The sequence below is a fragment of the Streptomyces sp. NPDC051173 genome, assembly GCF_040689515.1.
GTDB lineage: Bacteria > Actinomycetota > Actinomycetes > Streptomycetales > Streptomycetaceae > Streptomyces.
On record NZ_JBFBBD010000041.1, the window covers coordinates 1 to 51,437 of the forward strand.

General features: G+C 69.7%; 78 protein-coding genes and 1 tRNA gene (1 of these 79 running past the window's edge). 59 read left to right on the forward strand and 20 right to left on the reverse strand.

Annotated features, from left to right (window positions below):
* The first annotated feature begins 156 nt into the window (after positions 1–156).
* Complete coding sequence (locus AB0435_RS21130) at positions 157–2,151, forward strand: ATP-dependent DNA helicase (RefSeq protein ID WP_366008414.1); 1,995 nt, start codon at positions 157–159, stop codon at positions 2,149–2,151.
* Positions 2,152–2,243: 92 nt separating this feature from the next.
* Here AB0435_RS21130 and lexA read toward each other — a convergent pair whose 3' ends face one another.
* Entirely contained in the window at positions 2,244–3,029 is a 786-nt protein-coding gene (lexA, locus tag AB0435_RS21135) for a transcriptional repressor LexA (RefSeq protein ID WP_361520735.1), read from the reverse strand.
* A 581-nt stretch (positions 3,030–3,610) separates the two neighbouring features.
* On the opposite strand from lexA, the gene nrdR reads away from it, so the two are divergent.
* Together nrdR and AB0435_RS21145 are read left to right on the forward strand one after the other, a co-directional pair.
* Positions 3,611–4,123 (forward strand): transcriptional regulator NrdR, encoded by a 513-nt coding sequence (gene nrdR, locus AB0435_RS21140; protein WP_366008415.1) that lies wholly within the window; start codon positions 3,611–3,613, stop codon positions 4,121–4,123.
* Between the two features lie 114 nt (positions 4,124–4,237).
* Positions 4,238–7,114: a vitamin B12-dependent ribonucleotide reductase gene (locus AB0435_RS21145; protein ID WP_366008416.1), complete on the forward strand. Its 2,877-nt coding sequence runs from the start codon at positions 4,238–4,240 to the stop codon at positions 7,112–7,114.
* A 110-nt stretch (positions 7,115–7,224) separates the two neighbouring features.
* Here the strand turns inward: AB0435_RS21145 and AB0435_RS21150 are convergent, their stop codons facing one another.
* On the reverse strand, positions 7,225–7,749 hold the full coding sequence (locus tag AB0435_RS21150) for a TerD family protein (RefSeq protein WP_366006337.1): 525 nt from the start codon (positions 7,747–7,749) through the stop codon (positions 7,225–7,227).
* Between the two features lie 195 nt (positions 7,750–7,944).
* Positions 7,945–8,403 (reverse strand): nuclear transport factor 2 family protein, encoded by a 459-nt coding sequence (locus AB0435_RS21155; protein WP_366427654.1) that lies wholly within the window; start codon positions 8,401–8,403, stop codon positions 7,945–7,947.
* A gap of 91 nt (positions 8,404–8,494) precedes the next feature.
* Here AB0435_RS21155 and AB0435_RS21160 point away from each other — a divergent pair, with 91 nt between their 5' ends.
* Together AB0435_RS21160 and AB0435_RS21165 are read left to right on the forward strand one after the other, a co-directional pair.
* Positions 8,495–9,052 carry a TetR/AcrR family transcriptional regulator gene (locus AB0435_RS21160; protein ID WP_366427655.1) on the forward strand — a complete coding sequence of 186 codons (558 nt, stop codon included), beginning with the start codon at positions 8,495–8,497 and terminating at the stop codon, positions 9,050–9,052.
* 297 nt (positions 9,053–9,349) lie between these two features.
* On the forward strand, positions 9,350–9,955 hold the full coding sequence (locus tag AB0435_RS21165; RefSeq protein WP_366006340.1) for a YdbC family protein: 606 nt from the start codon (positions 9,350–9,352) through the stop codon (positions 9,953–9,955).
* A 37-nt stretch (positions 9,956–9,992) separates the two neighbouring features.
* Here AB0435_RS21165 and AB0435_RS21170 read toward each other — a convergent pair whose 3' ends face one another.
* Positions 9,993–10,619 (reverse strand): TetR-like C-terminal domain-containing protein, encoded by a 627-nt coding sequence (locus AB0435_RS21170; RefSeq protein WP_366427656.1) that lies wholly within the window; start codon positions 10,617–10,619, stop codon positions 9,993–9,995.
* Between the two features lie 313 nt (positions 10,620–10,932).
* On the opposite strand from AB0435_RS21170, the gene AB0435_RS21175 reads away from it, so the two are divergent.
* The 4 genes from AB0435_RS21175 to AB0435_RS21190 all read left to right on the forward strand — a co-directional run bounded on the left by AB0435_RS21175 (position 10,933) and on the right by AB0435_RS21190 (position 13,958).
* Positions 10,933–11,592 (forward strand): histidine phosphatase family protein, encoded by a 660-nt coding sequence (locus AB0435_RS21175; protein WP_366006342.1) that lies wholly within the window; start codon positions 10,933–10,935, stop codon positions 11,590–11,592.
* 11 nt (positions 11,593–11,603) lie between these two features.
* Positions 11,604–12,494 (forward strand): ADP-ribosylglycohydrolase family protein, encoded by an 891-nt coding sequence (locus AB0435_RS21180; RefSeq protein ID WP_366006343.1) that lies wholly within the window; start codon positions 11,604–11,606, stop codon positions 12,492–12,494.
* Positions 12,495–12,573: 79 nt separating this feature from the next.
* On the forward strand, positions 12,574–13,275 hold the full coding sequence (locus AB0435_RS21185) for a ribonuclease HII (protein ID WP_366006344.1): 702 nt from the start codon (positions 12,574–12,576) through the stop codon (positions 13,273–13,275).
* A gap of 59 nt (positions 13,276–13,334) precedes the next feature.
* Positions 13,335–13,958 carry a hypothetical protein gene (locus tag AB0435_RS21190; protein ID WP_366006345.1) on the forward strand — a complete coding sequence of 208 codons (624 nt, stop codon included), beginning with the start codon at positions 13,335–13,337 and terminating at the stop codon, positions 13,956–13,958.
* Between the two features lie 85 nt (positions 13,959–14,043).
* Here the strand turns inward: AB0435_RS21190 and AB0435_RS21195 are convergent, their stop codons facing one another.
* Positions 14,044–14,628 carry a hypothetical protein gene (locus tag AB0435_RS21195; protein ID WP_366006346.1) on the reverse strand — a complete coding sequence of 195 codons (585 nt, stop codon included), beginning with the start codon at positions 14,626–14,628 and terminating at the stop codon, positions 14,044–14,046.
* Between the two features lie 224 nt (positions 14,629–14,852).
* Entirely contained in the window at positions 14,853–17,018 is a 2,166-nt protein-coding gene (locus tag AB0435_RS21200) for a RecQ family ATP-dependent DNA helicase (protein WP_366006347.1), read from the reverse strand.
* Between the two features lie 182 nt (positions 17,019–17,200).
* Between AB0435_RS21200 and AB0435_RS21205 the strand changes: the two genes are divergently transcribed.
* Together AB0435_RS21205 and AB0435_RS21210 are read left to right on the forward strand one after the other, a co-directional pair.
* Positions 17,201–17,350, forward strand: a complete 150-nt coding sequence (locus AB0435_RS21205; protein WP_366427723.1) for a hypothetical protein — start codon at positions 17,201–17,203, stop codon at positions 17,348–17,350.
* A 40-nt stretch (positions 17,351–17,390) separates the two neighbouring features.
* Positions 17,391–18,986: a recombinase family protein gene (locus tag AB0435_RS21210; protein ID WP_366427657.1), complete on the forward strand. Its 1,596-nt coding sequence runs from the start codon at positions 17,391–17,393 to the stop codon at positions 18,984–18,986.
* Here AB0435_RS21210 and AB0435_RS21215 read toward each other — a convergent pair.
* Positions 18,973–19,506, reverse strand: coding sequence for a hypothetical protein (locus AB0435_RS21215; protein WP_366427658.1), 534 nt, complete (start codon positions 19,504–19,506; stop codon positions 18,973–18,975). The genes AB0435_RS21210 and AB0435_RS21215 overlap by 14 nt on opposite strands.
* An 11-nt stretch (positions 19,507–19,517) precedes the next feature.
* Positions 19,518–19,967 carry a helix-turn-helix transcriptional regulator gene (locus AB0435_RS21220; protein ID WP_366427659.1) on the reverse strand — a complete coding sequence of 150 codons (450 nt, stop codon included), beginning with the start codon at positions 19,965–19,967 and terminating at the stop codon, positions 19,518–19,520.
* Between the two features lie 233 nt (positions 19,968–20,200).
* Here AB0435_RS21220 and AB0435_RS21225 point away from each other — a divergent pair, with 233 nt between their 5' ends.
* The 25 genes from AB0435_RS21225 to AB0435_RS21345 all read left to right on the forward strand — a co-directional run bounded on the left by AB0435_RS21225 (position 20,201) and on the right by AB0435_RS21345 (position 32,712).
* Positions 20,201–20,419, forward strand: coding sequence for a helix-turn-helix transcriptional regulator (locus AB0435_RS21225; RefSeq protein WP_366427660.1), 219 nt, complete (start codon positions 20,201–20,203; stop codon positions 20,417–20,419).
* Between the two features lie 247 nt (positions 20,420–20,666).
* Positions 20,667–21,020, forward strand: a complete 354-nt coding sequence (locus tag AB0435_RS21230; protein WP_366427661.1) for a hypothetical protein — start codon at positions 20,667–20,669, stop codon at positions 21,018–21,020.
* A gap of 32 nt (positions 21,021–21,052) precedes the next feature.
* On the forward strand, positions 21,053–21,436 hold the full coding sequence (locus tag AB0435_RS21235) for a hypothetical protein (protein ID WP_366427662.1): 384 nt from the start codon (positions 21,053–21,055) through the stop codon (positions 21,434–21,436).
* The gene (locus AB0435_RS21240) at positions 21,436–21,837 is read left to right on the forward strand and encodes a hypothetical protein (protein ID WP_366427663.1); all 402 of its coding nucleotides are present in this window, start codon (positions 21,436–21,438) and stop codon (positions 21,835–21,837) included. The genes AB0435_RS21235 and AB0435_RS21240 overlap by 1 nt, the downstream gene beginning before the upstream one ends.
* The gene (locus AB0435_RS21245) at positions 21,834–22,310 is read left to right on the forward strand and encodes a hypothetical protein (protein WP_366427664.1); all 477 of its coding nucleotides are present in this window, start codon (positions 21,834–21,836) and stop codon (positions 22,308–22,310) included. The genes AB0435_RS21240 and AB0435_RS21245 overlap by 4 nt, the downstream gene beginning before the upstream one ends.
* The gene (locus AB0435_RS21250) at positions 22,307–22,504 is read left to right on the forward strand and encodes a hypothetical protein (RefSeq protein WP_366427665.1); all 198 of its coding nucleotides are present in this window, start codon (positions 22,307–22,309) and stop codon (positions 22,502–22,504) included. Before AB0435_RS21245 ends, AB0435_RS21250 begins: the two co-directional genes overlap by 4 nt.
* Before the next feature lie 231 nt (positions 22,505–22,735).
* On the forward strand, positions 22,736–23,014 hold the full coding sequence (locus AB0435_RS21255; RefSeq protein ID WP_366427666.1) for a hypothetical protein: 279 nt from the start codon (positions 22,736–22,738) through the stop codon (positions 23,012–23,014).
* On the forward strand, positions 23,011–23,841 hold the full coding sequence (locus AB0435_RS21260) for a hypothetical protein (RefSeq protein WP_366427667.1): 831 nt from the start codon (positions 23,011–23,013) through the stop codon (positions 23,839–23,841). Before AB0435_RS21255 ends, AB0435_RS21260 begins: the two co-directional genes overlap by 4 nt.
* Positions 23,841–24,839 (forward strand): hypothetical protein, encoded by a 999-nt coding sequence (locus AB0435_RS21265; RefSeq protein ID WP_366427668.1) that lies wholly within the window; start codon positions 23,841–23,843, stop codon positions 24,837–24,839. Before AB0435_RS21260 ends, AB0435_RS21265 begins: the two co-directional genes overlap by 1 nt.
* Entirely contained in the window at positions 24,836–25,564 is a 729-nt protein-coding gene (locus AB0435_RS21270) for an exonuclease domain-containing protein (protein WP_366427669.1), read from the forward strand. Before AB0435_RS21265 ends, AB0435_RS21270 begins: the two co-directional genes overlap by 4 nt.
* Positions 25,557–25,922: a hypothetical protein gene (locus AB0435_RS21275; protein WP_366427670.1), complete on the forward strand. Its 366-nt coding sequence runs from the start codon at positions 25,557–25,559 to the stop codon at positions 25,920–25,922. The genes AB0435_RS21270 and AB0435_RS21275 overlap by 8 nt, the downstream gene beginning before the upstream one ends.
* On the forward strand, positions 25,919–26,206 hold the full coding sequence (locus tag AB0435_RS21280) for a hypothetical protein (protein ID WP_366427671.1): 288 nt from the start codon (positions 25,919–25,921) through the stop codon (positions 26,204–26,206). Before AB0435_RS21275 ends, AB0435_RS21280 begins: the two co-directional genes overlap by 4 nt.
* Positions 26,203–26,526: a hypothetical protein gene (locus AB0435_RS21285; RefSeq protein ID WP_366427672.1), complete on the forward strand. Its 324-nt coding sequence runs from the start codon at positions 26,203–26,205 to the stop codon at positions 26,524–26,526. Before AB0435_RS21280 ends, AB0435_RS21285 begins: the two co-directional genes overlap by 4 nt.
* Positions 26,523–26,954 carry a hypothetical protein gene (locus AB0435_RS21290; protein ID WP_366427673.1) on the forward strand — a complete coding sequence of 144 codons (432 nt, stop codon included), beginning with the start codon at positions 26,523–26,525 and terminating at the stop codon, positions 26,952–26,954. Before AB0435_RS21285 ends, AB0435_RS21290 begins: the two co-directional genes overlap by 4 nt.
* Entirely contained in the window at positions 26,951–27,310 is a 360-nt protein-coding gene (locus AB0435_RS21295) for a hypothetical protein (protein WP_366427674.1), read from the forward strand. Before AB0435_RS21290 ends, AB0435_RS21295 begins: the two co-directional genes overlap by 4 nt.
* On the forward strand, positions 27,307–27,930 hold the full coding sequence (locus AB0435_RS21300) for a hypothetical protein (RefSeq protein ID WP_366427675.1): 624 nt from the start codon (positions 27,307–27,309) through the stop codon (positions 27,928–27,930). Before AB0435_RS21295 ends, AB0435_RS21300 begins: the two co-directional genes overlap by 4 nt.
* Positions 27,927–28,472: a hypothetical protein gene (locus AB0435_RS21305; RefSeq protein ID WP_366427676.1), complete on the forward strand. Its 546-nt coding sequence runs from the start codon at positions 27,927–27,929 to the stop codon at positions 28,470–28,472. The genes AB0435_RS21300 and AB0435_RS21305 overlap by 4 nt, the downstream gene beginning before the upstream one ends.
* A complete protein-coding gene (locus tag AB0435_RS21310; protein WP_366427677.1) occupies positions 28,469–28,906 on the forward strand; it encodes a WhiB family transcriptional regulator in 438 nt (145 codons plus the stop codon). Before AB0435_RS21305 ends, AB0435_RS21310 begins: the two co-directional genes overlap by 4 nt.
* Positions 28,903–29,121: a hypothetical protein gene (locus AB0435_RS21315; RefSeq protein WP_366427678.1), complete on the forward strand. Its 219-nt coding sequence runs from the start codon at positions 28,903–28,905 to the stop codon at positions 29,119–29,121. Before AB0435_RS21310 ends, AB0435_RS21315 begins: the two co-directional genes overlap by 4 nt.
* On the forward strand, positions 29,121–29,534 hold the full coding sequence (locus AB0435_RS21320; protein WP_366427679.1) for a hypothetical protein: 414 nt from the start codon (positions 29,121–29,123) through the stop codon (positions 29,532–29,534). The genes AB0435_RS21315 and AB0435_RS21320 overlap by 1 nt, the downstream gene beginning before the upstream one ends.
* A gap of 61 nt (positions 29,535–29,595) precedes the next feature.
* Positions 29,596–29,670, forward strand: a tRNA-Leu gene (locus tag AB0435_RS21325).
* A gap of 42 nt (positions 29,671–29,712) precedes the next feature.
* Entirely contained in the window at positions 29,713–30,702 is a 990-nt protein-coding gene (locus AB0435_RS21330; protein WP_366427680.1) for a hypothetical protein, read from the forward strand.
* On the forward strand, positions 30,699–30,962 hold the full coding sequence (locus AB0435_RS21335; protein ID WP_366427681.1) for a hypothetical protein: 264 nt from the start codon (positions 30,699–30,701) through the stop codon (positions 30,960–30,962). The genes AB0435_RS21330 and AB0435_RS21335 overlap by 4 nt, the downstream gene beginning before the upstream one ends.
* A complete protein-coding gene (locus AB0435_RS21340; RefSeq protein ID WP_366427682.1) occupies positions 30,962–32,494 on the forward strand; it encodes a DUF5131 family protein in 1,533 nt (510 codons plus the stop codon). Before AB0435_RS21335 ends, AB0435_RS21340 begins: the two co-directional genes overlap by 1 nt.
* Positions 32,491–32,712: a helix-turn-helix domain-containing protein gene (locus tag AB0435_RS21345; RefSeq protein WP_366427683.1), complete on the forward strand. Its 222-nt coding sequence runs from the start codon at positions 32,491–32,493 to the stop codon at positions 32,710–32,712. Before AB0435_RS21340 ends, AB0435_RS21345 begins: the two co-directional genes overlap by 4 nt.
* Positions 32,713–33,028: 316 nt before the next feature.
* Here AB0435_RS21345 and AB0435_RS21350 read toward each other — a convergent pair whose 3' ends face one another.
* A complete protein-coding gene (locus tag AB0435_RS21350; protein WP_366427684.1) occupies positions 33,029–33,226 on the reverse strand; it encodes a type II toxin-antitoxin system Phd/YefM family antitoxin in 198 nt (65 codons plus the stop codon).
* Between the two features lie 144 nt (positions 33,227–33,370).
* On the opposite strand from AB0435_RS21350, the gene AB0435_RS21355 reads away from it, so the two are divergent.
* The 13 genes from AB0435_RS21355 (at position 33,371) to AB0435_RS21415 (ending at position 39,752) form a co-directional block, all read left to right on the forward strand.
* The gene (locus tag AB0435_RS21355) at positions 33,371–34,249 is read left to right on the forward strand and encodes a hypothetical protein (RefSeq protein WP_366427685.1); all 879 of its coding nucleotides are present in this window, start codon (positions 33,371–33,373) and stop codon (positions 34,247–34,249) included.
* Positions 34,246–34,971 (forward strand): hypothetical protein, encoded by a 726-nt coding sequence (locus AB0435_RS21360; protein WP_366427686.1) that lies wholly within the window; start codon positions 34,246–34,248, stop codon positions 34,969–34,971. Before AB0435_RS21355 ends, AB0435_RS21360 begins: the two co-directional genes overlap by 4 nt.
* Entirely contained in the window at positions 34,968–35,135 is a 168-nt protein-coding gene (locus AB0435_RS21365; protein WP_366427687.1) for a hypothetical protein, read from the forward strand. The genes AB0435_RS21360 and AB0435_RS21365 overlap by 4 nt, the downstream gene beginning before the upstream one ends.
* An 85-nt stretch (positions 35,136–35,220) precedes the next feature.
* Complete coding sequence (locus AB0435_RS21370) at positions 35,221–35,496, forward strand: hypothetical protein (RefSeq protein ID WP_366427688.1); 276 nt, start codon at positions 35,221–35,223, stop codon at positions 35,494–35,496.
* A 106-nt stretch (positions 35,497–35,602) separates the two neighbouring features.
* Complete coding sequence (locus tag AB0435_RS21375; RefSeq protein ID WP_366427689.1) at positions 35,603–36,124, forward strand: hypothetical protein; 522 nt, start codon at positions 35,603–35,605, stop codon at positions 36,122–36,124.
* Positions 36,121–36,330: a hypothetical protein gene (locus tag AB0435_RS21380; RefSeq protein WP_366427690.1), complete on the forward strand. Its 210-nt coding sequence runs from the start codon at positions 36,121–36,123 to the stop codon at positions 36,328–36,330. Before AB0435_RS21375 ends, AB0435_RS21380 begins: the two co-directional genes overlap by 4 nt.
* Complete coding sequence (locus tag AB0435_RS21385; RefSeq protein ID WP_366427691.1) at positions 36,327–36,839, forward strand: helix-turn-helix transcriptional regulator; 513 nt, start codon at positions 36,327–36,329, stop codon at positions 36,837–36,839. Before AB0435_RS21380 ends, AB0435_RS21385 begins: the two co-directional genes overlap by 4 nt.
* Positions 36,840–36,959: 120 nt before the next feature.
* The gene (locus AB0435_RS21390) at positions 36,960–37,211 is read left to right on the forward strand and encodes a hypothetical protein (RefSeq protein ID WP_366427692.1); all 252 of its coding nucleotides are present in this window, start codon (positions 36,960–36,962) and stop codon (positions 37,209–37,211) included.
* A 115-nt stretch (positions 37,212–37,326) separates the two neighbouring features.
* Positions 37,327–38,247, forward strand: a complete 921-nt coding sequence (locus AB0435_RS21395) for a hypothetical protein (RefSeq protein WP_366427693.1) — start codon at positions 37,327–37,329, stop codon at positions 38,245–38,247.
* Between the two features lie 2 nt (positions 38,248–38,249).
* Positions 38,250–38,501 (forward strand): helix-turn-helix transcriptional regulator, encoded by a 252-nt coding sequence (locus AB0435_RS21400; RefSeq protein ID WP_366427694.1) that lies wholly within the window; start codon positions 38,250–38,252, stop codon positions 38,499–38,501.
* A 110-nt stretch (positions 38,502–38,611) separates the two neighbouring features.
* Entirely contained in the window at positions 38,612–38,947 is a 336-nt protein-coding gene (locus tag AB0435_RS21405; protein WP_366427695.1) for a hypothetical protein, read from the forward strand.
* Entirely contained in the window at positions 38,944–39,543 is a 600-nt protein-coding gene (locus AB0435_RS21410) for a hypothetical protein (protein ID WP_366427696.1), read from the forward strand. Before AB0435_RS21405 ends, AB0435_RS21410 begins: the two co-directional genes overlap by 4 nt.
* Positions 39,537–39,752, forward strand: a complete 216-nt coding sequence (locus AB0435_RS21415) for a hypothetical protein (RefSeq protein WP_366427697.1) — start codon at positions 39,537–39,539, stop codon at positions 39,750–39,752. The genes AB0435_RS21410 and AB0435_RS21415 overlap by 7 nt, the downstream gene beginning before the upstream one ends.
* A 19-nt stretch (positions 39,753–39,771) precedes the next feature.
* Here the strand turns inward: AB0435_RS21415 and AB0435_RS21420 are convergent, their stop codons facing one another.
* Entirely contained in the window at positions 39,772–40,245 is a 474-nt protein-coding gene (locus AB0435_RS21420; protein ID WP_366427698.1) for a DUF6221 family protein, read from the reverse strand.
* A 342-nt stretch (positions 40,246–40,587) separates the two neighbouring features.
* On the opposite strand from AB0435_RS21420, the gene AB0435_RS21425 reads away from it, so the two are divergent.
* Positions 40,588–41,049, forward strand: a complete 462-nt coding sequence (locus AB0435_RS21425; protein WP_366427699.1) for a hypothetical protein — start codon at positions 40,588–40,590, stop codon at positions 41,047–41,049.
* Between the two features lie 91 nt (positions 41,050–41,140).
* Here AB0435_RS21425 and AB0435_RS21430 read toward each other — a convergent pair whose 3' ends face one another.
* The 10 genes from AB0435_RS21430 to AB0435_RS21475 form a co-directional block, all read right to left on the reverse strand.
* Complete coding sequence (locus AB0435_RS21430) at positions 41,141–41,578, reverse strand: hypothetical protein (protein ID WP_366427700.1); 438 nt, start codon at positions 41,576–41,578, stop codon at positions 41,141–41,143.
* Positions 41,575–42,000, reverse strand: coding sequence for a hypothetical protein (locus AB0435_RS21435; protein ID WP_366427701.1), 426 nt, complete (start codon positions 41,998–42,000; stop codon positions 41,575–41,577). Before AB0435_RS21435 ends, AB0435_RS21430 begins: the two co-directional genes overlap by 4 nt.
* Positions 42,001–42,087: 87 nt before the next feature.
* Entirely contained in the window at positions 42,088–42,930 is an 843-nt protein-coding gene (locus AB0435_RS21440; RefSeq protein ID WP_366427702.1) for a helix-turn-helix transcriptional regulator, read from the reverse strand.
* Positions 42,927–43,463, reverse strand: coding sequence for a DUF6879 family protein (locus tag AB0435_RS21445; RefSeq protein WP_366427703.1), 537 nt, complete (start codon positions 43,461–43,463; stop codon positions 42,927–42,929). The genes AB0435_RS21440 and AB0435_RS21445 overlap by 4 nt, the downstream gene beginning before the upstream one ends.
* A 1-nt stretch (position 43,464) precedes the next feature.
* A complete protein-coding gene (locus AB0435_RS21450) occupies positions 43,465–43,674 on the reverse strand; it encodes a hypothetical protein (protein WP_366427704.1) in 210 nt (69 codons plus the stop codon).
* A 139-nt stretch (positions 43,675–43,813) separates the two neighbouring features.
* Complete coding sequence (locus tag AB0435_RS21455) at positions 43,814–44,350, reverse strand: DUF6879 family protein (RefSeq protein ID WP_366427705.1); 537 nt, start codon at positions 44,348–44,350, stop codon at positions 43,814–43,816.
* Between the two features lie 293 nt (positions 44,351–44,643).
* On the reverse strand, positions 44,644–45,108 hold the full coding sequence (locus AB0435_RS21460) for a hypothetical protein (RefSeq protein WP_366427706.1): 465 nt from the start codon (positions 45,106–45,108) through the stop codon (positions 44,644–44,646).
* 82 nt (positions 45,109–45,190) lie between these two features.
* Positions 45,191–46,384: a hypothetical protein gene (locus AB0435_RS21465; protein ID WP_366427707.1), complete on the reverse strand. Its 1,194-nt coding sequence runs from the start codon at positions 46,382–46,384 to the stop codon at positions 45,191–45,193.
* Between the two features lie 105 nt (positions 46,385–46,489).
* Positions 46,490–46,822 (reverse strand): hypothetical protein, encoded by a 333-nt coding sequence (locus AB0435_RS21470; RefSeq protein WP_366427708.1) that lies wholly within the window; start codon positions 46,820–46,822, stop codon positions 46,490–46,492.
* A gap of 91 nt (positions 46,823–46,913) precedes the next feature.
* Complete coding sequence (locus tag AB0435_RS21475; RefSeq protein WP_366427709.1) at positions 46,914–47,237, reverse strand: helix-turn-helix domain-containing protein; 324 nt, start codon at positions 47,235–47,237, stop codon at positions 46,914–46,916.
* Between the two features lie 169 nt (positions 47,238–47,406).
* Between AB0435_RS21475 and AB0435_RS21480 the strand changes: the two genes are divergently transcribed.
* From AB0435_RS21480 to AB0435_RS21520, 9 genes are all read left to right on the forward strand, one after another.
* The gene (locus tag AB0435_RS21480; RefSeq protein WP_366427710.1) at positions 47,407–47,862 is read left to right on the forward strand and encodes a hypothetical protein; all 456 of its coding nucleotides are present in this window, start codon (positions 47,407–47,409) and stop codon (positions 47,860–47,862) included.
* A gap of 377 nt (positions 47,863–48,239) precedes the next feature.
* Entirely contained in the window at positions 48,240–48,401 is a 162-nt protein-coding gene (locus AB0435_RS21485; RefSeq protein ID WP_366427711.1) for a hypothetical protein, read from the forward strand.
* A complete protein-coding gene (locus tag AB0435_RS21490) occupies positions 48,398–48,619 on the forward strand; it encodes a hypothetical protein (RefSeq protein ID WP_366427712.1) in 222 nt (73 codons plus the stop codon). Before AB0435_RS21485 ends, AB0435_RS21490 begins: the two co-directional genes overlap by 4 nt.
* A gap of 72 nt (positions 48,620–48,691) precedes the next feature.
* Positions 48,692–49,753, forward strand: coding sequence for a hypothetical protein (locus tag AB0435_RS21495; RefSeq protein ID WP_366007982.1), 1,062 nt, complete (start codon positions 48,692–48,694; stop codon positions 49,751–49,753).
* Positions 49,750–49,899, forward strand: coding sequence for a hypothetical protein (locus AB0435_RS21500; protein WP_366007981.1), 150 nt, complete (start codon positions 49,750–49,752; stop codon positions 49,897–49,899). The genes AB0435_RS21495 and AB0435_RS21500 overlap by 4 nt, the downstream gene beginning before the upstream one ends.
* A 13-nt stretch (positions 49,900–49,912) precedes the next feature.
* A complete protein-coding gene (locus AB0435_RS21505; protein ID WP_366007980.1) occupies positions 49,913–50,059 on the forward strand; it encodes a hypothetical protein in 147 nt (48 codons plus the stop codon).
* Positions 50,056–50,715: a hypothetical protein gene (locus AB0435_RS21510; RefSeq protein WP_366427713.1), complete on the forward strand. Its 660-nt coding sequence runs from the start codon at positions 50,056–50,058 to the stop codon at positions 50,713–50,715. Before AB0435_RS21505 ends, AB0435_RS21510 begins: the two co-directional genes overlap by 4 nt.
* A gap of 14 nt (positions 50,716–50,729) precedes the next feature.
* Positions 50,730–51,227, forward strand: coding sequence for a hypothetical protein (locus AB0435_RS21515; RefSeq protein ID WP_366427714.1), 498 nt, complete (start codon positions 50,730–50,732; stop codon positions 51,225–51,227).
* Positions 51,227–51,437, forward strand: the 5' end (the start) of a protein-coding gene (locus AB0435_RS21520; protein ID WP_366427715.1) for a hypothetical protein. 452 nt of this gene lie beyond the right edge of the window; 211 of the gene's 663 nt are visible here — the first part of the coding sequence; its start codon is at positions 51,227–51,229; its stop codon lies off the right edge, out of view. The genes AB0435_RS21515 and AB0435_RS21520 overlap by 1 nt, the downstream gene beginning before the upstream one ends.

Genomic DNA, 51,437 nt, shown 5'->3' on the forward strand with positions numbered 1-51,437 from the left:
GGGGGCCACCAAACTGGGCTATGGGGGGCGGCCCTTCGGGGCCGCCGCCCCGGAGATCACGAACAGCCGCCGGACGTCCGCGGCGGAACCCCGTCCGCCGCACATTTCCATGATCGGGCAAGAGATGTCAGTGCCTCCCCTTAGGCTGGACGCGCTATGACTGCCACCTCCTCGCCCTCCCTCGCCGACCTGCTGCACGCCGCCGTCTCCGCCGTCGGCGGCACCGAGCGGCCCGGTCAGGCCGCCATGGCCGAAGCCGTCGCCGAAGCCGTCGACGACAACTCCCACCTGCTGGTGCAGGCCGGCACCGGCACCGGAAAGTCCCTCGGCTATCTGGTCCCAGCCCTGGCCCACGGTGAGCGCGTCGTCGTGGCGACCGCCACCCTCGCGCTCCAGCGCCAGCTCGTGGAGCGTGATCTTCCCCGGACGGTCGACGCCCTCCAGCCGCTGCTGCGCCGCCGCCCGCAGTTCGCCATGCTCAAGGGCCGGTCGAACTATCTGTGCCTGCACCGGCTGCACGAGGGCGCGCCGCAGGAGGAGGAGCAGGTCCTCTTCGACCCCGCCGAGCCGGTGGCCCCGACGGCGGCCGCGCCGAGCAGCAAGCTCGGCAAGGATCTGCTGCGCCTGCGCGACTGGTCGGACGAGACGGAGACGGGCGACCGCGACGACCTCACGCCCGGCGTCTCCGACCGCGCGTGGTCCCAGGTCTCGGTGACCTCCCGCGAGTGCCTGTCCGCCTCCAAGTGCGCGTACGGCGCCGAGTGCTTCGCCGAGGCCGCCCGGGAGCGGGCCAAGCTCGCCGATGTCGTGGTCACCAACCACGCCCTGCTGGCCATCGACGCGATCGAGGGCGCGCCGGTGCTGCCCAGCCACGAGGTGCTCATCGTCGACGAGGCCCATGAGCTGGTCTCCCGGGTCACCGGCGTGGCCACCGGCGAGCTCTCGCCGGGCCAGGTCAACCGCGCCGTGCGCCGGGCCGCGAAGCTCGTGGACGAGAAGGCCGCGGACGCGCTCCAGACCGCTTCCGAGACCTTCGAGCGCCTCATGGAGCTCGCGCTGCCCGGCCGTCTGGAGGTGCTCCCGGAGGATCTCGGGTACGCGCTGACGGCGCTGCGTGACGCCTCCCGCACGGTGATCTCGGCCATCGGTAACACCCGTGACAAGTCCGTCCAGGACGAGGACGCCGTCCGCAAGCAGGCGCTGGCCGCGGTGGAGAGCGTCCACGCGGTGGCGGAGCGGATCGTGGAGGGTTCCGAGTACGACGTCGTCTGGTTCGCGCGGCACGACCGCTTCGGGGCGTCCCTGCGGGTCGCCCCGCTCTCGGTCTCCGGCCTGCTGCGGGAGAAGCTCTTCACCGAGCGCTCGGTGATCCTCACCTCGGCCACGCTCAAGCTCGGCGGGGACTTCAACGGGGTCGGGGCCTCCCTGGGGCTGGCTCCGGAAGGCACCGGGGGAGAGGACAGCCCGCAGTGGAAGGGCGTCGACGTCGGCTCGCCCTTCGACTACCCCAAGCAGGGGATCCTCTACGTGGCCCAGCACCTCTCCCAGCCCGGGCGGGAGGGCAGCCGCACGGACATGCTCGACGAGCTCGCCGAGCTGGTGGAGGCGGCCGGGGGCCGTACGCTCGGGCTCTTCTCCTCGATGCGGGCCGCGCAGGCGGCGGCGGAGGCGCTGCGGGGCCGGCTCGACATGCCGATCCTGCTCCAGGGCGAGGACACCCTCGGTGAGCTCATCCGGGCCTTCGCGGACGACGCGCGGACGTGCCTGTTCGGCACGCTGTCCCTGTGGCAGGGCGTCGACGTGCCCGGCCCGAGCTGTCAGCTCGTCGTGATGGACCGGGTGCCCTTCCCGCGCCCCGACGACCCGCTGATGAGCGCCCGGCAGAAGGCTGTGGAGGAGGCTGGCGGCAATGGCTTCATGGCGGTCGCGGCGACGCACGCGGCGCTGCTGATGGCGCAGGGCGCGGGCCGGCTCGTGCGCGCCACGGGCGACCGGGGTGTCGTCGCGGTGCTCGACCCGAGGCTGTCCAAGGCGCGCTACGGAAGCTTCCTGCGCGCCTCGATGCCGGACTTCTGGTACACGACGGACCGCAACCAGGTCCGCCGCTCCCTGGCGGCGATCGACGCGGCGGCGAAGGCGGAGGAGCGGTAGAGCCCGCGTCCCCCGGACCGCGTCCGGGGGCGTAGACACAGGCGAGCCCCGGAACCGGCGCAGTGGTTCCGGGGCTCGGTCGTGCGACGCCTTCAGACCCGGCGGAGCACCGCTACCACCTTGCCCAGAATGGTGGCCTCGTCACCAGGAATGGGCTGATAGGCGGCGTTGTGCGGGAGCAGCCACACGTGGCCGTCCTCGCGCTTGAAGCGCTTGACCGTCGCCTCGCCGTCGAGCATCGCGGCCACGATATCGCCGTTCTCCGCGACCGGCTGGCGACGCACCGTCACCCAGTCGCCGTCGCAGATCGCGGCCTCGACCATGGAGTCGCCGACCACCTTGAGGACGAAGAGCTCGCCGTCGCCGACCAATTGGCGCGGCAGCGGGAAGACGTCCTCGACGGACTCCTCGGCCAGGATGGGCCCGCCCGCGGCGATCCGGCCGACCAGGGGCACATAGGAGGCCGCGGGCTTGCCGGTCGTGTCGGTGGGCTGAGAGCTGGGCTGGTCGGAGCCGCGCACCTCATAGGCGCGGGGGCGGTGGGGGTCCCTGCGGAGGAAGCCCTTGCGCTCCAGGGCCATGAGCTGGTGGGCCACGGAGGAGGTGCTCGAGAGTCCCACCGCCTGGCCGATCTCGCGCATGGAGGGCGGATAGCCCCGGCGCTGGACGGAGTCCCGGATGACCTCGATCACCCGCCGCTGCCGGTCGGTGAGACCCGAGCTGTCGGCCCGGATTCCTGGAGGTCGTCCGGGAAGGGCGCGAGCGGGCTTGGGCCCCTCGGCGTTCATGGCTGCGTCATTCATCGGGTGTGCCTGGTCGAGTCGGTTCTGGGAGCGGTCCTGGGCGGTGATGGTGGCGCTGTCTGCGGTGGTGGTCACGTCGGCCCCTCTCGAGATGTTCTCCCTAGCTGGACAACGGTAGTTGCTTTCGAAAGGTTGCGCCAAACACACGTTCGAGTGAAATATCGAAGATTCCCTGACGTGATCAGGTGAGAGGGTGTACGGCTGAAGATCGATTCGACCTATTACGGTACCCTTCGGTGCGAAGTCCTACGGACTTCACGGATCCCGTCGGACCGGGCGCCGGCCGGTGGGAATCTCCCGGGAGGCGGCGGTCCGCGATGGCGGGGCGCGACCGCTGTGCCGGGGTCGCGGTGCCGGTGTCCAGTCTGTCATCCGCAGGCCCCCGAAGCCCCCGCGGGCCGTCGCGCGGGTCGCTCGCGTAGGCTCGGAGCCTGCTCGGACGGCGCGACACGCCTCCGGCGAGCTTCGCCGCCTGGCACCAGATCTAGTGGTTTGATTGCGGCGGCTACCCACAAGTTGTGGTCGACGGCTGTCGCTGGTCATTCCGGCCCGCGGCCATCGCCTATGCTTGGGGCTGCTTCACGAGGCCCCCGGAAGGGGGTCGTCGAAGTCGAAGATCGTGCACAGTCCTATGAGGGTGAGGAGGGTGGAGAGCCATGCACTGCCCCTTCTGCAGGCACCCCGACAGCCGTGTGGTCGACAGTCGGACCACCGATGACGGCTGCTCGATCCGTAGGCGCCGCCAGTGCCCCGACTGCTCCCGCCGGTTCACGACCGTCGAGACCGCGTCACTGATGGTGATCAAGCGCAGTGGGGTCACCGAGCCCTTCAGCCGCAACAAGGTCATCTCCGGGGTGCGCAAGGCGTGTCAGGGCCGGCCGGTCACCGAAGACGCTCTGGCGCAGCTCGGTCAGCGTGTCGAGGAGGCGGTGCGGGCCACGGGCAGCGCCGAACTCTCCACGCATGACGTCGGCCTCGCCATACTCGGCCCTCTCCGGGACCTCGACCTCGTCGCGTATCTGCGCTTCGCGTCCGTGTACCAGGCGTTCGACTCGCTGGAGGACTTCGAGGCCGCCGTCGCGGAGCTCCGGGAGCAGCGGCCCGTCGAGGCCACCGGTGAGCGCGTCGGGAGCGCCGAGGTTCCGGCGCCCGCCACCGCCGCCGACTAGCGGCGACAACCACAGACCTGCCCGGCGCGCCCCGCGCGCCCGGGTGAACGACAGACATCCGCGCCACGGAAGAATTGGGCGCATTAGGGCGTTTTGCCCGTAGAGGGAGGCGGCATGACAGAGACGACGAGCGGCCCGGCACGAGGTTCCCGCTCCAAGGGGAACAAGGGCGGCAAGGGTCTGCGTATCGAACGCATCCACACGACTCCCGGCGTGCACCCGTACGACGAGGTGGTCTGGGAGCGTCGTGACGTCGTCATGACCAACTGGCGCGACGGCTCGATCAACTTCGAGCAGCGTGGCGTCGAGTTCCCCGACTTCTGGTCGGTCAACGCGGTCAACATTGTCACGAGCAAGTACTTCCGAGGCGCGGTCGGTTCGCCGGAGCGCGAGTCGAGCCTGCGGCAGCTGATCGACCGCGTGGTGAAGACCTACCGCAAGGCGGGCGAGGAGAACGGTTACTTCGCCTCCCCGGCGGACGCCGAGATCTTCGAGCACGAGCTCAGCTACGCCTTGCTGCACCAGGTCTTCAGCTTCAACTCGCCGGTCTGGTTCAACGTCGGCACCGCCCAGCCCCAGCAGGTCTCCGCCTGTTTCATCCTGTCCGTCGACGACTCCATGGAGTCGATCCTCGACTGGTACAAGGAAGAGGGCATGATCTTCAAGGGCGGCTCGGGCGCCGGCCTGAACCTCTCCCGCATCCGCTCCTCCAAGGAGCTGCTCTCCTCCGGCGGCAACGCCTCCGGCCCGGTCTCCTTCATGCGCGGCGCCGACGCCTCCGCGGGAACGATCAAGTCGGGTGGCGCCACCCGCCGCGCGGCCAAGATGGTCGTCCTCGACGTCGACCACCCGGACGTCGAGGCCTTCATCGAGACCAAGGTGAAGGAGGAGGAGAAGGTCCGCGCCCTGCGCGACGCCGGCTTCGACATGGACCTGGGCGGCGACGACATCACGTCCGTCCAGTACCAGAACGCCAACAACTCCGTCCGCGTCAACGACGAGTTCATGAAGGCCGTCGAGACCGGTTCGAAGTTCGGTCTGCGCGGCCGGATGACCGGTGAGGTCATCGAGGAGATCGACGCCAAGGGCCTCTTCCGCAAGATGGCCGAGGCGGCCTGGGCCTGCGCCGACCCCGGCATCCAGTACGACGACACGATCAACCACTGGCACACCTCGCCGGAGACGGGCCGGATCACCGCGTCCAACCCGTGCAGCGAGTACATGCACCTGGACAACTCCTCGTGCAACCTCGCCTCGCTCAACCTCATGAAGTTCCTGCGCGCCGACGACAACGGCAACCAGTCGTTCGACGCCGAGCGCTTCGCCAAGGTCGTCGAGCTGGTCATCACGGCGATGGACATCTCCATCTGCTTCGCCGACTTCCCGACCGAGAAGATCGGCGAGACGACCCGCGCGTTCCGCCAGCTCGGTATCGGCTACGCCAACCTCGGCGCCCTGCTGATGGCCACCGGCCACGCGTACGACAGCGACGGCGGCCGCGCGCTCGCCGGTGCCATCACCTCGCTGATGACCGGCACCTCCTACAAGCGCTCCGCCGAGCTGGCCGCGGTCGTCGGTCCGTACGACGGCTACGCCCGCAACGCCGACGCCCACAAGCGCGTCATGAAGCAGCACGCCGACGCCAACGCCGTCTCCCCGCGCGCCGATGACCTGGACACCCCGGTCTGGGCTGCGGCGACCGAGGCGTGGCAGGACGTCGTCCGCCTCGGCGAGAAGAACGGCTTCCGCAACGCCCAGGCGTCCGTGCTGGCCCCCACCGGCACCATCGGCCTGATGATGGACTGCGACACCACGGGCGTCGAGCCGGACCTGGCCCTGGTCAAGTTCAAGAAGCTCGTCGGCGGCGGCTCGATGCAGATCGTGAACAACACGGTTCCGAAGGCCCTCAAGCGCCTGGGCTACCAGCCGGAGCAGGTCGAGGCGATCGTCGCCCACATCGCCGAGCACGGCAACGTGATCGACGCCCCGGGCCTGAAGGCCGAGCACTACGAGGTCTTCGACTGCGCCATGGGTGAGCGCGCGATCTCCGCCATGGGTCACGTCCGCATGATGGCCGCCGCGCAGCCGTTCCTCTCCGGTGCCATCTCCAAGACGGTGAACCTGCCGGAGTCGGCCACCGTCGAGGAGGTCGAGGAGGTCTACTTCGAGGGCTGGAAGCTCGGCCTGAAGGCGCTCGCGATCTACCGCGACAACTGCAAGGTGGGCCAGCCGCTCTCCGCCAAGAAGAAGGACGCCGAGGTCACCAAGGCGCCCGAGGCCGCTCCCGTCGCGGAGAAGGTCGTCGAGTACCGCCCGGTCCGCAAGCGCCTGCCCAAGGGCCGTCCGGGCATCACCACCTCCTTCACGGTCGGTGGCGCCGAGGGCTACATGACCGCCAACTCCTACCCGGACGACGGTCTCGGCGAGGTCTTCCTCAAGATGTCCAAGCAGGGCTCGACCCTCGCGGGCATGATGGACGCCTTCTCCATCGCGGTCTCCGTCGGTCTGCAGTACGGCGTTCCGCTGGAGACCTACGTCTCGAAGTTCACCAACATGCGCTTCGAGCCGGCCGGCATGACCGACGACCCGGACGTCCGGATGGCGCAGTCGATCGTCGACTACATCTTCCGCCGTCTGGCGCTGGACTTCCTGCCGTTCGAGACCCGCTCGGCCCTGGGCATCCACTCCGCCGAGGAGCGCCAGCGCCACCTGGACACCGGTTCGTACGAGCCGACCGACGACGAGGTCGACGTCGAGGGCCTCGCGCAGTCGGCGCCGCGTCACGTCGAGGCGCCCAAGACGGAGGCCCCGGCCCAGCCCGCGGCGGCCGTCCCGGCCCCGAAGCAGGCTCACAACAACACCGAACTGGTGGAGATGCAGCTCGGCCTGAACGCCGACGCTCCGCTGTGCTTCTCCTGTGGCACGAAGATGCGCCGCGCGGGCAGCTGCTATCTCTGTGAGGGCTGCGGCTCCACCAGCGGCTGCAGCTGAAAACGAGCGCCGGACGGCGCGCACCGTATGACGTGACCAGGCGGAAAGGCTCCCTTCGGGGATGCCTTTCCGCCTGGCCGTTTTTCGTGCTCCGGACGACGTGCCGGGAATCAGCGGCGGCCCATCATCGCGGCGAACGCTGTGGGATCGGCGTCGAATCCACGCACCACCTTGCGGAATGCCCACGCTCCCGAGCTGTCCCGGATGAATTCCCCGACGGTCGCGGCCGTGAACGCCGCGACGCCGGTGAGATCCTCGGCGGCCAGCACGGTGCGGTCCTCACTGATACGGACGCCCGTATTCGCCACCTCGCCGAAGGTCTTCCGCCCGGCGTTCTGCTGGATGGCCACGCCCACCACCACCCGGCCGTATTCGTCCGACAGCCGGTCGAGTTCGAGCGTCATCGCCTCGTCGGTGCCCAGGCCCTGGCCCGTGCGGCTGTCCCGGTTGAGCGTGATGGTGCCGTCAGGGGCCCGGCTGTCGAAGTGGACGAGATACGCGGGCCTTCCGTAGGGCGCGGCCGCAGGATACGTCGCGGCTATGAGGTCGAGGTCGGTGGCGGGAGTGCCGGGTGGGCTCGGGTCCCATTTGAGCGTCACCTCGACTTTTTCGATCCCCTTGTTGAGACTGTTCACCAGGCTCCCCTTCCTCGGAACTCGTCTGATGCCGCACAGGGCCCGTGCGAGGTGCCTGTGGTACGGAACCGGGCCACGGCCGGGCGAGGCGGGATTCCACGAGTTCGTGTCCCTGACTCCCAAGGATTTCATGCCCGTTGCCGCTGGTGCCACCCTCGGTGACGCATCGGACGCGACGGCATCCGTGCCCGCGGTTCAGCCGGTCCGCTCGCGTGGCGCCACCGAGAGGAACGGGTCCTCGGCGTCGGCTCCCGGAGCGGATTCACCGGCGAGGACATCGTTGATGCTGGCCTCGCGGCGACGCATCAGGCCGTCGGCGTCGAACTCCCACTGCTCGTTGCCGAAACTGACCCACTGCCTGCCGTTGGCGTCACGCCAGTCGTAACGGAAGCGCACGGAGATGCGGTTGCCGCTCCAGGACCACAGGTCCTTGCGCAGGCGGTAGTCCAGTTCCTTCTCCCACTTGAGGCGCAGGAATTCGCGGATTTCCGCGCGGCCGGTGAGGAAGCGGTCCCGGTTCCGCCAGACGCAGTCCTCGGTGTAGGCCAGGGCGACCCGATCCGGGTCGCAGGAGTTCCAGGCGTCCTCGGCGGCCTGGACCTTGGCTCGGGCGGTCTCCTCGTCGAACGGCGGAAGCGGCGGGCGCTGAGTCATGGAATTGCCTTTCCTACCAACGGAGAACGAGCGTTCTCCAGCTGTCGCGTAGCCTAGAGAACGAACGTTCTCTTCGCCAGCCGGGAGTGACATGGATATCGCCGAGGTCGAGCAGCGGGTGCTCGACGCCGCCGAGGCGCTCTTCTACGAGCACGGCGTACAGGCCGTGGGCATGGACCGGCTCCGCAGCGCGTCCGGTGTCTCACTCAAGCGCCTCTATCAGTGCTTCCCCTCCAAGGAGGCTTTGGTGGAGGCATGGCTGCGCCGTCGCGACCGTCACTGGCGCGGCATGCTCGCCGGTCATGTGGAACACCGGCCCGTGGGTAACCGGCCGCTCGCGGTGTTCGAGTGGCTGCATGCGTGGTTCGCCGAACCGGGCTTCCGGGGCTGTGCGTTCATCAACGCGTTCGGGGAGATGGGGACGGGCTCGGCGGCCGTGGCCGATGCCGTACGTGACCACAAGGCCGAGGTGCGCGGCTATCTCCTCGGCCTCGTCCGGGCCGCCGGTGCCGAGAGCGCGGAGCGGCTGGCCGACCAGCTCGCCGTGCTCGTGGACGGGGCGATCACCACCGCCGCGATCACCGGAGAGTCCGGCGCCGCCCTCCGGGCGCGGGATGCTGCCGCGGTGCTGCTCGCGCCTACCGGATGAGCGTCGGGGTGTGGGGGTTGAGGCCTGCGGCGGAGCGCTGGGTCGAGGTGGACGCCGTCGGCACGGAGCCGTGGCAGGCGGACTCCGGCGCACGCCGGAGTCCGGCCCGCTCACCGTTCCCGGTGGTGTGCTTCCGTGCCTCCACGGCGCAACGGCTGGTGAACGCCGAGGACTTGGTGGAACCGCTGAAGCGGGAGTTCTGTATCGAGCTCAGTGAGGCGGATGCCGGTCCGCTCGCGCGGGTGTACTCATCCGGGACGTGATTACGCGCCGCTGTCGGCGCCGTACGATGGCGCGGTGCTGGTCAAGTGGATTCGCTGCACCGTGGTGGACCGCCGTGGTTTCGAGCGGGGGCAGCGGAAATGGGCGGGGTTGCTCGGCGAACCGGGATTCCGGGGGCAGGGCGGGGGCTGGAGCAGGGGCCGCCCCCAGGTGGCGCACCTCTTCGGCTTCTGGGAGAGCAGGGCGTTCTACGACTCGTTCATGGCACGGTCCCATGACAGGCTGGCGGCCGCGCAGGCGGGCACGTACAAGAACATCCAGGTGCGGCTGTTCGAGCGCCGGTGCGACGTAAAAGTGGGTTTCCGGCCGCAGTTCGCGGACGCGGACGTGGTGCGTGTCGCCCACTGCCGCGTGCGTGAGGACCGGGTCGAGCACTTCACGCTGATGCAGGAGAAGGTGTGGAACCCGGCCATGGCCGGGTCGCCGGGAATGCTGCGCGGTGTGTTCGGTGAGGCGCCGGGCCAGGAGTTCCTGGTGCTGTCGATGTGGAACTCCGGGGCCGAGTACGGCAAATACCGTGCCGACCGGTTGGAGCGGCTCGCGCTGCGGGCGCAGACCGAGGCGGACGTCGCGGCGATCGGCGGTGACATCGTCGCGATAGAGCCGTCCTGGACGGTGTGACCGCCGTGCCCGATACGAGGTCAGGGCATGCCCGGCGTCAGACGGGCCGGGTGTAGACCCCCGCGCGAGCCGCGGCGAGTGCCGCGTCGGCCGCCTGGTCGGCGTCGGCCGTGTCGATGGGCTCCCGGCTGATGAACAGCCGGAAGAACAACGGGGCCGAGACGGCTCGCATCAGAGCGCCCGGTTCGGTCCCGGAGGGCACCTCGCCGCGCTCGGCGGCCCGTTCCACCAGTGGCGTGCAGCGTGCGAACCGCTCGGCGTAGAAGGCACGCAGGGCATCCGCCGCGCGCGCGGACTGGAACGCGGCGGCGATGAAGGCGGCCGGGACGGCGGCACCGGCGGGGTCGCCGAGACTGTCGAGGATCTCTTGTGTCAGGGCGCGCAGATCGCCCCGCAGGGACCCGGTGTCGGGCGGGGTCCAGCTGTCCTCGCCCGCGAGTTCGAGCGCGTCGGCGACGAGCCCTTCGACCCCGCCCCAGCGCCGGTAGAGCGTCGTCTTGTGGACGCCGGAGTGCTCGGCCACGTACTCGACCGTCAGGCCCGGGTAGCCGGTCTCGACCAGCCCTGCGAGGACGGCGTCGCGGACGGCGTCGCGGGTGCGGGCGGTGCGCCCGCCGGGCCGGACGGTGCCGGGGGCCTGGGAGGGCGGCGCGTCGGACGACAACTGCTACTCCTGTTGCGTTAGTCGGCGGGGTCGTGTCATGCTGAGAGTAATGCAACTCGGGTTGTGTTTGTGGCTCGGCCGTGCCGTGCGGGTGGCGCGGCGCTCGCGGAGCTGCGCGCCATGGAACGCCGCTCCGCCGGCTCAAGACCGGCCTGGCGAGCTGGCCGAATGGCCGGGAGCTCTGGTGGTGGTCTCCCGCGACCGGCTGCTGACCAGCCGCTTCACCGGGCGTCGCTGCGAGATACGGGCAGGTCGGCCGCTGATCGACGGGTGACGTGCGGCAAGAGGCCCGCGCTCGATCTAGGGTGGCGGCATGCCACGGCCCCGACGCATCGTTCTCATCCGCCACGGCGAGTCGGTGGGCAACGTCGACGACACCGTTTACGAACGGGAGCCCGACCACGCTCTGAGCCTGACCGAAAGAGGTCGCAAGCAGGCCCGCGAAGCAGGTGTCCAGCTGCGTGAGCTCTTCGGGGACGAGCAGGTGTCCGCCTACGTCTCGCCCTACCGCCGTACGCACCAGACCTTCCACGAGCTGGGGCTCGACCCGGGCCGGGTCCGGGTCCGCGAGGAACCGCGCCTGCGCGAACAGGACTGGGGCAACTGGCAGGACCCCGCAGACGTGCGCCGTCAGAAGGCGTACCGGGACGCCTACGGCCACTTCTTCTACCGCTTCGCTCAGGGCGAGTCGGGCGCCGATGTGTACGACCGCGTCGGAGCGTTCCTGGAGAGCCTGTGGCGCAGCTTCGAGGACCCCGGCCACCCGCCGAACGTCCTGCTGGTCACCCATGGGCTGACCATGAGGCTGTTCTGCATGAGATGGCTGCACTGGACCGTGGCCGAATTCGAGTCCCTGTCGAACCCGGGCAACGGAGAGACCCGCGCCCTGATCCTCGGCACCGACGGCAGGTACCACCTGAACCGGCCGTTCGAGCGCTGGTGCACCCCCGAACCGTACGGCTTCACCGGTTAGAGTTCGCTGCGATGACCGCTGACCGATTCCACCGAGCCCTGGGGAGCCTGCGCGGGCTGGCTCTCGGTGATGCCCTCGGGTCCCAGTTCTTCGTCCCCGCCCATTACCCCTCCCTCAAGCGCCGCGAACTGCCGCCTGCCCCCTGGCAGTGGACCGACGACACCGAAATGGCCTGTTCGGTGCTGGCCGTCCTCGCCGAGCACGGCCGGATCGATCAGGACGCCCTGGCCCGTTCCTTCGCCGAGCACCACGACTTCGACCGCGGCTACGGCCCGGCGGTCAACCGCATGCTGCGCCTGGTCAGGGAAGGGGGCGACTGGCGGGAGCTGGCCGCCGCCCTGTTCAACGGGCAGGGCTCCTGGGGCAACGGCGCCGCCATGCGCATCGCCCCGCTCGGCGCCTGGTACGCGGACGACCCGGAGCAGGCGACGCACCAGGCCGAGATCTCCGCGTACACCACCCACCAGCACCGCGAGGCCGTGGCCGGGACCATGGCGGTGGCCGCCGCCGCGGCGATCGCCGCCGCACCCGGCTCCGTGTCGGCCGAGGCGCTCCTGGACGGTGTGATCGCACTCGTGCCGCGCAGCGCGGTCCAGGCCGGGCTGCGGCGCGCACGCGACATGCTCGACTACGGCGATGCGCACACCGTCGCCGCCGTCCTCGGCTGCGGACGCCGCACCAGCGCCCACGACACGGTGCCTTTCGCGCTGTGGGCCGCCGCCCGGAACCTCGGCTCCTTCGAGTCGGCCTTCTGGGCGACCGCGCAGGTGGGTGGCGACGTGGACACCACCTGCGCCATCGTCGGAGGAGTGGTCGCGGCGGGCGAGCGGGGAGCGCCGCCGGCGAGCTGGCTGGAGCGCGTCGAAGCGCTTCCCGGCTGGCTGCCGACCGCTGTGAGCTGACCGGACAGAAGGAAGAGACGAAAAGGGGAGGGGGCGGGGCTACTCGGGCCGGAGCCGGGGGCGTACGCTTGCTGGCGCTATGCCGTACGAACCGCCTACCCACACCGTCGAGCGCTCCCTGCGCGCCACGACCGGAGCCAAGGTCGTCGCCGGAGTCGACGAGGTCGGCCGCGGAGCCTGGGCCGGACCGGTCACCGTGTGCGCGGCCGTCACCGGTCTGCGTCGCCCCCCGGAGGGGCTCACCGACTCCAAACTGCTCACCCCCAAGCGCCGCACGGCGCTCGCGGCTGAGCTGGAGAGCTGGGTGACCGCTCACGCGCTCGGGCACTCCTCCCCACAGGAGATCGACGAACTGGGAATGACGGCGGCGCTGCGACTGGCGGCCACCCGCGCCCTGGACGCCCTGCCCGTACAGCCCGACGTGGTGATCCTCGACGGCAAACACGACTACCTCGGCGATCCCTGGCGGGTCCGCACGGTCATCAAGGGCGACCAGTCCTGCGTGGTCGTCGCCGCCGCCTCAGTGATCGCCAAGGTGCGGCGTGACGCCATGATGGCCGAACTGGGCGTCGAGTGCGCCGACTTCGGCTTCGGCGACAACGCCGGATACCCCTCGCCGGTGCACCGCGCCGCCCTGGAGGCGCTGGGCCCCACCCCGCATCACCGGCTGTCCTGGTCCTATCTCGACGCGCTGCCCAGGTGGCAGCACCTCAAGCGGGTGCGCGGCACCCCTGAGGCACTTGCTCTGGAGGCCGGTGGCCAACTCGGTTTCGACTTCTGAGCGGCACCGGCCGCCACCCGCCGACGCGTCCCGCACAGGCGTTTGATAAACATCAACTCATGCCTCTCATCCCCGAGGAGCCTCAGATTCCCGAGAGTGTCCCGGGTCCCCGCGCAGTTCCGGCCCCCGGCCGTGGCGCGCCGACCCCCCGTCCTGTCCCTGGCCCCGGCCCCCGTCCGGCCCCAGTGCGGCCCGGCAGCCCCGGCTCCCACCAAGGTCCGGTGCCGGTACCGTCCCCGCGTGCCGCGGTGACGCCGGCCCAGGCCCCCGTCGCACCTGCCCCGGCCCCGGCGGCCGCTCCGCAGGTCCAGCTGATCCCCGCCTCCGCGCAGGGCGCGCTGGACGCCGCGGACGAGGCCGTCGACCTGCTGCTCGACACCGGTCGTGAGCCCGGCGAGATCCTGGTGCTCACCACCGGCGACCCGCACCCCTGGGCCGTGCACGAGCTGTCCTTCGGTGAGGCGTCCTACTGGGCGCAGCACGACGCCCGCGACGACGTGTTCTACGCGAGCGCCGAGGCGGGCCGCGTCGGGCGCCGTCCGATCGTGGTCGTCGCGGTCAACGGTGGCGCGGACGCCGTGGTGGACGGTGCCCTGCCCGTCGCCCTGGAGCGTGCGGGTGCGCTGCTGATCGTCTGCGCCGAGCCCCAGCGGGTCAACTCCCTGCTCCCGGCAGGCGTCTGAGGCGCGAACCCGGCGGTCACCCGGCCCTGGAGGCGGCGGTGACCGCGGGGTTCGTGCCCCGGCCCGCCGCCCATGGGCCGGCCGGTCAGCCGGCCGCTGTGCGGTACAAGGCATTCCGCATCTCGGAGGTCATGCTTCCGGATGCCGGTGGCGCAGCCCGGTACAGGGGCGAGCGCGGACGCCGTCCGCTGCGCCCTTCACCGAGTATCTGCCAGCCACTCATGGTCAGCGTGATGTACGCGCCGCAGCGCAGGCCGTGCAGGGTGCAGGCATCACGCAGGCCCCACATCCACGCCCCGTCCTCCTCCGTCCAACGGGCCTCGCCCTCCCGGCAGTAGAGAAGCACAGCCGTGCGGACCGGGGTACGGCGCCGGAGGTCGTGCGGGATCACCTGACGCAATTGCGCGAGGAGCGCGTTGCGGAGCTCCCAGCCGTCGGCCGAGGCGTGCTGTCTGGTGAAGGACGCGCTCGCGGCGAGCCGTTCGTCGGGATCGAGGACGGCGACGACCGCCGTCGACGGTGCGGGCAGGTGACGTGCGTGCAGGCCGGTGATCAGTTCGCGCGGGTTCCGCAGCAAGGGGATCCCTGCCGCGGCCCACTCGGCGGGCTCCAGCGAGCGGCCCAGCCGGGGACCGGAGTCGGCGGGCGGCGGAGCGAAGCCGAAGGTCATGATCCTCCCTTCGTCTGCGTGCCCATGGGTGGGCGCGGGCGGGCGTCGGGCAAGGGCGCGCACCGCCATGGCAGTCCGCCGGGCCATGGACGGACGGGGGCGGGAGCACGTCCGATTCTCCCGGCTGCGCCGGTGCGCGGCAACGATCAATTGGCGCCACTGCGCCTCCCACCGGGCGGTGTGCGCCCCTACCCCTGCCCAGCCTCCCTACCCCTCACGCGCGCCTATCCCTGTACCGCCAGTACCAGCGGGAGTACGTCCTTCGCCCCTGCCCGGCGCAACAGCCGCGCTGCCACGGCCAGCGTCCAGCCCGTGTCCGCCAGATCGTCGACGAGCAGCACGGGGCCGTCCGTCGAGGCCAGGGCCGTGGCGAGAGCGGGCGGCACGGTCAACGCCCCGTCCAGGGCCCGCAGTCGCTGGGCGCTGTTGGTGCGCGGCAGGTGGGTGTCCGCTTCCGAGTCCCGGTACTCGACCGTGCCGAGCAACGGCATCCGGCCGATCCTGGCGATGTGCTCGCCGAGCGACTGGATCAGCTTGGGCCGGGTGCGGGAGGCGAGCGTGACGACACCCACCGGCCGGGCGGTCGCGCCGGGCGCGCCGCCGGCCCAACCGCCCGGCCCCCGGGCCCAGTCGGCCAGCACGGTCACCACGGCGTCCGCCACGTCGTCCGGAACAGGACCGTCCGGTGTGTTGGGGGCGAGGAGCGGCCGCAGCCGGTTGCCCCAGCCGATGTCGGAGAGCCGGCCGAGGGCCCGGCCGGTGGCGGCTTGTTCCCCTGCGGGGATACGGCCTTTGAGGTCCACGCCGACCGCGGGCATTCCCGTCGGCCACATCCGCCGGGGCTCGAGCTCGACACCGGGCCGCCCCAGTTCGCCGCGCGAGGCGTCCAGCGCGGTCGCGGAGACCTCGGCGGTGAAACGGGGGCCCGCGCAGTTGTCGCAGCGCCCGCAAGCGGTGGCGCCCTCGTCGTCGAGCTGTCGCCGCAGGAACTCCATTCTGCATCCCGTGGTGGTGGCGTAATCCCGCATGGCCTGCTGCTCCACCTCGCGCTGCCGGGCGACCCAGGCGTACCGCTCGGCGTCGTAGGCCCACGGTCGGCCGGTCGCCGTCCAGCCACCGCGAACCCGGTGCACCGCGCCGTCCACGTCGAGCACCTTGAGCATGGTCTCCAGGCGGGAGCGCCGCAGATCCACCTGCGGCTCCAGGGCGGGCAGCGACACCGGCCGGTCGGACGCGGCCAGCACGTCGAGGGTGCGGCGCACCTGGTCCTCGGAGGGGAAGGCGAGGGACGCGAAATACTTCCAGATGGCCTCGTCCTCGCGGCCCGGCAGCAGCAGCACTTCCGCGTGCTCCACCCCGCGCCCGGCGCGGCCCACCTGCTGGTAGTAGGCGATGGGGGACGACGGCGATCCCAGGTGGACGACGAACCCCAGGTCAGGCTTGTCGAAGCCCATACCGAGGGCGGAGGTGGCGATCAACGCCTTGACGCGGTTGGCCAGCAAGTCTTCCTCCGCCTGCTGACGGTCGGCATTCTCGGTCTTGCCGGTGTACGAGGCGACGACGTGGCCGCGGTGCCGCAGGAACGCGGTCACCTCTTCGGCGGCGGCGACGGTGAGGGTATAGATGATGCCGGAGCCCGGGAGCTCGTCGAGGTGGTCGGCGAGCCAGGCCAGCCGGTGGGCGGCGTCGGGCAGTTGCAGGACGCTCAGGCTCAGGCTCTCCCGGTCCAGCGGCCCGCGCAGGACGAGCGCCTCCTCCGAGGTCTCGCCCGTACCCAGCTGCTCGGCGACATCCGCGGTGACACGCGCGTTGGCGGTGGCGGTCGTGGCGAGCACGGGCACGTCGGGCGGAAGATCGGCCAGCATGGTGCGGAGGCGGCGGTAGTCGGGGCGGAAGTCGTGGCCCCAGTCGGAGATGCAGTGGGCTTCGTCGACGACCAGCAGGCCGGTGGCGGCGGCGAGTTTGGGCAGCACATTGTCCCGGAAGTCGGGATTGTTGAGGCGTTCCGGCGACACGAGCAGCACGTCCACGGTGCCCGCCGCGACCTCGGCCTGGACGGTGTCCCATTCCTCGGTATTGGCGGAGTTGATCGTGCGTGCGTGGATGCCGGCCCGCGCGGCGGCCTCCACCTGGTTGCGCATCAGGGCGAGGAGCGGCGAGACGATCACAGTGGGGCCGCTGCCGCGCTCGCGCAGCAGCGCGGTCGCGACGAAATACACGGCCGACTTGCCCCAGCCGGTCCGCTGGACGACCAGCGCGCGGCGATGGTGGGCGACCAGTGCTTCGATCGCGCGCCACTGATCCTCGCGCAGTCTCGCGGCGCCCGTGGTGTCTCCGACGAGACGGGCCAGGACGGTGTCGGCCGAGGTGCGGAGGTCTTCGTTGGTCATGCCCCCATGCAACACGAGGGCACTGACATCGCGCGACCGCGACCATGGACCTGTGGAAAACGTGGGCGCCCCCGAGAACCGCGGCCCGCCGTGGAGCCACCGTCCACAAGATTCGTACGACAATATGCGGCGGTTATCCACAGGGCTGGTGGGCCGCCGCGCAGTCGCGGGACTCTCGGGCCATGACCAAGCACAGCGACTCACCCCACCCGTTCTCCTCGTCCGCCGACGCGTCCGGCCCCACGGGCCCGCACGCGGAACAGGAGGTCACCCTCCGCAGCCCCGCCGAACTGGCCGACGCCCTGCCGTACTTGCTGGGCTTCGTGCCGTAGAACCCTGGCGAGAGGTTATGGCCTGAACTATCGTGCCGTCATGCCGATCGCACCGGAGTATCTGCATCTCGTCTATCCAGGTCTCTTCCCGGCCTTCCTCTACGGTCGCAACTCCCATGACCCGTCCAAAAAGGGTGCGAGCGTCGACACCCAGGTAGATTTTGGGCGCGAGCTCTGTGAGCGCTTCCGGTGGCCCATCGTGGGAGTTTTCAATAAAGACGTCGATCGATCCGCTTCACGTCATGCCAGGAGGCAGCGTGACGACTTCGAGGCAATGCTCGAAGGTATCAGAGACGGCAAGTGCCGAATTGTCGTCGCCTGGGAGGCGTCGCGGTATTATCGTGCGCTTGACGAATACGTCCGCCTGCGCAAGGCGTGTCAAGAAGGCGGAGTCCTGCTGTGCTACAACGGCACAATTTATGATCTAAGCAAGCGCGAGGACATCAAAGCGACCGCGCGGGATGCATTGGATGCCGAAGACGAAGTTGAGGGAATTCGAGACCGGAATCTTCGTACCCAGCGTAAGCTCGCAGAGGACGGGAGGCCGGCCGGTCGCACGCCGTATGGCTATATGCGCCGTTATGACCCGGAAACCGGCGAGCTGGTCGACCAGGTACCCCACCCGGTGCGTTCGCGCTTCGTCGTTCAAATATTCAAACGCTTCGCGGCAGGTCAGACCGCGTACCGCATTGCCAAATGGCTCAACGCGAATCCGAAAGCAGTGACCCCGTCGGGGGCTACCTGGGATGGTGGTGCGGTCGTCGAACAGCTGCGCATGCGGGTCTATATTGGGGAGCGAGTTCACCGCGGCGTAGTGGTGCCCGGAAAGGCTTCATGGAAGCCCATCATTGATGATGAACTATTCCATCAGGTGCAAAATATCCTGGACGACCCAAAGCGTCGAAGAAACTACGACGTGAAGGCGAAGAATCTCCTAGCCTTCCTCGCTTACTGCGGGGCGCACCCCGACCTGGGGAGGGAGGCCGAAAAGGGGGGAGATGCTCACGCATCTAAAGATGTCCAGAGTGTGCCCGCTCGGCGCAAGCGCAAAAAGGCGAAGGAACACATTCCCCCATTCCTGATAGCGGGCAAGCGGAATGATCGGCGCACCTATTACTGCTCCGCGAAGGCCGACACTGCCATTCGTGCGGATGTCCTGGAGGCATATGTAGAGGAGGCGGTTCTCGAATGGCTCGGGACCGATGCGGCCGCCTCGGCGTTCCGACGTGACGATCAAGGAGAGGAGGCGCAGGAGGCACGTAATCGGCTGGCTCGGCTCAGGGCGCAGCTGGAGGAGGCGCAGAAGCTGGCCGGAGAGTTTGGGTCGGACGGGAAGCCGAAACTGTCGATCTTGTCGTTGGCTGCCCTGGAGGGTCGCCTTCAGCCGCAGATCGACGATGCGCTCCAGGAGGTCGACGACCTGGTGTCGCCCATGACGCCCCTGCTGCGCCGACTGGTTGGCCGGCCTGACAGAGAGAAGGTCTGGGCGGGTTTGCTGTTGGAGCAGCAGCGCGAGGTTCTGCGACAGGTGGTCACGGTGCGCCTTAACCGTGCGCATGTGAAGGGCGCTCAGAAGCTCATGCCGGGGCGAATTTCGCTGTCTTTTGTGGGTCAGCCGGGCTTTAAGGGCGACTGATGTCGCGGCCGTGGGTCCGTGCGGGCTCGATGGGGAAGGGGATGATTGCCCTGCCGTGAGTGTGGGCGAGTGAGTCCATGAGGCGGCCTGTGGTGAGCATGGAGAACGCGGCTTCGAAGGTCTCGGATATTAGGGCGGCACGCTCCTCCTCGAACTGCTCCCGCAGCCTGGCGTGCTCGGCTTTGATCTGTTTCGACGAGTGCCGAGTTGCTTCTTCTGCATCGCGTCGCATGCGGTCACGCTCGACGCCGAGGGCGGACTGTGCTGCCAGGTACCGCATGCGTTCGATGTCGGCTGCTCGGATCGCGTCTTGGATGCGGGAGCGCTCGGCCGCTGTGTCGGTGATCCATGTGCGAATGAGTCGCAGGGCGATCAGGGTCAGTGCCGTGATGGTGAGGCAGGCGCCGCCAGCTGCGCGGGCTGGGTCGCTGGTGAGGACGCCGACTAGGACCACGGTGATGCCGATTGCGAGGACTGTCGTGGCGGCTGTTGCGGTGGTTCTTTCGCCTGAGAGGATCACAGGCCCCCCGTTCAACGTTCGGCTGCTGCACCCCCGTTGCCGCTCTCGGTTTCAGGGGTTTGTTCCTGTTCGAGCCTTTTGAGCCGTTCGATCGTCCCGTAGAAGATCTCGCGGTTGACGGGGTTGGTGATGCCTAGCTCGTCAGCTGCTTCCTCTGGGGAGATGGGTTGAGATCGTACCGGGGTTGTGGCGATCTGGTGCAGGGTTGAAGCCGAAACAATTTCGGCGCCGACGAGCAGGTCGGCTACTGGCATGCCCAAGGTCTTGGCCAGCGGTTCGAAGGATTTGGGGTCGGGGATCCGCTGGCCGAGCAGCATCCGACTGATGGTGCTTTCCGGGAGGCCGGAGTCCCGGGCGAGGCGGGCAGTGGCTCCGCGTCCGGTGTAGCCGGCGCGGCGGGCGGCGGGCGCGACGAGTGCCGCGAACTTTTCCGCGCGCGTGGGGGTGGCGTCGGCTGTCATGGCGCACACCCTAGCTCCCTGGTGAGGGAGTAGTCACGCCCTTGTCAGGGAGCAAGGATGCAGGTCAAGCCACCGGCAACGTTGTCGCTGGATGGAGCGGGTCGTCGAACGTGTGGACTGAGAAAACCGGATATGCCCTAGCTCACAAACATGCTTGCCAGGGAGCATGGACACCCCTATATTCATGTCAGGCAGGGAGGAAGTCTCCCTCACCTGCACGAAGGGGGTAGCCCATGTTCCGTCTGCGCGTCGACCTGCTGCGCGACGTCGCCAGGAAAAAGGGCGACTGCTCGGGGTACGCCATCGCCCGGCGCACGGAAATCTCAGAGTCCTCCGTCTACCGGATTCTCAGCGGGACCACCCAGCCTGACTTGAATTCGATGCTGCGCATCCATGAGGCGTACGGAGTGCACGTCGAGGACCTCATGGAACGCGTCAAGGTCCGCATATGACGCCCGCTGAGCGTCGAGCGCTTCTCGGTGACGACCTGATCGAGCACATCCGCCTTGAAGTGGCTGCGGCACCGCCGCCCACACCCGAGGTCATCGCTCGTCTGCGGCTCATCCTGGCCCGCCCTGCGGGGCGAGACAGGTCCATCGGCCGCATCGCGGCCTGACCGACAACTGCGGGGCCGCTCCGACTTCCTGGCCCGAGCGACCCCAACGGATCACCTCTCATCATCTACGAAAGAGGCTTCCCGTGAGTACTCAGCCTATCGAACGCCCGCCCACCAACAGGTGGGCGGCCATCTCGGACAACACGCTCGCCGTCAACGTCCTTCTCGGCTCGACCGGCCTGCCCGCCCCGACCGTCATCCCGCTCCCGGAGGCCGTACACGTCTCGGTCGCGGACGTCGATGACCTGGGCCTGTGGCTCGCGGAGCGCGGCGGCGAGATCCACGTCAGCCCCGCCTTCGAAGGCGTGCAGTTGTGGACGCTGCACACGACGACCCCGGAGCGTGCGGACGGCTCGTCCGTATCGGTGCTGGTATCGGCGGCCGCCCCGGCGGATCAGATGATCCGGCACGACATTCTCACGGCGGTGGTCCGGTGAGCAGAGAGGTACGGGTTCGTGCGGCGAGGAACGTGATCGCCGCGGCATGGGAGTGCGGCCGGTCGCCGGTCACCGATCAGGCGACGGAAGCGGCACAGGCTCTGGAGGATGCAGGTCTGCTGATGTCACCGGAGGTGGCGGCAGAACTGGAGCGGCTGCGTGCTCAGTTCGTCGAGCTGGAGCGGCGGCCGGGCTCTGAGCCGCCGGTCAGGAGCATGCAGTCTCCCCGGGACAAAGGCCAGTGCCACCACGGCCGCGTGCTTCTGGTGGAGCGCTGCGCCGATTGCGAGAACGCGAGGGAGACCGTCCACGACGCGGACTTGGTCTCGCTGCGGACCGGCATGCGCGGCCGGCCCTCTCGCCGCTGCCGTGTATGCGGCCTTCGCTTCACCCACCGCGTCCACAGGAGCGCCTGATGAATGTGCATCCCAGCAAGAAGCCGGGCCTGTCCTTCTCTCCCACCTCCGACGGCCTGGGCATCGTGCTCCGCGCTGACTTGATCCGGCACGACACGATCACCGGTCTCGTCGCGGAGTGGCAGGAGCAAGGCGCGCAGGACGACGTGGAGGCGGCGCTGGAGCGGCTGGCCGACGTGGCCCATTCCGGTGCGGACGTGTATCCGGCGGAGGTCGACGCGCGGGTCGAGGAGGTGGAGGCGGCGGCGTGCATGGGGGACGCGCAACTCGTCATCGGTTTCGACGACGCGGTCAGGCTGCATGCGGAGCTTGATGCGCTGATCAAGCTCCGGTCCTCCCGGTTCGGCGGCTCCGCGGGGCGGATTCCGCAGCAGCGCCGCGAAAGGGGTGCGGCCGCGTGAGCACCGAAATCTTCCATCTGCGTCGGACAGCCGGCGAGGCCGGGAAGGACACCCGCAAGGGCGAGTCCACCCGCGCCGCTTCCCCCTGGCAGCTCGCGGCAGACGGTCTCAACGCCCTGGTCGATGCCGGTGTCCCGCCCGCCATGGTCGAGTTCTCCGTCGACGGCAGCGTCACCCTCACCGACTGGCATCTCGTCGAGCTGGCCCATGACTGCTTCGGCACCAGTCACATGCAGATCGGCGGCTGGCTCCCGGAGGACTACGAGGTCGGCTCGGTCAGCCTTGGCACGAACCACATGGTCCGTGTCGACCTGCCGGGCCGTGCGGTGGCCGCGCACGACGTGAACGTCACGGTCAGCGTGAAGGGCTACGGCGGGTCCCGGCGCTTCATGAAGATCCAGTGGCCGCACGCCTGCGACCCCAGCCGCGACGCGCGCCAGAACAGCGCCGCGGGGAACGGCGGTGTGCGATGAACATCCGCCGTACCGCGGGGATTCCGCGTCATGAGCGGGAGGGCCGTCCGGGCGATGTGCTCGGCGTGCACCCCAACACCCAGCAGGAGCGGTCAGACGCCAGGCGGCTGGTGCAACGGGTGGCGCGCGATGGCCAGGACGTGTCGGAGCTGCTGGACGCGCTCGGTCTGACGGAAAGGGCAGCCGATGAGTGAGCCGTTCAGCCCGCGAGTGGCCGACCTCCTTGATGCGATTCGGCACCAAGGCGGCGGGTGGACCACGCACCGTGTCATGCGTACCCACCGTGCCAACAGTCACCGTGCGCCGAAGCGGGCTACGGCCCGTCGTGATCTCGATCTCCTGACGCGAGCGGGCTACCTCGTCCGGGACGACTCGAATCCGGTCCGGCTCCGCTTCCTCCTCAACGAACCGAAGGGCGGTGCCAAGTGACGGGCCCGGATCACTACCGCAAGGCCGAGCTACTCATTGCTAGTGCCGAGCAGTGGATGGATGCCGACACCGGGTGGAAGGCGCATCTGTCTACCGAGGAGCGCATCGCGCATCGGATGGCGGAGCTGGCCACAGCCCAGGTCCACGCCACGCTTGCCCTCGCGTGCGCAACAGCCCTCGTCGACGAGACGCCCCGCAGTGACTCCGTCAACGAGTACCGGGCATGGCACCGGGTCGCGGGCAGCGCCTACGAAACTCCGGAGGCACACCGGTGACCAGTCCCAAGCATGCCTGGGACACCGAGCGGGGTCGCTACTACCGCGACCCCGCCGGGGGCCCGGACCTCGTGTCCGTCACCAACGTCCTCGGCACCGCTGTGGCCAAGCCGGCGCTCGTCCCGTGGGCGGTGAAGCTCACCGCCGAGCACTGCGTCGACAACCGTCTGGAAGTCGCCCGCCGTGCTACCCAGGACCGCGACGGAATCCTCAAGGAAATCAAGAGCGTTCACCGCGACGCCCGCGACCGCGCCGCGAATCTTGGCACCCGGGTTCACGACAGGGCCGAGAAGATGGCCCTGCGGGCGCCGTTCGAAGCGGACATCCAGGTCGACCCGTACGCGCGACAGCTCACGCTCTTCTGGGAGCGCTGGTCCGTGGACCTGGACCGGCACATCGTCGCCGCAGAGATCACCTTCGTACACCGCCGTCTCGGTTACGCAGGAACCGGGGACTGCATGCTCTGGCTGCCGACCGGTCCCAGCCGTCGGCGGGAGCTATGGCTGATCGACTACAAGACCAGCGCCACCCGGCCCGCGTCGTCGGTCTACCCAGAGAACGCCCTCCAACTCGCTGCGCTGCGTTACGCGGAGGCGGTCCTGCTCCCGGACGACACCGACGGTGCCGTGCCGCGCATCGAGCGCACGGGTGTTCTCAATCTCCGCCAGCGCTCGCACGCCCTCGTACCGATGCCTGCCGACCGCGCTGCGCACCGCGCCTTCCGGGGCGCGCTTGAGACCACGAAGTGGCTCCACGCCGCGCCCTCCGCCTACCCCGCGCTCCTGCCCCCGGCAGCTGACACGCGCCCGACCCGAAAGGCAGCCTGATGGGCAGCCGCATCCTCACTCTCCAGCGGCAGGCCCGTGAACTGGGGCGCCTGCGTACCGGCTGGAGCATCCCGAACCCTGACCCTGGAAAGCGTCCCCGGCCCGTGAAGTCGAAGACCTGGGTCGTCACCTCCCATGCCGAGCACTACGTCGCAGCCGCCGCCGCAGCATGGGGTGGCAAGGCCGAACGCTGGCAGCCCCAGGGAGCAGGAGCTCCGCAGTTCCGCGTCATCACCGAAGCCGACAGTATTGACGCCCTGCTCCCGCAGGGTGACCCGCTCTCGCAGCACAACGAGATGTGGAACAAGGGCGGTTGCATGCGCCGCTGCGACGGCCAGACTGAGCAGATCAGTCGTCGGCCCTGCCTGTGCCTCGCCCAGTTCGGCGAAGAGTGGCACCAGCAGCGCAAGGGCGATGTCTGCGCGGCCACGTCCCGGCTGAACGTCGTCCTTCCCGACATGCCCGACGTCGGCGTGTGGCGGGCGGAGACGCACTCCTTCTACGCGGCGAACGAATGGTCCGGAACGGTCGACATGGTCCTGTCCGGCACCGGCGGCAAGGGGATGATGCCGGTCTCGCTGCGGATCGAGCCCCGGAGCCGCGTGGCCGCCGGGCAGACGAAGCACTTCCCTGTGGTGGTCGTCGAGATCCGGGGGATCACGCCTCGGCAGGCGCTTACCGGGCCTCTGTCAACAGCCCTAGCCCTCGACCCCTCAGGCGGTGCGCCGCTCGCGATCGAGGCGGGGCGCCCGGACTACGTCGCGGAGGCACAGGGCTCTCTGACCTCCGACGACGTGGGCGACGTCTACCGCCGCGCGCATGCCGCCGGGCACCTCAACGATGGGCTGATCGCCGACCTCAAGGGCATTTCCGACCGGCTGAAGGCCGAGGAGACAGCGGCCAGTCCAGACGAGGACGGAGCCTACGAGGCCGAGCTTGTCGAGGATGCCCCGGAGTGGCCGGCGGTTGCGCAGCCCGGAGCGGGGGCCCGCCAATGAGCTGGTACCTGGGTCGACTGGCTGGCTTCGATACGGAGTCAACGGGCGTCGACGTCGAGAACGACCGCATCGTCACCGCCTGCGTCGTCCAGTGCGGGGGTGGACACCCCACCCGGTCCGCAACGTGGATGGCTGACCCCGGCATCGAAATCCCCGAGGACGCAGCGAAAATCCACGGCATCACCACCGAGCGGGCCCGTGCCGAAGGGCAGCCTGCGGGTCAGGTTGTGGAGCAGGTCATCGCGGCCCTCTCGCAGGTCGTGCTCGCGGGGATTCCCCTTGTGGCGATGAACGCGAGCTTCGACTTGACCATGTTGGACCGCGAGGCCCGGCGGCACGGCGTGTGCCCCCTTTCCGAACTCGTCGGCGACCAGCTGCGGGTCATCGATCCGCAGGTGTTGGACAAGAAGATCGACAGGTTCCGGCGAGGTGGGCGGAAGCTTGAAGATCTGTGCCGTACGTACGACGTCCGGCTCGATGGCGCGCACACGGCCGACGCCGACGCGATCGCCGCGTGCCGGGTTGCGTGGCGCATCGCGCAGAAGGAACCGACGATCGGCAGCGCCTCGCTTGCCTTCCTCCATGAGGAGCAGATCGGCTGGGCGACTGAGCAAGCCGACTCCCTGGCCGCCTACTTCGCCCGTACACCCGGCAGGGAGCACCTGGCCGACGGTGTTCGTCCGGAGTGGCCGCTGATCCCCTTCGAGGTGGTGCCCGGTGCCTAGCCGTCGCGCGCACACGAAGCTCCGTGACCAGTTCGCCGCGGCGTGCGCCGAGCGCGACGCCCTCCAGCTCAAGGTCTCGCGTCTGGAACTGGAATTGCACGCTGCCGAGGTGGCCGCCGAGCTCCTGAATGAGCAGTTGAAGGAGGCGGAGGCGTCCCTGGCGGATGCCCGTCGCCCACGACCGGCGCCGCCCGGTGCCCGGGGCCGGGAATCGGACAGGCGAGCGCTGCTTCAGCTCGCGGACCGGCTCGTGTTCTTGCAGGAGCAGAACGACCTGCTGTCGCGGGAACTCGTAGACGCCGCTGGGACGCTCGCCGTCCCTCACCGTCCCGGCCACGAGCCGGGGGTGGTGTCGTGACTGCCCTCCTGGCCGTCGCCGTTGCCGTTGCCGGTCTGGCCGCCGCACTGTGGGCGGCAGACGTCCGGCTCTCCGCCGCTGCGGCTCGTCTTCGCCAGGCCCGGCTTGCCCCGGCGCCGCCGTACGCGTACTTCGCCCCGGCGTCGACGCTGCGGGTGTTGTGGGCCGACTGCCCGTCCTGTGGCCGCCGGCACGCTCCGCACGAGGCGGACGACGCCGTCGGGTCCGTGCGCTGCGTGGACTGTGGTCACCGCCGGTTCGCGACTGAGGGGGTCGGCCGGTGACGCTCCCCAACACGCCCGTGATCCTCTTCCTGCTGCTGTGCTCTGGTGCCCTCGCGTGGCTGGCGGGCCTGCTGCTCGCCGTCTTCGCCGGTGTCCACGCCCTGGGCCGCGCGCTACGGCGCAGCACCGGCCGGCACCGGGCCATCGGCTCGGCAGCTGAGGTCGTCGAGGACGAGTCCGTGGTCGCCGAGCACTCCGGGCTCAGCCTGCTGCGGCGCTGTCCCGCCGAGTACCGCGCCACCCTCCATCTCATCAGCCCCGACAACTCCGGGACCTGCTGGGTCTGCCAGCGGACCACCATGCCTGAGGGGGTCAAGTGACCTATGAACCCGCTCCGGAGCCGTTCGGCCCGGAGTACCTGCGCCCCGCCAGCCTCCCGTGCCCCGACTGCGAATGCTGCACGGTCCCGCTGTGTGAGCGGGGGCGCCGCAGCCCGATGGGCAGTTGCGCCGCGTTCACCACGGATGAGGCCCAGGACACCGTGCGGGGCTGCCGGTGCAGCGCCGAGACGACCCCGGGGACGGCGGCCTACGAGGCCGCGCAGGTTCGCGCCACTCGCCATGCCACCGAGCGCCCTCTCCCTCTGGGCATGGAGGCGTTGTTGCAGGCTCTGGCCGAGGGGCTGGAGTACGACGAGGAGGAAGCGGCGCGCCTGGAGATCTGGCGTTACGCCGTCCGCGTGGGCGGGCGCCTGGCCGTGACCGACGCCGGCCGTACGTATCTGGCCGCCCGGGACGGTGCCCGGTGACTGACGACGACCTCGACCAGCTCATCCGTGATCTGAAGCTCGGGCAGCCGCGCGCGGTCCGTGGTCCCGGCGCCCGAGCGGCCTGCGGTACAGCCTCCGGTTACCGGCGCCACCGGGCCAACGGCGAGAGTCCGTGCGCGGCCTGCCACCAGGCGAACACCGAGACCCAGCGCGAGCACTATCACCAGGGCGTCAAAGCCCCGGAGCGGCTCAAGCAGATCGCCCACGGGACGCTCAAGGGCTACAAGCAGCACCGCTACCGCAAAGAACAGGCGTGCACGATGTGCCTGGAGGCGGCCCGCGCCGACAGCGCAGCACGGGCCCGCACCCGCCGGGCGAAGGGGAATACCCAGTGACCGCCCCCCTCTTCGACTCGTGCGCCCCCGCTGCGGCTTCGGCCGCGGCGGGGCCCCGCCCGCTCGTCATCGGCCTTGACCCTTCCTTGACGTCACTGGGCATCGCGGGCGCCGACTGGGCCGAGGCCCTCCGTCCCAAGAAGCTCACAGGTCACGCACGGATCGCCTGGCTCCTGGCCGAGACGACCGACCGCGTCAAGCTTGCCGACCTCGTCGTCATCGAAGGGCCCGCCTACGGCCAGCAGCTCCAGGCCGGACACCACGAGCGCGCCGGCCTGTGGTGGCTCCTCACCCACGCGCTCTGGCGCCGGGGCATTCCGTACGCCGTGGCCAACCCCCACAACCGCACCATCTACGCCACCGGCGTCGCCAACCCGGCCCAGGACCAGGCCAAGGAGAAGCGGGCCCGCATCGCCAAGGGCATGGTCCACACCTTCGTCGTCGAACGGCTCGGCATCTGGTGCGAGGGCGCCGGGAGGTACGACGCCGCCGACGCCGCAGTGTTCGCGGCCATGGGGCTGGACTGGCTCGGCTACCCGCCGCTTCCCCTGCCTCAGCAGCAGCGCCGCGCCCTGGACACGGTGCACTGGCCGATCACGATTCCGGTGGTGGCCTCATGAACGCCACCCACGACCAGATCACCGAACTACTCCACGAGGGCCTGTCCAACACCGCCATCGCCAGGCGGCTGCGCTGCGACCGGCACCGTGTCGCCGCTGTCCGCCGCGACCTTGGTATGGCCAACATCCCCGCCCAGCCGCTCACTCTGGAAGAGAAGTGGGCCGCCCGGACCAGGCCCGTCGACGGCGGGCATCTGGAATGGACGGGGGAACGCGCGCGCTCCGGCACTCCGGTGCTGCGCTACTGGCCCAAGTCCTACAGCGCTGCGGCCATCGCCTTCCGCATCAAGCACGGCCGGGAACCCGAAGGCTACGTACGGGCCGAATGCGGCTTGAAGCACTGCGTCGCCCCCGGCCACGTCGACGACACAGCCGCCCGCATGCGCACCCGCGAGCAGCTGCGCTACCTCACCGGACGCGGCGAGCGGCCCGCCACATGCCGTCACGGGCACGACCAGGGCGCGCACGGCCGGTACGAGACCGACGGCCGCCCGTACTGCGAAGCCTGCAAAGCCGCCCAGCGCCCCAGGAGGTCATCATGACCGGACCCCGCAGTTCCCTCAACTCCCGCGTGTGCGCCGAGGACTGGTCCACCCGCCCCTCATGCGCCCGCCCGGATGCCGACGCCCGCCTCTGGTTCTCGGACCAGCCCGCGGAGCGCAAGGAGGCCCGTGGCCGGTGCGGGAACTGCCCCGCACGCACCACGTGCCTGGACAGGGCGATGGAGGCGGAAGGCAGCGCACCGGCAAGGGCCCGGTTCGGGATCTTCGGCGGTCTCGACGGACGCCAGCGCTACGAGCTGTACACCACGGGGCGGGCAGCCGCACGCGCAGGCCGCTCCGGCCGCCCGCCCGCTCCCTGCGGCACCGAGTCCGCCTACCAGCGGCATCTCAGGAACAGCGAGCCGATCGACGACGCCTGCCGTCAGGCACACACCACTCACAGGGCCAAGAGCCGCTCCAGGGCACGGAAATGACTGGCTCGTGGCCGCCGGCCGAGCTCGCGGGGCTCCACCTCGACGCGGGCATCCACACACGTCCGTGGACCCCCGAGCACGGCTACTGGCTCCGCATCCCGACCGCCGACTACCGGTGCCCGTGCGGCTGGACCGCCAGCGCCTCCGGCGACGGAGTCCCCCTCATCACCAAGACCATCGCTGCCCACCTCAGCAACTGCGAGGAGAACGACTGATGACCGGCCACCCGTACACCATCGAGGACCTCCGCACCGAAGCGGCGAGCCAGCACGCCGAGCTCGCCAAAAACCCGGGGTTCATGGGCGTGGGCGAGTCCATGGACCTTGACATCGTCGCCTCCACCGAGCCTGGCGGAGGCCGTACCTGGTTCGAACTCCTCCCGGAGCACAGCGAGTACAACACGGCACAGGAGAAGATCCACGGTCTCGTCGACGGTGCGGCCGACATCTCCCGCTGGGCCGTCGACCTCGGCGCGGACGGCCTGGTGCCCGAGGCCGCCGCGGTGACCTACAGCTCCAAGGGAAAGCCCGTGGTCCGCCTGCACCTGGCCTTCCACCCCGACACCGCCCCGGCCCACCGTGCCGTCCTCATGGCGCAGCTCACCCAGGTCATGGCCCTGGCCCTCTGACCGCCCCGTCACTGCCCCGGGGCGGGGCGACGGTCACAACCCCCGCCCCGGGCGCACCACAGCCCGGGTCGCGCAACTGGCAGACGCAGCCGCCTTAAAAGCGGTCCAAGTGCGAGTTCGAATCTCGCTCCGGGCGCCCAGCACGCAAATTATCCGACCAGAGGAAGGCGACCCCGCGGTGACAAAACATATGGACGTCGGCCGCAGTTGGCGCACACCCATCAAGCACGACTACCTGTGGAGCATAACCGGCCAGGAAGCCGGAGCCATCGCCTACCTCGGCGCTCAGCGCGGCACCTGGTACGACCTCACCGCCGGAGACGCCGCCCTCATCCCCGGCGAATTGTGGCACCGCTCTTGCTCGCCCGGCATCCTCGCCTACCACGCATCACGGTGCCGGGTTCCCGTACACGTCCGCCTGCACGAGATCCAGGCCGCGACATACGACCGGCTTCTCGGCAACCTGGACAGCTACCTCCCCACCCTCGGCTACAGCACGGCGGCCCCAAGCGCCTGGACCCACCCCGGCAACGGGTCAACCGTGACCGCCCACAACCTCGGCGGCGCCGAAGCCGACCTCACCGACGTCGATCGCGACACGGCCGTCTTCGTCGTCAACGACCCCAACGCGATCATCGACTGGGCCATGCGGCCAACCTTCGCCGCCGAGATCGCTGACCGGACCTGGCTGTCCCGCTGCCTGTCCACGATGGGATGCAACCCGGCCGGCCTCAAGCGACTGACCATCGGCGAGCGCGTCAAGTGGTTCGCCACAGTCCGCGAGCAACAGCAGGCGATGCCCCACTACCGCGACCTCTCTCTCGCCGCGCTCGACCGGGACGAAGCCCAGTGGGCCTACCTCGTGGCCACCTCGGACAAGTGGCGCGCCAAAACCGACCAGGCCGCCCAGAAGAGCGCCAAGAGCTGTAACCGGTCAGTGAGCATCGCGTGGTGGCGGCAGGAGCCTCACCAGTTCGACGAGCTCCTGCTGCGGTTGTTTCTTCAGAAGACGGAGCTGGAGCAGATCCGCGGGCGCGAACGGGAGTGGATGGCCGCGAGCAACGAGAAGCGTCTCGCGATGATCCCGAAGCCCGTCGCACCGAAGTCCGGGGACCTTCCCGACCTCGGCGGAGACCTGACGCTCTTCGACCTGGGCGACGTGGCGTGACCCGCCACTACGCGCCGCCACGGTCGGGCGTCGACAAGCCGTACCGCACGTACGCCGAGTACCTGCGCCACCCGAGGTTCCTCGCGGTCCGCCGCGCGGTCTTCGAACGGGCCGGCGCCCGGTGCGAGAGGTGCAGTACCCGTCCGCCGACCGAGCCCCACCACCTGCGCTACCCGCCCTGGGGCGCGTTCGACATCCCCGCAAACCTGATCGCCGTGTGCCACCCATGCCACTGCGACATCCACGGAAAGGCCAGCTGATGGCACGCCTCGGAGAGTTCGAGGTCCACCCCGCCGCGGACGCCTACCCGCTGATCGACGGCGAAGAGTTCACAAAGCTCGCCGACAGCATCAAGCGGAACGGCCTACGTGAACCCATCATCGTGAACCACGACCGCACCGTCCTCATCGACGGCCGCAACCGGTACCGGGCCTGCGAGCAGGCTGGCGTGGACCCGGTGTTCGAGATGCTCGGTTCCCACTACGACGAGTTGAAGATCCTCAACCTGATCGTGGACCGAAACGAGCGGCGCCGGGACATGAACGCCGGGCAGAAGGCCATGGTCGCGCTGACGTTGGAGCCGATGTTCGCCAAGGCCGCGAAAGCCGGACGCCCCATCGGCAACGCTGTGAACACGACGGCTACGGTCCGTGAAAAAACTCCCGCAGATCTGCGGGAAGCAAATGAGTGGGTGGAGCCGCGAGCGCGTCACGCGCGTGAGTCGGCGGCCCGAGCCGCGAAAGTCGTTGGCGCATCCGGTCGAGCCGTCCAGCAGGCGAAGGCCGTCGTACGCGACGCACCCGACCTCGCCGCGAAGGTTCGGGCCGGAGAGATCGCCCTGGACGCCGCCGACCGGCAGCGTAAGCAGCGTCTCGCCACCATGCCGAAGCCCGAGCCTGCCCCCAAGCCAAGCCCCGTCATGCTCACTCTCCGCACCCACACTGGCAAAGAGGTCGGGTATCCCGAACCGCAGACCAAGGCCACGTTCAACGAGACGAAGGGCACCGGCATCTCCTGGGCTGCCTGGTCCTGGAACCCCGTAACCGGATGTCTCCACGGCTGCGACTACTGCTACGCCCGCGCTATCGCCACCGACGAGCGGTACAGCAGCGCATACCCGGCCGGATTCGCCCCTCTGTTCCACCACGAGCGCCTCGACGCCCCGGCCACCACCACCATCCCCGGACCACGGCGTGACGACCCGGCGTACCAGCGGGTGTTCGTCTGCTCCATGGCCGACCTCTACGGCCGCTGGGTCCCCGACGAGTGGATCCAGAAGGTGCACGCCTCCATGTGCGCCAACCCACAGTGGCAGTACATCACCCTCACCAAGTTCCCGGCCCGCTACATCGGCCTGGAGATGCCGCCCGGCGCCTGGATCGGAACCTCGGTGGACGAGCAGAAGCGAGTCCGGATCGCCGAGGACGCCTTCCGGAAGATCGAGGGCGGCAAGGTCAAGTGGCTCTCGCTGGAGCCGCTGAAGGAGCCACTGGAATTCACGGATCTCTCGGTCTTCGACTGGGTCGTCATCGGCGCCCAGACCGAAACTCGCCAGCCCTCCGGACTCGTCCCGGCGTTCGCACCGCCTTTCGACTGGGTAGCCCGCATCGTCGTTCAGGCCCGGGAAGCAGGCTGCCGCGTCCACCTGAAGCCAAACCTGTTCAACGGCCGGCCCGGCATGCAGATCCCCGACGAGTACCCCCTGCTCAACACCCCCGACCGTGCTGATACGCAGACGGCGCTGGAGCTGGACGCGATCGGCCGGGCCGCGCTGGAAGGCGGGCACCGATGACCAGGTCGTACCTGACCGGCGCCGCCCGCAAGGCCGAGGCCGAGCGTCTGGCGCCCCTGTACCGGGACGGCGCGAAGATCCGGGAGATCGCCGCGGCTACCGGCCGCTCCTACGGCGGCACGCGGGCGCTGCTCCTGCTCGCCGGGGTGAAGCTGCGGCAGCGTGGCGGGACGCCCCGGCCGATGCCGGCCCAGGGCTCGACGGACGGCGCGCGGTGACCTCGCGCCCAGGCGGTGACGGGGCGGTCCGTGCGGGCTGCCCCCGCTGCGGACGCCCCGTGCTTCAGCAGCTGGTCGGCCGGCGCGCGGCGTTGCCGGTCACGGCTGACGCGGAGCCGATGCCCGTGGCCGAGGCGGAACGCCTGCGGGAGCCGAACCGCCTGCATTGGTGCCTGCGGCCGACGTCGAGCGGGGTCGAGCTGCGGTGGCGGATCGACTGCGGACCGTCGTGCGCGCACGGGCACGTGATGGACCACCGGTGCCCGCCAGGGACGCCTCCGGGACGCCGGCCGGAAGGCACGCTGTGGTGAGCCGGCTACTTCTCCAGCGACTGAAGTCGGGCGCGGTCTTCGAGGGCCTGCCGGTAGAAGGCGTCGGACACCAAGACGGCCTGCGGCTTGTCGCGGCGCGTGAGTACGACGCGATCGCCGAGCAATCGCACCTTGGCGATCACCTCGGTCAGGTTGGCGCGGGCTTCGGACACGCCCATGTGCACCTCGGCGGACTCACTCATGCGCTCAGGATACACATCCGCCCAATATGCAAGTGCGTCGCATTGTACAATTCAGATGTGGGTGAGGGGCCCCGCAGGCCGCCCTGAAGGGCCTGATTTGCCACGCCTTCTCACGCTCCCATCCGATGCAAGGAGCACCACCAGATGGCACGCATCCGCACCGTCAAGCCGGAGTTCTTCACCAGCCTCACCATCGCCGACCTCCCCATGACGGCGCGGCTGACCTTCATCGGCTTGTGGACCCACGTCGACGACGACGGCCGGTGCGTCGACGAACCTCGCCTCGTGCGCGCCGCCGTCTGGCCCCTCGACGACCGCACCGCCGCCGACGTCGAAGACGACCTCCGACACCTCCACGACGCATCCCTGATCGTGCGCTACGAGCACTCCGGACGCCGCTACCTCGCCGTCCGCAGCTGGCGCGAGCACCAGCGCATCGACAAGCCCAAGCCGAGCAAGCTCCCGCCCCCCAACGCAGGCAACCCCCTCCCGCCCACGCCCGCCAGCAAGCCCCCCACCTGCGACGATGTCCAATTCTCAGACGAGTCGGAGACCGATCCGGGATACATCCCGGACGACTCCACGACGCATCCCGGACGAGTCCCCGTAGGAAAGGAACAGGGAACAGGGAACAGGGAAGGGAACAGGGAGAGAGAGGGCGCGGGCACGCGCGAGCCCCACCCCCCGGCGGCACCACCGCCCCCAGCTCTCTCTCTGATCCCCTCCCAGTGGCAGCCCGCCCAGAGCGACCAAGCCGCCGCCGCTGCCGACATCACCCGCCTCGGCCCCGCCGCCGTCGCCACCGCGACCGCGAAGTTCGTCCGCCACCACCAAGCCAAGGCCACCACCGCCGCCGACTTCGGCCCCCTCTGGGTCTCCTGGCTCGCCCGCGAACGCCCAGACGCCCCCACGGACACCACCGTCGTCCCCTTCCCCGGCACCCAGCCCAGCAAGACCACCCAGCAACGCGCCGCCCTCGCCGCCGCCCGCGAACTCCACCGCCAGAAGGGCATGATCCAGTGACCCTCGACGACGTCTACGCCCTCTTCGACCGCATCGCCCTCGTCGACGACCGCATCGTCCGCCCCAACCCCGCCGACGCCGCCGGCCAAGCCGAAATGTGGGCCGTCATCCTCCACGACGCCCCCCTCCCCTTCGCTGCCCACGCCGTCGTGCACCACTACCAGCGCTCGCCCTACCCGCTGCGCCCCGCCGACATCGCCGAGCAGTGGCGACTCCACATCCGCGACCGTCTCGAACGCCACACCGAATCCGAGCCGCCGATCGGCGACACCGGCGACGACACCTACCGCGCCGCCCTCCTCGCCGAGCGCCTCGCCGTCGCCTGCGGCGAACTCGAACCCAGCCCCGTACCCCCGCCCCGCACCCTGCCCGCGGGCGCCGACGTCACCCCTGGCCGGGGCCGCGCCATCCTCGCCGCGATCGGCGGCATCCCCGAGCAGCCCGGCAGCGGCAACCCCCGCGCCATCACCTGCCCCCGCTGCCACGCCGAACCCGGCCGCAGCTGCACGACCGCCGGCCGTCGCCGCGCCGACGTCCACCCCGCCCGCCTCGAAGCCGCCCACCGCGCCTCCTCCGGCCTCCCGCCCGTCAGCGACGAGGACGCCCACGCCGAGCTCCAGCGTCGCCTGGACGCCTCCCGCGCAGCCCTCGCCGCCCTCCCGCCCGGAACCGCGATCCAGGCCCCCGCCGGGCCCAACGCCGAGGCGGAGGCCGCTTCGTGACCGCCACTCCCGCGCACCCCGAGCACGCCATCCCCTGCCCCTGGTGCGGCGCCTCGCCTGGCCAGCGCTGCACCGGCCAGCGCGGCGGCCGGATCTCCATCGCGAGCCACGACGCCCGCATCACCGCCTGGAACAACCAGCCACCCGACAAGGAGACCCCGTGACCGACCGCATCCGCCTCGACGACCTCACCGATAACCCGTCCAACCGTTCGCTACCCCAATGAATCCATCCCATCGGAGCCCCCAAATGGCCCGCCAGAACACGAACTGCCTCATAGCCGCCATCGCCGCCAGCGCCCTCCTTGTCGCCCTCGCGACCCGCCACCGGCCCCACCCCGCTGCGGCACGCACCCGATGCCCGCACGTTCCGCCGGTCTCGGCCTACGTCGCTGTCGATCTCCCTCACCCGGCCGCCCCTCCACCCCCATCGACCGAGCTGGTGTTCGTGTGGTGCTGCGACCTGTGGCAGCTCACCAGCGGCGGCGAGCACTCCAGCTACTGCCATACCGCCTGGAACGCCTGATGGGGCCTCTGCTGGCCTTCGTTGCCCTGATCTGGCTCACAACGAGCGTCCTCGTCACCCCACCCGACCGCCGGCGCCTGACCGGCCGCCCCAAGGAGCCCCGCCAGTGACCGAGCACCGCCGCACTTTCACCGTCGATGAACTCGCAGAGCTCGACCTCCCGCCCTCTGGCCCCGATGACACCGAGAACAACGGGCGGTACGGCGGCTGTACCAGCCAGCTGGTCACTGACGCCCGCAGCATCGACGAAGCCAACGCTGCCGGATGCCGTGAGGGGTGGCTCATCAACCGGGCCAACTGCTTCTGCCCGACCTGCTCCGGCGCTGGCCGTGGCCGACCCGGCGGTCGGGTGGTCGTCCTGCACCCGGATGGAGAGATCAAGAGCGGGCGCGGGCCCGACAGCACCGGGGCCAACAGCCAGGCACCGGCCGCCGTACAACGCGCCGTCGACAAGCTCCGCGCACGCCTCGACGAGCGGATCCGGCCCGTCATGCTCTTCGGTCTCCAGGATGCCGAGCTGTTCAACGAACCCGGCCGCCAGCGGATCAACGAATGGGCGGACTGGGTCATCGACACCGTCCTCGACACGGTCACCGAGACCGTCTGCGAAGCGGAGACCGGCCGGTGACCGTCCGGGATCTCGTCGCCACCATCGCGGCCGGCGGTGGTCAGCTCGCCATCGCGCTCCAGGCGCTCCTCCCGCGGTCGGCCAAGGACGGCGCCGGGGACGGGCGGCCGCACGTCACGTACGTACGCCGCGCCCGGCCCGGCACCGAGACCGACCAGCTCACCCGGCACGCCGCCCGCTGTGCAGCTCTCTGGAGGCGCCCATGACCAGGCTTCCCGCCCCCGGTACGCCCTTGACCTGCCGTCAGCTCCAGATCGTCGGCGGTATCGCCCGGGGCCGGTCCAACGGTCAGATCGGCGCGGCCCTCGGCCTTTCCGCCGATGGTGTCCGTGCCCACGTGTCCCGCATCCTTCGGGCCACCGGCGAATGCTGCCGTGCCGGGATCGTCGACCACGCCTACCGCACCGGCCTCCTGAAGGGACTCCCGCCGGAGCCCCGGCCGCCGGTGACGCTGACGCTGCGCCGCCGTCAGGTGCTGGCCAGTATGGCCGCCGGCCTGACGAACGCGCAGATCGGACGGCAGCTCGGCATCGCGGAGGAAACGGTCCGGACCGCGGCTCACCGCCTGTTCGCCCAGTTGGGGGCAACGGACCGGGCCCATGCGGTGGCGCTGGGCTGGCAGCACGGCCTACTGGACGCTGGCACACCCGCTTGCGCCTCACCGGCCCCACAGAGGGCCCTGGGCGCCCCTCAGGGCGCACAGGAGGGCACATAGGCCCTCCGTGACACAGCCGCGGAGATCGCCTGCGAGACGGCCAACAGCGCACTCCGGCCCGGATCGCCACCCGAACCCCCGGCCGCGCACCGCGGCCGGGCATCCGAAACAGAGGCCACCATGGCCAGCCGGCCCAAGCCCAGCCCGACCCTGGAGCAGATGCTGATCCTCGTCGGCCGAGCGCGGGCTGGACTCACTCCTGAGGAAGCTGCCGTGCTCCACGCCGGGATCACCGGCCTCGATGCCGCGCGCCGGTCCGTTGGTGGCCTCCAGGCCGCGCTGCACGCCGCACGCCGGGAACGGGACACGGCTCTTGCCGAGCTGGAACAGCAGCGCACCACCGCAGCGCAAAGAGCCCACGAAGGCCGCTGAAGCCCCCTCAGGCACCCCAGCGCACAACACAGGCTTCCCTCACCCGGGAGGGAGATCGCCCGCGAGGGACCCGCACAAGCGCCCTTGCCCGCCGAAATACCCGAAAGGCAGTCACATGGACCAGCCCGCCGTAGAAGCCCTCCGCGATCTCGCAGCACGAGCCACCGACCACGAGACCGCCGACCGCCTCCTCGACGAAGCCGCCCACGAACTCACCGGCAGGATCATCGTCCGGCCCGACCAGAACCTCGCCCCGCTCCGATTCGTGCTCCGCCGACACCTTGACGTCTCCGGCATCAGCGGTGAGGGCAACGTCGCCGACGGCGTGCTCTGGCCCGACGGGACTGCGTCGGTTCGGTGGCGCGGGGAGCATCCGAGCATCGTGTTCTGGGACCGCGGCCGCGCCAGCGTCGAGTTCGTACACGGGCACGTCGGCGCGACGACCGTCACGTTCCTCGACCAGACCGAGCAGCCGGACGCCGGGCGTCTGCCTGCACCGGACACGGTCCGGACAATCCCGGACACCGCCCTCACCAGCACGGACACGGTTGGGACAGCTCCGGATCCAGTCGGGGGAACCCTCGGCCAGCGCGAGAGGAAGGCGGCCATACGCGGCGCGATCTGCAATGCCTTCGGCACCCCCGACCATCCGGTCGCAACGCGAACCGAGACCGGCGAGCAAGCCGCCCCCCGCCACGCGCCGGCGCAGGACGACAGCGCGCTTCGCGAGGCGATCTCCATCCTCATCTCCCGCGCCGCCCGTGGCGTCCTCAACCCCGTCGAAGGCCCGTTGCTCCGCCAGCATGTCGAGCATCTGGTCCGCGACCGCGATCAACTCGCCGCCCGGGTTAACACGCTGGAGTACGTCGCCCGTAAGAACCGCGACCATCACCACGAAGCCGCCCGCGTGCTGGAACGCGCACGGACCGAGTGCGACGCAATGGAACAGGCCATGTCCGCCGAGGCTGTTGACCTCCCCCGGATCCGCGAGCACGTCACGCACCTTCGCGCCGCCTTCGACTCACCAGGAGCCTGATCATGCCCACACCCTCACGCCCGGCCGCGGGCACGCCCCTCACCGACCGGGAGATCCAAGTCCTCGACGGACTCAGCCGCGGACTCAGTAACGACGACCTCGCCCGCGAGCTCTTCATCTCGCCCAACACCGTCAAGTCCCACATCCTGCGGCTCTACACGAAGCTCCGCGCCCGCGACCGGGGACACGCCGTCGGCATCGGGTACCGCACCGGGCTCCTCGATGCCACCGCCCAGGATTGGACAAGCGCATGACCAGCCAGGACACGTGTCCGGACACCGGCGAACAGTATGAGCGCCGCCGACCCCGTCGACCGCGCCCGCGCCATCGAGCACGCTGTCTACACCGCCCCACAGGAGCAGAGTTGAGCGCCAGACGCGACGACGCCCCGCTCTGCCTCTGCGGCCACCGACGCGACAAGCACAACAGCCCAGCGGCAACCGGCGGCGTCCAGTGCCGCACCTGCCCCATCGACGACCAAGGCCGATGGCGCCACATCTACACCCCCGACACCGACCCCGAGGGCACCGGCCCGGCCTGTTACGCCCCGCACTGCGCTGCCGACGATGTCGTCGCCCGCGTCCACGTCCTCGTCGGGGAGCTGTACGTACTCGCCGCCCAGTGCGGCCAGCAGTGCGGCGCCGTACAAACCGCAGACCGTATCCTCGCCGCCCTCAACCACCGACCGGAGAACACATGACCAGCACCGCGACACCCGGCCCAGACACCTCACCGTCCACCTGCCCGGCCACGGTTCCGGCAACCGCTGACCTGCGCGACCAGTACGCGGCCGCCCTCTACGACACGTACGGACAGCAGGACCGCGATCGCAGCTACCGGATTGCGGACGCGGTCCTCGCCATACGCGACCGCGAGGTGGAGCAGTTGCGGGCCGACTCCCGGAAGTGGGCCGACTTGGCCGCCGGCGCCAAGCGCACACGCCAGGTCCACAACGATGAGGCGGACCAGTACGAGGAGCAACTCCGGGAACAGCTCGCTGCCGTAGAGGCAGAGCGGGACGCCGTCTACCGCGAGCGCGCCCACCTCATCGCGCACCTGGCCGCCCTGCACCCCTCACACATCGGTTACACCGACCCCGGCGCCCCGGACTGGGCAGTCGTCATCATCGAGGCGCCGGGTGGACAGCTGAGCTGGCACATCGCCGAGCGGGACCTTGACCTCTTCAAGCACGTCCAGCCGACGAACCGAATCTGCCGCGGGTGGGACGGCCACACCACGGACGAGAAGTACGCCCGGATCCGCGCCCTCACCACGGCCGCTGGAAGGTCATGGTGAACCGCCTCCGCGATGCTCTCGCCGTGACGCTGTTCCGCGCCGCGCACTGGATCGCCGGCCGCCACGTCTATCTGTCGACCGGCTGCCTCCACGGTGATCACGAATACTGCAACGGCAACACGGGAGCCAACGGCACCAAGGTCCCGGCGAGCTGCAAATTCTGCGCCGCCCCGTGCCAGTGCGCCTGCCACCAGGGGCATCGTAAGTAGGCCCGGGTCGGTCGACTCCTCAGGGCCGCCATTCCTCGCGATAGTCCGGATGATCGGCGTAGGGCAGGGCAAGCAAGCAGATGACGGGCCCCATGATCCGGAGCTGACGGATGAATTCGCTCTCACGCTGATGCAGGCGGCCGAATTCATCCGGATCCTCCCTGAGAGCCAGACTCATCTGCGATTTGATGCCCTCGCGCGCTTCCAGAACCGCGGCATAGTCCGCCGCAATTCGTCGCTTGACCTCGACCTCGGCGAGGACGCGCGCGGGCTGATGCCGGGCTATGTGCAGCGCGTTCGGGACGCCGTAACCATCGGGCACGCGACGGCAGTCAGCAACCGCAGTGCCGTAAGGCCGGCCCTCCGCTGCATCGTCAGCGTGGACGCCGGCCACGTGGTCGTGGCGAAGCCATGGCGCAGCGAAGGCGTCGCGTGCGATCCGCTCGTCTTCATCGAGACGGGCGCGGAAGAACGCCACCAGGTCGGCGCTCATTGGTCCGCCCGCGGAGTCGACCAGGGGCCAGCCGGAGGGCGTTCGGGGAGCTTGGCTCCCGGGCGGCGCAGGTACCAGGCGATAAAGGAACGCACGAGGGTCGCACGCTCCGTATGTTGACTCTTGGCTGCGTCGTCGAAGGCGAGCCATTCCTCGCCGATGCGCACCTGGCGCGCTGGTGTCTTGGGGGCGTTTGGCATGGGCAAACGGTATCTGGGTGTAGCTGCGACCGACAACCACGTCACCCGATCGGGTGTAGCTACAGGCGGTCCCGTCAAAAGCATTGCGGTGTAGCTACACCTAGGCGTACGGTGTAGCTACACCAGGACGCAGGGGGACCAGATGAAGCGCACCGCCCGCCAGACCACCAACCTCCGGATCACCCCCGACGAAATCAACTCCGCCAAGCACGACGTCACGTGGGGCGACGACCACCTGGGCGTCATCTTCGACGAGACCCCCGCCGCTCTCTCCCGCGGCGGCTGGGCTGCCTGGTCCCCGAAGGCCGAGAGCCGGGACGGCATCGTCGGCTTCTTCCCCACGAAGGAGGCCGCCGCTGCGGCCATCGCCAAGACGCACGGCATCGACGCTGTGTTGGAGGAGCAAGAGGAGCGCTGCACCCCGATGGCCGGCGGCAAGGTCCACACCATGGCCCGCTACCTGGTAGACGAGGAAGCGTGGCCCCTCTGCCGCAGCGGTGGCATGGATAGCCGAGGCACCCGGTACCGCTCCACCACCGAGCCGCTGTCCTGCACGGCCTGCCTCGACAACGCGCAGCGGAGGGCCCGCCGTGCGGCCGGCTGACCGACTGCTAGTCAGTGCCTCAACGATCCGAAGGGCGTCGCCCAGCGCGCCACGGAGCCTTTCGACGAGCGGCGCCGTGGCCTCCAGGGCGTCACCTGTAAACCCCTCCGGCGAGGCTGCCGCCGCGGCTGAACGCGGCACCCAGGTCTACGGGATCGGTCAGGAGGCCGGAGCCGTCGGGCTTCTCCAGCCAGATACGACCGCACAGGTACTCGTGGGCGGGCGGGCACCGCAGGGGCCACAGCGGTGGACGCAAGATCAGCAGGGGCAAGTCGACTAGGTGTTCCTCCGCACCGTCGGCCACAAGCCACCAGACGACCGAAGCTTCGGCCCAGGCCAGGACGGGACCAAGCCTCTTGGCCCGGCCCAGCACCTGCATGGCGTCGACGGACCGCAGGAGCGGGGCCTCAACGGCCCTCCACTCGGTGGCGGGGACTGCTGCAAGCTCCCCGGCTTTCCAGGCGCTGCGCACCGCGCCGGGGCTCGGGGAACAGGAAGCGAGCCAGGTTGTCCCAGGGTGTTCACTCATGAGGCGGCCCTCGCGGCAGCGAGTGCCGTGCGTAGTCTCTGGCGGCTGACGAGGGGCTCGGGGCGTGAGCATCGGGGTGGGGCGATCCAGTGGAGTCCGGTGGTGTCCGCGTCGAGAGTGCCGTTAACGCCGACATAGGAGCACTCGCCGAAGACCAGGGTGCCGGGCTCGTCCCATTGGTCGGCGGCGCCGACGGGGACGAGGAAGTAGAGGCGGGGCTGCGGGCCTTGGGGGTCGCAGATGATCGGGCCGGTGCGACCGTCGGTGATCTGTTTGAGACGGGCAGCGGTGGCGTAGGCGAGGGGCCCGTCGATGGCGATGGCGTCCCACCAGCGGCCGGCGGCGACGGCGTCGATGACCCGCTCCGGGGGAAGCCATGCCGGGCGGTTACGGCAAAGGTTGGAGACGAGCGGCGTTCTCATGAACGGGACCGTAAAGAGTCCCGTTTCTCATGTCCCGCTGTGTTTCTCGTTGTTTCTCATGGGGGCGCGCAGGTTTCGCGATGTTGTTCACGAGAGGTCCAAGGACGCCCTTGCTCGGGCAATGAGCCGGTGCGCGCGCTGCCCATAGACGGCCGCTTCGTTGAGCGCATCCCAGACCTTCAGGTAGAGCGTGACCTCGTCGGCTGCGTCGAGCCACATCTCTGTGTGCCACGTCTCGGCGACAACGAGCCGGTGGTCGTGGATCCAGAAGTCGTCACCAGTCGCAATCTTCACTGGTGCGGCGAGAGGGATGATCCCCAAGGAAACGGTGTCGAGCCCGTTGATGGACATGAGGCGGTCGAGCTGCGCCATCAGTACAGCCGGCGGGCAGATGCGCACGTGAAGCGCCGCCTCCCAGATCAGAACCTGGTACTTCTTCCCGCTGCCGTACAGCCCTTCCTGGCGCCGCATACGGGACCGCACGCCGTCCTCGATGTCACGCACGGCGCCGTGCAGCTCGGCGTACCGGGAGAGGACGCTGCGGGCGTATTCCGCAGTCTGGAAGATGCCGGGGACCACAGAGCCGGTGAATCCACGGAAGCTGGTCGTCTTCTCGTGCTGCGCGCCGATGGCGTCCTGGACTGCACGGTGTCCGCCTACCAGCTGCCGACGCCAGGACCGGTACGTGGATTCCAGCCCCGCAAGGCGCCCCTTCAGCTCCGCGGCAGCCTCGGGCCGGCCAACACCTTGAGCCCAGGTGTCGAGGTCGGCCGCGGTGGCGGTCTGCTTGCCGTTCTCCAGCTTCGAAATCTTCGAGGGAGCCCAGGCGCATCGTTCTCCCATGCCCCGGACAGTGAGCTGGGCCTCGGTGCGCAACTCACGGAGCCGCGCACCGAGGGCGATCCTGGCTTGTTGGAAGTCAGTGCTCACACACGGAAAGGTACCCGCGCCTTGAAATGGGAGCTGGGGATGGCGTGATGCCATGCGGCGTCACGGACCTGACACGCACGGACGACGCGGTTGGGATCCTCCGTGACATCGACACCGAGCATGCGGTCCTCAGCATCGAAGTGCAGCGTCACCATCACCCGGGAGTCGAAGATCCAGAAGTCCTCCGCAGGCAGACCAAGACGCTCGGCGTCCGCGCGCCACAGGTTGCGAATGTCCTCCCCAGCAGCCGCGTTGAACTGCGCTCGGTGCAGGAGGTACAGCTGCCCTTCCGTGGGCGGGGCGTCTACTACGCGGACGCGCTCGAACCGCTTGCCCTCAGCTGCCTGACGGCGCCGCTCCTCGTAGTACGGATCCGAGAGATCTTCCTCTGCGCGTTCGCCCCGCAGAAACTGCTGGTACTCCTCGGTCTGCCGGTCGGAGTCGTAGCCGCAGCGGGTCTCCAGGCGCCAGGCGGTGTGCTCGAAGTCGCTGAAGTAGTGGGCCACGTCCGAGAAGGGGATCAGGTCCGGCACGTCACTCCTTCGGGGCGAAGCGGGTGAGGAGCTCCCGCGGGATGACGACCATGGTCTCCCCGTCTTTACGGCCGTACATCTGCTCGCGGTCCTCCGGATCGGTGACCTCGTCGCCCTGAACGAGGATGTCACCGGTGTCCAAGTCCTCGAAGAGGGCGGGGCAGCCGGTCTTGTCGGAGGTGCTGCCAACGAAGCGGAGCCTGCGGGCCATGGTGGTCCCCTCTCATCCGCCGGCCGGGTAGCCGGTCTGCCGCGCACCGTACCGGGTCGATCAAGAAACACGACAGGGCTGGTGCGCACCTCGCGGAGCCGCGCTCCGGGGACGATCCGAGCGGTCAGAAAGTCCGTGCTCAACCACCGGAGCGGACCCCTGCTTGGAATTCCCGTGTAGCCACGGCGTAGTGCCATGCAGCGTCGCGGACCTGGCATGCCCGCAGAACCGTCTCGGCGTCGTCCAGGACGTATACGCCGAGAGTCGTGCCTTCGTCATCGATAGCGAACTTCACGACGGTCGCGGAGTCAAACAGCCAGAAGTCGCACTCCGGCAGGCCCAGGCGCTGCGCCTCTGCCCGGGTCAGGTTCCGGATGTCCTCCCCGGCCTCGACGTTTCCGAGTCCGGATGCGAGCAGGAAGCGCTGTCCATCGGTGGGCGGCTCATCGACCAGTCGGACTCGTTCGAAGCGCTTGCCCGCTGAGGTCTGGGCTCGGACGTTGGCGTGCCAGGGGTGATCAGCCTTGTAGCCGGATGACTTGCCGGCCTGCCACTCCTGCCACGACGGGCTCTTGCGGTCGGAGGCGTAGCCGCGCTGAGTCTCTAGTCTCCATGCCGTGTGTTGGAACTCCTTGAAGAGGTGCGTCACTTCGGCGAACGGGATCAGGTCCGGCATGCCACTCCTTTGGTGTGAACCGCTCAGACAGGTCACCCCGCCCTGAGAGGGGCGGGGTTCTCTTCTGTCTGCTCTCTCGGTTGGCGTTCTCCCCGGAGCCTGGGCACGCGCTCCGGTCGTCCAGCTTGTCTACTCGCTGGTGATCGGCCACCGGCTCGCCAGGCTCAGCGCCGACATGCGCTCCGCACTCGGGACAGGTGCCCGCACACATTCCAGGGTCGAACCGCACCATGAAGACCTCCCGTAAGTAGGTCGTGCATCCCCTGATGGTGCGGCGCGCCCCGGAAAGTGCGCTAGACCGCCTCCGGCAGGTCGAATGCCCGGGGGCCGGGGGTCTGCCCGGACCGGAGGGCATGCTCGAACACCATGTGGATCCGTGAGCCGTTGTGGAACTTCACGCCCAGGCCCGGGTTCATGTTCGGTGATTCGCCGTGCGAGTACCCGTAGGCCTCCGTGATCTCCGGGCAGCTGGAGTTGAGGAGCGCCGCGGCGAGGTACAGCTCGGCGTCCCGCACCGGGATCTTGCCGCTCTGGAGCAGCGCGGGGTAGGGAACTTCGGCCGGCGGTTCGGCTTCGATTGGCACCTCGGGCTCGTCGGCTTTCTCGCCGGCGGCCGCGGTGTAGGTGATCGCGGACCAGATCTGAGCACCGGACGTGAACGTGATCTTCAGTCCGAACGGTCTCTTCGCCCCTCCCTGCCAGGGCTCCACCGTCCGGATTTCCGGCGCTTGGGCCATCGCTTTGATGGCGAACTCCATGAATCGCTGCGGACGCATTACTGATCGTTCCTTCCGTGACGGCCGGCCCAGTCTAGGAGCGGACCGCCACCCGGGGGTCCAACTAAGACACGTGAGCCTCCGTGGCACCCACGCGGCCCTCCCAGGCGTCGGGCTCGGTATCGGGGGTGTCCTTGCAGTAGTCGCACACGGTGACGCCTGGCTCGACGCGGCGGGCGGCGCACCGCGGGCAGAGCTCCCAGCCCAGGTGCTCCCCGCACATCAACTCGCCGCGGATGGCCAGGCGCTGGCAGAGGCCGCCGTCACCGTCGCAATCACGGAGCGGGCCCCGGCCGGCGGCTGCGGCTTCCAGGGCGTCGTGCTGCTCGGTCCAGGACGGTGGGCTCGGCGTAGTGTCGGCCGGGCCCGGTTCGTAGCCCCGGTCGGCTGCCCGCTGTTGCGGGAGTCTGGGGGCGCTCGACGGTGCCGGGCCAGCCATCGCCGCTCGCAGTCGGGATGCCACGACCGCGCCGACCGTCGTACGCACTGGTACCGGTAGTGGGCGTCCCGCGATGATCTGCCGCAGATGGTCCGGCAGCCAGCCCTCGGCCAGCATGCCGGTCACTGCCAGGCCCTGGTCCGCGAGGGTCTGTCCCGACAGCAGGAACTCCGGCTGCTGCGCCCCGATGGCGAGGAGCAGCTCCACGCCCGGGGTGAGGGCGACGGGCCGCTCCTGGGCGGGCGGTTCGTTCCGTCGTCCACCGGATGGTGCGGGCGTCTGGTCCTGGTCGTCGATGCTGCTGGTGCTTCCGCCCGTCCCTCCGTCCGTGTCGGCGGTCTCGCTTTCGCGTGCGCACGCGTCAACTACGGACGGAAGGACGGGGGGCTTCGTCTTCTGCTGGTTGGTCTTCTTGAGGTTGTTCTTCTTAAGGGGGCGATCAGCCACCGTAGGCTGAACCAGCGTAGGTTCGACCTGCGTAGGCTCAGCCACTGCAGGTTCCGACCTGCGGTTTTCCAACTCCGCGTCCCTGCGGAACAGCTCGGGCTGGTCGGTGATGAAGTACACGGTGCCGCCGAGCGTGCCGTCAGCGCGCCGCTCCCGGACACGGTTCAGATAGCCGTACTTCTCCAGGTTCCGGAGCGACGTCTTCACGGCACAGATGCCATCGGTGGAAGAGCATGCTGCGATGGATTCAGCGGTGACGCCGAAGCCGTCGCGGTGGGTACTGATGAGCCCGAACACGCCCTTGTCTCGGAAGCTCAGCCGCGGGTCACGGAAGAGCGCGTTGCGGATCTGAGTGAAGGCGTCGGCAGCCATGGGGCCGCGTCGGATGCGCCCGTAGTTCAAAGGTTCTCCAGCGCTTCAGAGCGTGGGGGAATGGCCGCCCGGCGGGAATCGGGCGGCCGAAGGAACGGGCGACGGCTACGCGGTGACGGAGACCGGGGCCGCGTCGAGGAGGTTCACCAGGCCCTCAAGGCGGGCGGCGAACGCGCGGAGCTTCACTGCTTCGGCACGGGCCTGCTCGGCGGTCAGGTCGGCCCCCTCAAGGCCGACGAACGGCCGGGATCCGGAGAGGTGCAGCAGATGCGCGGTAAGGTACGCGCCTTCATCGGCCTTCACGGAGGAGACGCCGACCTCGGCACTGGCGTGGTCCCAGTGATCGCCCGGGATGACGCACCAGGCGTACACGGTGCAGGAAGCCGAACCCGGGCGAGCTGAGGTGGTGACCATGGACGCGGTGGGCTTAGAGTTCACTGGATTCCTTTTTGACGAGACGAATCACTGATCAGCGGGCTGCAACCTGCTGATTACTGCGGCCGGGCGGCTCCACACCGCCCGGTCGTACTTATTTGTTCGGCGCGCCGTCTGCCTCGTCGGCGTTTTGCTTCCGGCGGTCGCTCCACGACCCGCTGTGATCGCGCAGGGTGTCTTGCACTGTGCCGAGCGACACCCCGACCTCCGCCGCGATCTTCCGGAACGACATGCCTTCAGCACGTAGCTTCTTGATCACGTTGCTGCGGTAGCTCTTCAGTCGCGAATTCCGCTCTGGCTGGTCCTTCAGCAACCTGCTCACCGCGCGTGCACGCGCAACGTCGTCGGACATTGCTTCCACGCCGTCTAGGGCGTCGAACACTCGCTGCACCTCCTCCCCTTCCTGACCCTCGCTCACATCCGCGCCCTTCTCATTCGGGCGGGCTGCTTGCCTTGAGCGTATGGGGTCCCATACGCTCAAGGCAAGCAGCCCACGCTGCCAACGAAAGACGGCCCCGGTCGACGCTCGCAACGTCATTGACCGGGGCCAGACCACCCGACGCCTGTAAGCCGTATGGGAGATCCACGTGAAGGTTACCGACCGCTCCCCGCTTCAGCCCACCCCCCGCACCGTCCCCGTCTCAACCCCCGGTGCCCGCCGCGGACGACGAGCCATCGCCCGCCACCACCTCGCCGCCGCCCGCACCGCCACCCGCGCCCTCGGCTACCGGACACTCAGCGGCAACATCGCCGCCGACGTCACCAACGGCCGCCTCACCCGTACAGGTGATTTCCTCGACCGCATCGGCGGCAGCGACCTCCCCGACGGTCAGAAGTCCTGGTTCGGCCGCCACGTCGCAAAGGCATTCCGCACCGCCCACGACGGCGCCGACGCCATCCGCGTCTGGGCACAGCACCGCACCACCAGCCACTGGGTTCACGTCCACGTCTACAACCCCACCGACCCCGCCCTGTACACCGCGCTCCAGACCTACAAGGCCACCCGCCACCTCGCCGCCGCCGACTTCACGGAGTGCGCATAGACCAACTTCAACGCCCCCGCCCGAGGCTCCGTCGTTGTCGGCATCATCGGCCGCCACGCCGGACGCACCGTCCAGATCACCCGCACCGCCGACGGCACCACCGGTCACATCACCATCGCCCCGAGCCTGGCCACCCTGCTCACCGCAACCGCAGACCGGCTCGACGCCAACAACCCGCACGCCATCCTCCGCGACGCCGAGTTCCGTATCGAGGCCCGGCTCACCGTCTGGGACTGGCACGGCAGCTACGCCGACACGACCGTCACCAGCCGCGATCTGCACCGCATCCTCGACGCCGCTGACGCCTTGTCCCTCGCCGGGGCGACCCGTGCCGAGTACGCCACCCGGCTCCGCCTCCACGCGGACGGAGTGGCCCTGTGAGTGCCAAGGAGGAGGAGCCCGACGGTACGCCGCGCGAGAGCAGCGTCACCGGGCCCGCGACTGTCGACGCCTGCCGCACCGATTACCGCGACGGCGCAGACGTACGGGCCAAGGCCGACAAGCAGTGGGCCGACGAGCGGCGGGGGGCGCGCCGGTGATCCACGCCGTCTTCCACCCCGACCGCACCGTCATCGAGCAGTTCAGTGACAACCAGCACCCCCACGGCTCGCTCTGGCTCGCCACCCGGGCCCTGGAGCTCCGTCATCGCCATGTCCGGGGCGCCTTCGTTGACGGGCTCTGTGAGCCCCACCAAGAGCCGCGCACCGTTTGCCGCCAGTGCGCGGGCGAGACCGGATACTCCGTCCGCGGCGGCTGACCCACCGAACTGGCCGGGCCCGCCACACACCCCGCGGGCCCGGCCCCCTTTCTCTCCGCCCAGGAGCAGCACGTGAACCGTCTCGTCTGGTGGGCCAGCCTCACCCTCATCGGCTCCGCCGCCGCTGGCACGACCGCCTGGTCTCTCTTCGTCGTGGCCCACGACATCTACGGCGTCCCCGCACTCCTCGCCGCCGGTACCTCCGTGGTCTTCGACGGCGCGGCCATCGCCTGCCTCCACCTCGCCGGCGAAGCGACCAAGGCGGGCCGCTCCGCTTTCGGACCCCACTGCGCCACCCTCGGCCTGGCAGGCGTCTCCGTCTACCTCAACCATCTCAACGCCGTGCACATCCACGGTGGCACCGGCGCGTTCCTCCTCTTCGCCATGCCCACCGTCGCCCTGCTCCTGCTGGCCGGCCTGGCCTGGTCCGCGACTCGTGCCCGGCTCCGCGAGGAGCAGGGGGAGCGTCCCTTGTCCATGCCGCGTTACGGCCTGTTCGGGTGGCTTCTGGCGAGCGAGGAGGCGTGGAAGGCGACCAAGCATCGGGCCGTCACTCACGTCACCGGCAGCCCGGCACGTGATCTGGTCAAGACCCGGCCGGTCGGACTGGCGTCGGCGACCGAGCGGCTGCGTGTCCACTTCGCCGGCATGGATACGGCCGAGGCGATCCGCTTCGCGCATAGCGCGCGCCCCGCAGCCACGCCTCAGGAGCTGGCCGACGATCTGGCGCTCTACGGCATCAATGTCACGCCCGTCGGCGTCGCCTTGGTACTCGGTTTCCAGCCCCCAACCGCCACGGTCGAGCGCTCGGACGCTGTCCGGACAACCCCGGACACCTTGCCTCCGCAGAAACCCCACAGGCCGCTGACCAGTGCGGACATCCTGTCCGGACAGCCGGACAGCACCGCCGATGCCGCCCGTCAGCTCATCAGCCTCGGCATTACCGACAAGATCAAGGCCGTGCCTCTGATCATCGACGCCCTCGGCCTCGACGCGGCACGCCAGCGCGACAGCGTCCGCCGGGCCTTTGACCGCGAGATGGACAAGCACCAGGCGCCCCGCCCCGATCCGGATGGCGAGCAACTGGCCATCGACGACAACAGCGTCGGCAAGGGCGGAGGCGGCTACGTATGACCGTCCTCGCCTGGCTCTGGCCCGTACAAGCCGCGCTAGCCGCCCTCGGCCTCATCACCTACGCCCGCCGCGCCCCGGGCCCGTACGTCCTCCCGGCCCTCGTCGCCGTGGCCATCGTCTCCGCCGTCGCGCTCATCACCCAGTGAGGAACTCGCGCCCGTGCTCGCCCTCCTGATCCTTTCCGGCCTGCTCTACCCGCTCATCGTCCGCACCTTCGCACCACACGACCCCAGGGCCCGCCGCCTTGCCGTGTTCTCGTTCGTCCTCGCGCTGCTCCTGGCCCTCGTCGCCTGGGACCGGTGGTGACAGTGGACGAGCCCGTCACCCCGACCCGGATCATCCCAGCCGACCAGCCCGTTCCGCCCCCGCCCGATTACCCGCCCACGGTCGGTTCTCCGGCGCCGGACTGGTGGGAGGACCTGGACCGGAACGAGGAACCGTTCGCTGCCCGCCCGGCTGCTCCGCGGCTGCCGTGGTGGTGGGAGCCGAAGCCGCTGCTGGCGTCCGCCTCCGGGACAGAGGCGGACGTCGACCCCGGCGAGAGCGAAGAGCCACTGGCCGCGCCAGCCGCCGAGGAGCCCGGCTCCGAGGACGACCCCCTGGAACCCAGCCAGCCGGGCACCTGGTTCGTGTCCGACCCCGGCTACTACCCGGCCCTCCCGGCCCCGCGTCCACCCGCCGCCCTGAACCCGAAGACCCGGGCCGCCCTCTACAACGCGGCCGCGGCCGGCACCGGATACGCCTTCGGGCTGACCCCCATGCTCGGCGGTGCCATCACTGCCGTCGGACACAGCAGCATCAGCGGCGCCCTCGTCCTCGGTGGCGGCACCTGCCTGTTCACCGCTCACTTCTGGGACCGGCGCACCCGCCACTGGTGGCCGCCCATCGCCTGGGCCGCCCGTGTGCCCCTGGCCTCCGCCGTCCTCGCCCTGGCCCTGTACGCGCCCGCTTCCCACATCTGACGAAGGATCACGACATGCAGCACCTCGTGACCACGGCCACCTTCAGCACCCACAACGGCCAGCTCCTCGGGTCCGTCGGCTCCGGCGGCGTCGCGATCGCCCTGACCGGCGTCCTGATCGCCGGGATCCGCCAGCCCAAGGGCTCCGGCGGCCCGGAGGGCGTGGGCAATGGGAAGAAGGGCAGGATCCGCCACCGGCTCACCAGCGAACAGGCTCAGTGGACCGGAGTCGCCGCAGGCACCTGCTACACCGTCGCCGGATCCATCTGGACCAACGCCGGAGACTTGTCCAACGCCTTCGCGTCGGTCTTCACCAGCGGGGGATTCGGAACAGCCGGTCTCGGCGCGGTGAGCACTCTGCTCGCCGGGATCATGTACTTCCGCGAGCTCGCCCCCGCCCGCGCCGCCTGGACCGGCATCATCGCAGCGGGAGTGTGGGCCCAGGCCGGAGGCATCTGGGGGCTGCCCGAAGCCGTGATCCTTACCGGCGCGCACGCCATCGGCGCCCTCTGATGACCAGCACCGACACGACCCCGGACCCCGCAGAAGCCACCGGCGGACGCCACCTGCCCGGCTGGCTCCCAGAGTTGCGCCCTTACCTGCTGCCGAGGGAAGCGGCAGAAAGCCTGTGCGCCGGATCGTCGGCGCTTCTGGGCCGCGGCTGGGCGTGGGTGACGGCGGAGGACTGGCGTACCGCCCTCACCCGCCTCGGGTATGCAGGCG

Bases quoted from the DNA above. Each gene is read 5' to 3' on its own strand.
- AB0435_RS21130 (WP_366008414.1), top strand. From the start codon at position 157: ATGACTGCCACCTCCTCGCCCTCCCTCGCCGACCTGCTGCACGCCGCC.
- nrdR (WP_366008415.1), top strand. From the start codon at position 3,611: ATGCACTGCCCCTTCTGCAGGCACCCCGACAGCCGTGTGGTCGACAGT.
- AB0435_RS21145 (WP_366008416.1), top strand. From the start codon at position 4,238: ATGACAGAGACGACGAGCGGCCCGGCACGAGGTTCCCGCTCCAAGGGG.
- AB0435_RS21155 (WP_366427654.1), bottom strand. From the start codon at position 8,403: ATGACTCAGCGCCCGCCGCTTCCGCCGTTCGACGAGGAGACCGCCCGA.
- AB0435_RS21160 (WP_366427655.1), top strand. From the start codon at position 8,495: ATGGATATCGCCGAGGTCGAGCAGCGGGTGCTCGACGCCGCCGAGGCG.
- AB0435_RS21175 (WP_366006342.1), top strand. From the start codon at position 10,933: ATGCCACGGCCCCGACGCATCGTTCTCATCCGCCACGGCGAGTCGGTG.
- AB0435_RS21180 (WP_366006343.1), top strand. From the start codon at position 11,604: ATGACCGCTGACCGATTCCACCGAGCCCTGGGGAGCCTGCGCGGGCTG.
- AB0435_RS21185 (WP_366006344.1), top strand. From the start codon at position 12,574: ATGCCGTACGAACCGCCTACCCACACCGTCGAGCGCTCCCTGCGCGCC.
- AB0435_RS21190 (WP_366006345.1), top strand. From the start codon at position 13,335: ATGCCTCTCATCCCCGAGGAGCCTCAGATTCCCGAGAGTGTCCCGGGT.
- AB0435_RS21195 (WP_366006346.1), bottom strand. From the start codon at position 14,628: ATGACCTTCGGCTTCGCTCCGCCGCCCGCCGACTCCGGTCCCCGGCTG.
- AB0435_RS21200 (WP_366006347.1), bottom strand. From the start codon at position 17,018: ATGACCAACGAAGACCTCCGCACCTCGGCCGACACCGTCCTGGCCCGT.
- AB0435_RS21205 (WP_366427723.1), top strand. From the start codon at position 17,201: ATGACCAAGCACAGCGACTCACCCCACCCGTTCTCCTCGTCCGCCGAC.
- AB0435_RS21210 (WP_366427657.1), top strand. From the start codon at position 17,391: ATGCCGATCGCACCGGAGTATCTGCATCTCGTCTATCCAGGTCTCTTC.
- AB0435_RS21220 (WP_366427659.1), bottom strand. From the start codon at position 19,967: ATGACAGCCGACGCCACCCCCACGCGCGCGGAAAAGTTCGCGGCACTC.
- AB0435_RS21225 (WP_366427660.1), top strand. From the start codon at position 20,201: ATGTTCCGTCTGCGCGTCGACCTGCTGCGCGACGTCGCCAGGAAAAAG.
- AB0435_RS21240 (WP_366427663.1), top strand. From the start codon at position 21,436: ATGAATGTGCATCCCAGCAAGAAGCCGGGCCTGTCCTTCTCTCCCACC.
- AB0435_RS21250 (WP_366427665.1), top strand. From the start codon at position 22,307: ATGAACATCCGCCGTACCGCGGGGATTCCGCGTCATGAGCGGGAGGGC.
- AB0435_RS21265 (WP_366427668.1), top strand. From the start codon at position 23,841: ATGGGCAGCCGCATCCTCACTCTCCAGCGGCAGGCCCGTGAACTGGGG.
- AB0435_RS21270 (WP_366427669.1), top strand. From the start codon at position 24,836: ATGAGCTGGTACCTGGGTCGACTGGCTGGCTTCGATACGGAGTCAACG.
- AB0435_RS21305 (WP_366427676.1), top strand. From the start codon at position 27,927: ATGAACGCCACCCACGACCAGATCACCGAACTACTCCACGAGGGCCTG.
- AB0435_RS21310 (WP_366427677.1), top strand. From the start codon at position 28,469: ATGACCGGACCCCGCAGTTCCCTCAACTCCCGCGTGTGCGCCGAGGAC.
- AB0435_RS21315 (WP_366427678.1), top strand. From the start codon at position 28,903: ATGACTGGCTCGTGGCCGCCGGCCGAGCTCGCGGGGCTCCACCTCGAC.
- AB0435_RS21320 (WP_366427679.1), top strand. From the start codon at position 29,121: ATGACCGGCCACCCGTACACCATCGAGGACCTCCGCACCGAAGCGGCG.
- AB0435_RS21340 (WP_366427682.1), top strand. From the start codon at position 30,962: ATGGCACGCCTCGGAGAGTTCGAGGTCCACCCCGCCGCGGACGCCTAC.
- AB0435_RS21345 (WP_366427683.1), top strand. From the start codon at position 32,491: ATGACCAGGTCGTACCTGACCGGCGCCGCCCGCAAGGCCGAGGCCGAG.
- AB0435_RS21350 (WP_366427684.1), bottom strand. From the start codon at position 33,226: ATGAGTGAGTCCGCCGAGGTGCACATGGGCGTGTCCGAAGCCCGCGCC.
- AB0435_RS21355 (WP_366427685.1), top strand. From the start codon at position 33,371: ATGGCACGCATCCGCACCGTCAAGCCGGAGTTCTTCACCAGCCTCACC.
- AB0435_RS21370 (WP_366427688.1), top strand. From the start codon at position 35,221: ATGGCCCGCCAGAACACGAACTGCCTCATAGCCGCCATCGCCGCCAGC.
- AB0435_RS21385 (WP_366427691.1), top strand. From the start codon at position 36,327: ATGACCAGGCTTCCCGCCCCCGGTACGCCCTTGACCTGCCGTCAGCTC.
- AB0435_RS21390 (WP_366427692.1), top strand. From the start codon at position 36,960: ATGGCCAGCCGGCCCAAGCCCAGCCCGACCCTGGAGCAGATGCTGATC.
- AB0435_RS21395 (WP_366427693.1), top strand. From the start codon at position 37,327: ATGGACCAGCCCGCCGTAGAAGCCCTCCGCGATCTCGCAGCACGAGCC.
- AB0435_RS21400 (WP_366427694.1), top strand. From the start codon at position 38,250: ATGCCCACACCCTCACGCCCGGCCGCGGGCACGCCCCTCACCGACCGG.
- AB0435_RS21410 (WP_366427696.1), top strand. From the start codon at position 38,944: ATGACCAGCACCGCGACACCCGGCCCAGACACCTCACCGTCCACCTGC.
- AB0435_RS21415 (WP_366427697.1), top strand. From the start codon at position 39,537: ATGGTGAACCGCCTCCGCGATGCTCTCGCCGTGACGCTGTTCCGCGCC.
- AB0435_RS21420 (WP_366427698.1), bottom strand. From the start codon at position 40,245: ATGAGCGCCGACCTGGTGGCGTTCTTCCGCGCCCGTCTCGATGAAGAC.
- AB0435_RS21425 (WP_366427699.1), top strand. From the start codon at position 40,588: ATGAAGCGCACCGCCCGCCAGACCACCAACCTCCGGATCACCCCCGAC.
- AB0435_RS21430 (WP_366427700.1), bottom strand. From the start codon at position 41,578: ATGAGTGAACACCCTGGGACAACCTGGCTCGCTTCCTGTTCCCCGAGC.
- AB0435_RS21435 (WP_366427701.1), bottom strand. From the start codon at position 42,000: ATGAGAACGCCGCTCGTCTCCAACCTTTGCCGTAACCGCCCGGCATGG.
- AB0435_RS21450 (WP_366427704.1), bottom strand. From the start codon at position 43,674: ATGGCCCGCAGGCTCCGCTTCGTTGGCAGCACCTCCGACAAGACCGGC.
- AB0435_RS21455 (WP_366427705.1), bottom strand. From the start codon at position 44,350: ATGCCGGACCTGATCCCGTTCGCCGAAGTGACGCACCTCTTCAAGGAG.
- AB0435_RS21460 (WP_366427706.1), bottom strand. From the start codon at position 45,108: ATGGAGTTCGCCATCAAAGCGATGGCCCAAGCGCCGGAAATCCGGACG.
- AB0435_RS21465 (WP_366427707.1), bottom strand. From the start codon at position 46,384: ATGGCTGCCGACGCCTTCACTCAGATCCGCAACGCGCTCTTCCGTGAC.
- AB0435_RS21500 (WP_366007981.1), top strand. From the start codon at position 49,750: ATGACCGTCCTCGCCTGGCTCTGGCCCGTACAAGCCGCGCTAGCCGCC.
- AB0435_RS21515 (WP_366427714.1), top strand. From the start codon at position 50,730: ATGCAGCACCTCGTGACCACGGCCACCTTCAGCACCCACAACGGCCAG.